The organism is Ruegeria sp. BHSA118 (genome assembly GCF_059613405.1).
Genome location: NZ_JBXWSM010000013.1, coordinates 1 through 54,842, shown reverse-complemented (window position 1 = coordinate 54,842; position 54,842 = coordinate 1). Strand labels below are relative to the sequence as shown.

Below are 54,842 nucleotides of genomic sequence, written 5' to 3'. Positions count from 1 at the left end.
TCCTCCCGTAAGTCATTGAACTTCAATTCATATTGAAAGTTCCGATCTTGGCGTCGGATGACAATCTGCCCGCTTTTTTGCCCCTTGTTCTGATCTTGTTTCGAATGTGGCCCTCAGGTCGGTTTACGTTTGCTTTCGGCCACATCATGGGCCAGCCGTCGTGTGTAATGTTCCAGATCAATAAGCGCGGAGTCTACGGTGTCCGCGTCTGTTGCCTCAAGCGCGTCCACTATTCTGCTATGCAGTCCGATGATCTCTTCGCGGGATCGCGCCGTGAACGTGATCATGTTCATAAGCGGTTGCATCGCTTCTACGGCGCCTGCCAGTTGATAGGACAGGACCGGGTTTCCAGCCCCATCCACCAGCGCGCGATGGAAAGTCACGTCTGATGCACAAAACGCCTCGTCCGTCAGGCCCGGTTGGGACTGGCGGAATATTTCTGCCCGCATGGTCGCCAGGTGATCTGCCGTGCGCCGTTGCGCGGACAAGGGCGCGCAGGCCCTTTCCAGGGCATATCGCGCCTCGCATGCGGTATCGAAGCTGACCGCATTCATCGACAGCAGCAATGTCGAAGTCGTGACTTGCTGAGAATAGGCATCCTCAAAGCTCAGGCGATTCACAAACGCCCCCCCGGAAGCGCCGCGTTGCGTGCGGATCAATGATTGCGCCGCCAGCCGTTTCAATGCTTCGCGCACGGTCGGGCGAGAGACCTGGAACTGATCCGACAGCTCGGCTTCGGACGGCAGGCGCGCGTCCACGATCAGTTCACCCGATACGATCGCATCCCGAATGGCCTGGGCGATCTGGGCAGACAGGTCTGCGGTTTTCCGGGGCGCGGTTTTCATCTTCAGACGACCTTGGGCAAATTTTTATTTGTCTGACATTTAAAAGTCTGACATTTGAAAAGCAAGGGAGTTGAGTCGGGAGGCCGAAGTGAGTCGTACGTGGCTGCGCAGCGGAATGTGGCTGGGCTTTTATGTTCTGATCTTGTGGGCGTGGTGGGTCATGTTCTCGATGAGCCGGGACATGGACCTCGATCTGATCGGCCGTCCGGGGCCGATGGGGCAGGCGATGGCCGCGATGGATCCTCGCATGGACATGTACATGCCCATGGCCGCGTTCGGCCCGCTGTTTTCAATGTGGGCGATCATGATGGCGGCCATGATGCTGCCGACCCTGATCCCGACCCTGCGCAGTTACGATGACCTGATCCGCAGTGCAAATGGCAGCCGCGCCGGCTGGCTGGGGGTTCTGGCCGGATACTCGGTCGTTTGGGTCGGGTTTGCGGCCCTAATCGCAGGAATTCAGCTGGTTCTGCTGTTTGGCGGCCTTGTCGATATGCTGGGTATTGCCAAATCCGGATGGGTCGCGGGCGGCTTGATGATCGCCGTGGGCGCGTTTCAGTTCTCGCGCTTCAAAGAGGTTTGCCATGGCGTGTGTCACGCCCCGATGACGTATTTCCTGGGCCATTGGAGAACCGGATTTGCGGGCGGTGTTCGCATGGGGCTGGGCCTTGGTGCCTTCTGCGTCGGATGCTGCTGGGGCTTTATGGCACTCGGCTTTGTCGGCGGCGTCATGAGCCTGTTGTGGATGGGGCTCGCGACCCTGTTCATGGTATTGGAGAAACTTCCTCAGATCGGGCACGCTGTGACCCGTCCAATGGGGTTTGTGCTGATTGCGGGCGGTCTTGTCCTGCTCGTGTATCCTATTAGCTACGGAGGATAAGCCAATGGCTAAAAACAGAAAACCAGACGCCGATCGGCTGCCCGTCAGCCAGCGCATCGACAGCCGCATGCCCAATCCCAAGCGGCGAGAGATGAGCCCGACGGAATGGGCCATCAAGGGCGAGTTGATCCTGAACTGTTCGTGTGACGTGTTCTGCCCCTGCGTGGTGTCGCTGGGCGCACATCCCCCGACGGAAGGTCACTGCCATGCTTGGATGGGCATCATCGTTGATGAAGGCCACTATGAAGGCGAGGATCTGTCGGGTCTGAATGTCGGGTTGCTGGTCGATATTCCGGGCCGGATGGGGGAAGGCCAGTGGAAGGTCGCCGCTTATGTCGACGAGCGCGCAAGCGGCAAGGCTTATAACGGGTTGTTGCAAATCTTTAGCGGTCAGGCGGGCGGCACGACCGGTCTGTTTACCATGCTGGTCAGCGAAATCATCGGTGCGGAACGGGCTCCGGTCCAGATCGAGCGCGATGGAAACAAGCGTCGGATCGCGATTGGTCGCAAGATACAGGGAGAGATCGAGATGCTTGCGGGCAAGGACCCGGAGCATCCGGTGATGGTCTCAAATTCCAAATACTGGATGGGACCTGACATCATCGTGGCGCGTGGCACCAAATCGAAGGTGCGCGACTATGGCCGGGTCTGGGACTTTGGCGGCAAGTCCGCTGAAATCTGCCCCATCGACTGGCACGGGCCCAAATGATGATCACGGGTGGGTATGCGCAGGAAATGGCGCATTACAATCACTGGCAGAACAAACAGTTGGCAGAGTTTTTGCAATCTCTGACACCGAAGGAGCTGACCCTTGAACGCGGGGCGTTCTTCGGCTCGATCATGGGCACGGTGAACCATCTGCTGTGGGGCGACTGGATGTGGATGTCGCGTTTCGAAAAGCGCGATGGGCCCGATGGCAATATTCACAAGGCGGGCGGGGGTATCCATGAAAGCGTATACCTGTGCCCGGACCTGCAAAGCTGGTTGGCGTTACGCGAAAAGATCGACGCGCGTATCCTGAACTGGGCAGAAGGGCTGGGGGATGATCCGCTAACCGGCTCGTTCACGTGGTACTCCGCCGCGAAAGAGGTTGATGTCACAATGCCTTACGCGCTGTGCGTGATCCATTTCTTCAATCATCAGACCCATCACAGGGGACAAGTGCACAAAATGCTGACCGAGACGGGCTCGGAAGCGCCTGTCAGTGATATCGTCTTTATGCCGCAGGAGGTATGAATGCCGCAGATTTCCGCCTCACGCCGCTTGCGGCGCACTCCGTTCTCTGAAGGAGTCGAAGCTGCCGGGGTCAAGGGCTATACGGTCTACAACCATATGTTGTTGCCGACGGTTTTTGAAAGTGTTGAATCCGATTACCGGCATCTGAAGACTCATGTGCAGGTGTGGGACGTCGCGTGTGAGCGGCAGGTTGAACTGCGCGGGCCGGACGCGGCGCGCTTGATGCAAATGCTGACCCCCCGTGACCTGCGTGGGATGCTGCCGGGGCAGTGTTTCTATGTGCCGATCGTTGACGAAACCGGCGGTATGTTGAACGATCCGGTCGCGGTGAAACTGTCCGAAGACCGTTGGTGGATATCGATTGCCGACAGTGATCTGATGCTGTGGGTTAAGGGTATCGCCGTTGGGTACCGTCTGGATGTGCTGGTGGATGAACCGGACGTGTCGCCGCTTGCCGTTCAGGGCCCGAAGGCGGACGAGCTGATGGCCCGCGTCTTCGGGGACCGTGTGCGTGACATCCGTTTCTTCAAGTTCGACATGTTCGAGTTCAAGGGGCGCGATCTGGCCGTCGCGCGATCCGGTTATTCGAAACAGGGTGGTTTCGAGATATACGTGGAAGGTGGCGATATCGGCATGCCTTTGTGGAACGCCCTGTTTGCCGCGGGCGAAGATCTGCACGTGCGCGCGGGCTGCCCGAATCTGATCGAACGCATTGAGGGCGGCCTGTTGTCCTATGGGAACGACATGACCGACGACAACACTCCGCATGAATGCGGTCTGGGAAAGTTCTGCAACACGCATACCGCGATCGGCTGTATCGGTCGGGATGCCCTGTTGCGTGTTGCCAAGGAAGGGCCGGTGCAGCAAATCCGGCCAATCGCCATCGCCGGTGAGCCGGTGTCGGGTTGCGATCGTCCCTGGGGCCTGTTTGCAAGCGGCAAGCGCGTGGGGCAGGTGACATCGGCGGCCTGGTCTCCGGATTTTGGAACCAATGTGGCGATCGGTATGGTGCGCCTGAGCCATTGGGATGCCGGGACGGAACTGGAAGTGGAAACACCGGCCGGGATGCGCCGCGCGACCGTGCAATCGCATTTCTGGATTTAGCAGAATCAAGGACGCTGCCGCGTCGACCTCGGGATATTTTGAACCAGCTGAGGACATGGGCTGGTCGCTGAACACGAAAGGAATGACAGATGTTCAATGCACTTGTGATGGACAAGGATGAAGAGAGCGGACTTGCCACCGGCTCGGTCAAACAATTGTCGGTGGATGACCTGCCGCATGGTGACGTCACGGTTGCGGTCGAATATTCCACGGTGAACTACAAGGACGGCCTGTGCCTGTCTCCGAAAGGGGGCGGGTTGGTGCGGGCCTATCCGCATGTCCCCGGCATTGACTACGCCGGCACGGTCGAGGCCTCATCGGATGACCGTTACAAACCCGGTGACAAGGTTGTTCTGACCGGATGGCGCGTTGGTGAGGCGCACTGGGGCGGCTATTCGCAAAAAGCCAACGCGCGGGCCGATTGGCTGGTGCCGCTACCCGATGGGCTGACGACGCGGCAGGCAATGGCCGTGGGCACCGCCGGTTTCACTGCGATGCTGGCGGTCATGGCGCTGGAGGATCATGGGCTGACCCCGGATCGTGGACCGGTATTGGTGACCGGGGCCGCGGGCGGCGTCGGTTCGGTGGCCACGGCCATTCTTGGCAATTTGGGCTATGAGGTCGCCGCGGTCACCGGACGGCCCGAAACCGGTGACTATCTGAAATCACTTGGTGCGACGACCATTGTGCCGCGCGACGACCTGAACGAGACCTCGAAACGCCCCCTGGAAAGCGAAACATGGGCGGGCTGCGTTGACGCTGTGGGCGGCGCCATGCTGGCGCGTGTTCTGGGCCAGATGAAATACGGGTGTTCTGTTGCTGCGGTTGGTTTGGCAGGCGGGGCTGCTTTGCCTGCGACGGTGATTCCGTTCCTGCTGCGCGGCGTGAACCTTTTGGGCATCGACAGTGTGATGCAACCCTATGACAACAGGGTGCGCGCGTGGAAACGGATCGCCACGGATCTGCCGATGGACAAGCTTGAGGCGATGGTTCAATCGGCCGGTCTGTCCGATCTGCCGCAACTGGGCGCCGACATTCTGAAGGGCCAGGTCAAGGGGCGCGTCGTGGTGGACGTGAACGCCTGAGGCTGACCCATAAACTCGACCTGGCCGGAGAAACTCGGCCAGGTTCCGGAAAACGATGTTTGTCCAAATTGGTCGCAACACCTCTGGCCATTGATACAATTCCCGATCATGATTGCTATACATCCCAATTGCGATGGCGTAAGACCCATCCAAAGAGTACCTGAAGACGGGGAGTGAGCAGAATGTCTGACGACTTCGAACTGGACACCGATGATCTGCAGCGCCGCATGGATGGCGCAATGGCCAATCTGAAAACCGAATTTGCATCATTGCGAACAGGGCGTGCTTCGGCCTCGATGCTGGAACCTGTCATGGTTGACGCTTACGGCTCGATGACACCGATCAACCAGGTGGGCACAGTGAACGTGCCCGAACCGCGTATGGTCACTGTAAACGTCTGGGATAAGTCATTGGTTGGTAAGGTAGAAAAGGCCATTCGCGAAAGCGGCCTTGGTATCAATCCGCAATTGAACGGCACCATCATTATGCTGCCGATACCCGAGTTGAACGAAGAACGCCGCCGCGAGTTGAGCAAGGTCGCCGGTCAATATGCGGAAAGCGCGCGCATTTCGATCCGCAACGTGCGTCGCGATGGCATGGATCAGATCAAGAAGGCCAAAGCGGACGGCATGTCGGAAGATGACCAGAAGCTTTGGGAAAGCGAAGTTCAGGACATGACGGATGAGATGATCAAGACCGTGGATGCTGCGCTTGAAACCAAGCAAGCTGAAATCATGCAGGTCTGAGCCGGACTGATGCCAAAAGACCCGCAAACCGAGCTGGAGTCCGGCCCGCGCCATGTGGCCATCATCATGGATGGCAATGGTCGCTGGGCGCAGGCACGCGGCCGTCCCAGGCTGTTCGGCCACCATGCCGGGGCGCGGCGCGTGCGCGAGGTTGTCGAGGCCTGCCCAGGATTGGGGATCAAGTACCTGACGGTGTTCGCTTTTTCGACCGAAAACTGGAAGCGGACCCAGGTAGAAGTTGCCGGCCTGATGAACCTGTTCCGCCGCTATATCATCAAGGAAACCCGGACACTTGCGGAAAATGGCATCCGCGTTCGATTCATCGGAGATCGGGTCCGGCTGGATTCCAAGTTGATCGAGTTGATGGACTCGCTGGAAGAAGAAACCAAAAACAACGATCTTGTTCATTTGACCGTCGCGCTGAATTACGGTGGGCGCGACGAAGTCGCGCGCGCCACCAAGCGTCTGGCGCGGGATGTGGCTGAAGGGCGATTGAAACCCGAAGAGGTGGATGAAGAAACCCTTCCTAAGTATCTGGATACGCGGGTTCTTCCTGATCCCGACCTTGTGATTCGAACCAGCGGTGAAGCGCGGATTTCAAATTTTCTTCTGTGGCAGTCGGCTTACTCGGAATACGAATTCATCGATACCCTCTGGCCGGATTTTACTGCTGCTGAACTGGCCCGCCTGTGCCAGAATTACGGTACCAGAGATCGGCGGTTCGGAGCGGTTCTGGCATGAGAGACGGCCGATGGTCTGACCTGACAACACGGGTTCTTTCTGCTGCTGTTCTGGTCGTGATCGGATCAATCGAGGTCTGGCTTGGCGGGTGGTGGTTCGAAACATTCATTGCCGCAGCCTGTGGTCTGATGACGTGGGAATTGGTTCGGATGATCGACCCGCAGGCCCGCGGCGTGGCCGTGCAGTTGGGAATTCTGACAAGCATCACCGTGGTTCTCAGCTATCATCTGCCGCCGATTTACACTTTGCCGGTCGTGTTTGCGCCTGCGCTTGTGGGCGTGGGGCAGATCAGTCGCTCGAAGGTTCTGTTCGGGATGTTTGTGATCTGGATCGTCGGGGCCGGGCTGGGTTTCATCTCGATCCGGGAAAATTCCGGTTTTGGCTGGATGGTTTGGCTGATTGCTGTCGTGGTCGCCACGGACGTCGCGGGCTATTTCGTGGGCAAGGCGGTTGGCGGGCCGAAATTCTGGCCCAAAGTCAGCCCGAAGAAGACGTGGTCGGGAACCGCCGGCGGGTGGGCCGCCGCGGCATGCGTCGGTGCAGTTTTTGCAAGCCTGGCCGGCTTTGGATTCACTTTTGTCGTTGTTTCCATTTTGGCTTCAATGGCAAGTCAGGCCGGTGATATTGTTGAAAGCGCGGTCAAACGCAAGTTCGGTGTCAAAGACAGTTCGAACCTGATACCGGGCCATGGCGGCTTTTTGGATCGGTTTGATGGCATGATGGGGGCCGCGCTGTTTGTTCTGATCGCGGGGCTGATCTATTCGCCGGGTGAAATGTAATGCGAAAGGTTTCTGTTTTTGGGGCCACCGGGTCAATCGGGCAGAATACGATTGATCTGATTTCGCGCGCGCCGTCCGAGTATGACATCGTGGCCTTAACCGGTGGCGCCAATATTCAAAGGCTTGCAGATGATGCGCGTCGGCTCGGTGCCGATATTGCCGTCACCGCTCATGAAGACCGGCTTGATGACCTGCGTACCGCTTTGGCCGGCAGTGGCGTCGAGGCGGCTGCGGGTCCCGGCGCGATCGTCGAAGCTGCGGCACGACCGGCGGATTGGATCATGTCGGCCATTGTCGGCTCGGCCGGGTTGGCACCGGGTATCGAGGCGTTGAAACAGGGGACGACGCTGGCACTGGCCAACAAAGAGACATTGGTCTGCGCAGGATCACTGGTTCTGGAAACGGCCAAACGGCATGGTGCGCGATTGCTGCCGGTCGACAGCGAACATTCGGCGGTGTTCCAGGCTCTGGTCGGTGAAGACATCGAAACAGTCGAGCGTGTGATTATCACCGCCAGCGGCGGGGCGTTCCGTGATTGGCCCCTGAGTGAACTGGTGAATGCGACGGTTGAACAGGCCTCCAGCCATCCGAATTGGGATATGGGGCAGCGTATCACCATCGACAGCGCATCCATGTTCAACAAAGCGTTGGAAGTCATAGAAACAAAAGAATATTTCGGAGTCGATCCGGATCAGATCGAAGTGCTGTTGCATCCGGAATCCATAGTGCACGCCCTGGTCGGCTATCGTGATGGCGCGATGATGGCCCATATGGGGGCACCCGATATGCGCCACGCCATCGGTTACGCGCTGCATTGGCCCGAAAGACGGGAATTGCCGATACAGCGGCTTGATTTGGCAAAACTTGGGAAACTGCGTTTCAACGCGCCGGATCTGGCACGTTATCCCGCATTGAAATTGGCCCGGGACGTGATGGCGCGTGGCGGCCTTGCAGGCGCTGTTTTCAATGCCGCGAAGGAACGCGCGCTGGATCATTTTATCGCCCGCCGGACCGGATTTCTGGATATGGCTGATGCCGTCGCCGCGGTTCTCGACAGGTTCGACGCGTCAGGCAGCCTTATTGATGCCCCGATGACCCTTGATAACGTACAGCAAACCGACCATCTGGCACGTCAGTGGGTCGATGACGCTGTGGTGGAACGAGCAGGATAGAATTTTGGACGTACTTTCGCTAATCCCGCAAGTTGGCAATCTTCTCTGGACGATTGTCGCGTTTGTCATCGCGTTGTCGGTCATCGTCGCGGTGCACGAATACGGCCACTACATTGTGGGGCGGTGGTCCGGTATTCATGCCGAGGTCTTCTCGATCGGGTTTGGTCCGGTTCTCTGGAGCCGTGTCGACAAACGGGGGACCAGATGGCAGATCGCGTTGCTGCCGTTTGGGGGGTACGTAAAGTTCCTGGGCGATGCCAATGCAGCATCGGGCAAGGATGAAAAGGCGATGGAAGGCATCGCCACCCAAAGCCCGGAAGAGCTGCGTCGCACCATGCACGGTGCGCCTTTGTGGGCGCGTACAGCCACGGTCGCGGCCGGGCCTGTGTTCAACTTCGTCATGTCCATTCTGGTGTTTGGCCTGATTTTCTGGTCACAGGGCGTATCGAAAGAGCCGCTTACAGTCGGATCGTTGCAACCTTTGCCGGGCACTGTGCAGGAGCTGAGAGAAGGTGATGTGATCACGGCCATCGCCGGCATCCCGACACCTGACTATGATGAAGAGGGCGCCTGGCAGGACTTTATCGAGGCACTGCCTGTGGAACCGGTTCTGGACTACACGGTGATCCGGGACGGTGAAGCCCTGGATGTGCAAGCACCATGGATGTTTCCCCCCCTGATCCGCCAAGTGGCCCCACGCAGCGCGGCCATGGATATCCAACTGAAACAAGGCGATGTCATCACGTCTGTGAACGGGGAACCAATCTTTGCTTTCGAGCAGTTGAAGGATTTTGTCGAAGGGTCCGAAGGCCGGGTTCTGCTGTTGGACGTCTGGCGGGATGGGTCCGAGCTGGAATTCGCATTGGCCCCCCGACGCACGGATGAACCTCAGCCGGATGGCGGTTTCGTCACCCATTGGCGGATTGGGATCATCGGGGGCATGATGCTGGAGCCGGCAACTGAACCGGCCGGTATTCTGGATTCACTGACCGGCGGTGTCAGACAGACGGGCCGTATCATCGAAGGGTCGCTGTCGGGTATGTGGCACATGGTGACAGGTGCAATCAGCACCTGCAACATCTCGGGGCCGATCGGAATTGCCGAAACCTCGGGGGCAATGGCCAGCCAGGGGGCGCAGAACTTCATTTTCTTCATCGCGGTCCTGTCGACGGCGGTCGGATTGCTGAACCTGTTTCCGATCCCGGCACTGGATGGCGGGCATCTCGTGTTCTACGCCTATGAAGCCATTGCAGGGAAACCACCCAGTGACGGGGCCTTGCGGGTGCTCATGGGGGTAGGGATCACGATAATCCTCACCCTCATGCTGTTTTCAGTGAGCAACGATCTGTTCTGCTGATTGTGGCGCGCGGCGCAAGATTGGGCCGCAATATTGCCTCATTCTGACGTTATGATTTCTGCGTCTGAGGAAAAAGCCATGACCAAAACGCTGAAAAAATCTTATCAGAGCTTTAGCTTCCTGTTCGTGTTGAATTGGGATGTTCTGCTGAGCTTTGCGGTTACGGCTTTGGCAATGGCAGGTGCCGCCTATCTGGCGGCCATGTGATTCTTACTGAAATCAACGTCGTCAATTTGAATGGCAGTCTGCGTGGCTGCTTCTATTTCGCCTTTTGACAAGCTCATTCAATCCCGCTACTCAGCATTAAAGTCTTAAAATTCTGGGTAGAGCATAAAATGACTGACAGGCGAGGGGCGGGCACATCCTGCGGGCAGCAAATGCCAACAAACAATATTTTGTGGCAGGCGCTAGCGGTTCTTTTCCTTTTTGTTGCTGCAAGCTTAATGACTTTTCCGCATGCAGCACTGGCGCAAAATTTCACGATCAATTCGTTTGATGTTGAGGGCAATCGCCGGATCGAAACCGGTACGATCATCGCCCGAACGGGAATCGAACCTGGCCAGACCGTAACTGCCGGCCAGCTCAATGATGCCTATCAGCGATTGCTTGACAGTGGTGTATTTGAAACAGTCGAACTGACGCCGCGGGGGTCTACGCTGGTCATCAAGGTGCAGGAATATCCGACGATCAACCAGATCAGCATCGAGGGTAACGCCCGCGTCAAGGACGACGTGTTGCTGGACGTCATCGAATCGCAACCGCGCCGCGTCTTTACCCCGCAGGTGGCCGAGTCTGACGCCGACATGATTGCCGAAGTGTATTCAGCCCAAGGCCGTGTTGCCGCGACCGTGATCCCTCGGATTATCCGCCGCAGCGACAACCGGGTTGATCTGGTTTTCGAAGTGGCCGAAGGCACGACCATCGAAGTGGAACGTGTCAGCTTTGTCGGCAACCGTGCCTTTTCGGACCGACGCTTGCGCCGCGTTCTGGAAACCAAGCAGGCAACGTTCCTGCGGACGTTCTTCAGGAACGACACCTTCATCGGCGATCGTATCGAGTTCGACAAGCAGGTCATCCGGGATTTCTACCTGTCACGAGGCTATGTCGACTTCCGCGTGAACAGCGCCAATGTCGAGTTTACCAGTGAACGGGATGCGTTTTTCCTGGTGATGAATGTAACCGAGGGGCAGAAGTTCTCATTCGGTAAGATCACGACCGTCAGTGAGATTCCGGGCGTGGATCCGGCCCCTTATCAGGACGCGCTGAAGATCAAGCCCGGCGTGACATATACGCCGACGCTGGTTGAAAATTCGATTACGCGACAGGAACGGCTGGGCCTGAAGCAAGGTGTGGATTTCCTTCGCGTGGAACCACGTGTCACACGCAATGACCGCGATCTGACTTTGGATATCGAATTTGTTCTGACAAAAGGTCCTCGGATCTTTGTCGAGCGGATTGATATTGAAGGCAACACAACCACCTTGGACCGGGTGATCCGCCGTCAGTTCGATACCGTCGAAGGCGACCCGTTCAATCCCCGCGAAATCCGTCAGGCCGCCGAGCGCATCAATGCCCTGGGCTTCTTCGCCGTCGCGGAAGTCGAGCCGCGCGAGGGATCGTCGCCCAGCCAGGTCATTCTGGATGTAGACGTTGAAGAACAACCTACCGGCTCGCTGAGCCTCGGAGGCAGCTACTCGGTTACGGACGGCTTCGGGATTGCCGTTGCCCTGAACGAATCCAACTTCCTGGGTCGTGGCCAGAACCTTGGTGTGTCGATTTCGACCGCGCAGGACTCGGAACAATATACGCTCAGCTTCACAGAGCCTTACCTGTTGGGCCGCAAGCTGCGCTTTGACCTTGGTCTGGGGCTGTCTGCCACCAATTCCGGGTTTGCAAGTTACGACACAAGCAGTCTTTTCTTTGCACCGCAGCTTACCTATGCGATTGGTGAATTGTCGGCTCTGCGGCTCCGCTATGGCTGGGACCGCAGCGAGATGACGCAACAGGACAACGAAGTTAACGGCGCGGTGATTGCTTCTGAAATTGCGCAGGGCAAACGGACGTCCAGTTCTTTGGGACTGTCCTACATTTATGACAGCCGTATCGGCGGTCTGGACCCCAATACCGGCGTTCTGTTCGAGGTTGGCGTTGATGCCGCTGGACTTGGTGGGGACAACAAGTACTTCAAGACCACGGCGCGTGGTATCGCGCAAACCCGGGTATGGAATGAAGAGGTGGTGCTTCGGGCCACGATGGAGCTGGGCGCGCTGCACTGGCGCGGAAACGATTTCAGCCGTACTGTTGACCGGTTTGTGCTGGGGCCCAATACCTTTCGGGGTTTCGAACCTGCGGGTATCGGACCGCGTGACCTGTCCAACGGTCAGGATGACGCGATCGGGGGCAACTACTACTGGGTTGCCCGTTTCGAAACCGATTTCCCGCTGGGTCTGCCCGAGGAGCTGGGTCTGCGTGGCGGCCTGTTCTATGATGTCGGCAACCTTTACAACATCGACAACGTCAATACGGCAGGTGCAACCATTGTCGGTGCAAACGGATCGATCCGCCACGTGATTGGCATTTCGGTGCTGTGGGAAACTCCGTTCGGGCCGTTGCAGTTCAACTTCTCGCAGCCTCTCAAGAAAGAATCTTTCGACAAGGAGCAGAACTTTGACTTTACGATCCAGGCGCGGTTCTGATCCGCGATGCTGAACAAATTGCTTGGCAGAACACGGGGCCCGCTTTGGGCCCTGTGTGCATTTATGACGATGGTCCTGACGCCTTTGGCGAATGCTCAGCAGCTTGGTGTGCCTCAAGCCAGTGTGGTCACCCTGTCCAGTGAAGAGCTGTTTGCCAAGTCCGCTTTCGGACAGCGCGTTTTGCGCGAAATTGAAAAGGAAAGCGCCTTACTGTCCGAAGAAAACCAACGGATTGTCGCGGAACTGAGCCGCGAAGAAAAGGAACTTACCGAGCAGCGCGCCACCATGTCGGCCGACGAATTCCGCCCCCTGGCCGAGGCGTTTGATCTCAAGGTTCAATCCCATCGCGAGGGGCAAAGGGCAAAACTGGACGTTCTGGCCCGTCGCAGCGAAGAAGCCCAGCAGACCTTTTCCGAGATTGTGCGCCCGGTGCTTGTCGATCTGTTGCGCGAAATTGGGGCCAGCGTGATGATCGAGCGATCCAATGTCGTCGTCAGCACGTCCGACATCACCGAAGCCGCAATCATCCGAATAAACGCCGCGATTGGTGATGGAAGCGATTTGCAACAGGGTCAGGGCGAATAGGTTCGCTTGCCCTTGCAGTGCTGTATTGCTAACCACGCAAAAAAAGAAACATCCAAAACGGGATATCTGCATCATGAGCACAGAAACCAAAAGCGCAGACATTCAGCTGATCCAGAGGATCCTGCCGCACCGCTATCCGTTTTTGCTGGTCGATAAGGTGGTAGATATCTCGGGCTATCAGTCGGCGCGCGGAATCAAGAATGTCACCATGAACGAACCGCATTTTCAGGGGCATTTCCCCGGTACGCCGATCATGCCGGGTGTCACCATTGTCGAGGCAATGGCGCAGACCGCCGGTGTGATGCTGGGTGTGGGAATGGACGTCATCGACACCGAGCTGTTGATTTACTTCATGAGCATCGACAAGTGCAAATTCCGCCGCAAGGTCGTGCCCGGTGATGTGCTGGAAATGCATGTGGAAACCGTGCGTGGAAAAAAAGGCGGAAAGCTGTTCAAATTCAGCGGCCGTGCAACTGTCGAAGGCGAAGTTGCCGCCGAGGCGGAATTCTCGGCCTATGTCGACTGGGATATGGAAAAGACAACATGAACGGAGTCCATCCCAGCGCAATTATTGAAGACGGTGCGCAGATTGGACAGGATTGCATCATCGGTCCCTTCTGCCATGTGGGCGCACAGGTGAAACTGGGCGATCGGGTCGAGTTGAAATCGCATGTGGTCGTGACGGGCGATACCTCGATTGGCGAAGATACCGTTGTGTTCAATTTCTCGGTGATTGGTGAGATCCCTCAGGATCTGAAATTCAGTGGCGAAAACACCCGTCTTGAGATTGGCAAACGCAACCGCATTCGCGAGCATGTGACAATCAATACCGGTACCGACGGTGGCGGAGGGGTCACGCGGATCGGTGACGACTGCCTGTTGATGGCGGGCGTTCACGTGGCCCATGACGTTCAGATCGGCAACCGTGTGATCATGGTGAACCATGCCGGCGCGGCGGGGCATTGCATCGTCGAAGACGACGTGATCGTCGGCGGCATTTCGGGCCTGCATCAATGGGTGCGCGTTGGACGCGGGGCCATTATTGGCGCGCTGACCATGGTGCCGAAAGATGTTATTCCTTACGGCCTGGTACAGGCGTCGAGGGGTGAGCTGGATGGCCTGAACCTCGTCGGTCTCAAGCGCAAGGGTGTATCGCGCGAGGATATTTCGGCGCTGCGCGCGGCCTTCAAGGAATTGTCCGACGGCGAAGGCACCTTTATGGATCGCGCCAGTCGGATCGGTGAAGGCAACGAAAGCGATTATGTGCAGCAGATCGTGGATTTTGTCACCGGCCATAGTGACCGATCCTTCCTGACCCCGAGGAAATAGGGTCATGCTTGCGTTGATTGCGGGAACCGGGGCGCTGCCGACCGAAGTTGTTGCGCAGTTGCCAGAACGCCCTTTGATCTGCGCGATGGAGGGGTTTCTGCCGGACACCCTGAGTGCAGATGTCGTGTTTCCTCTGGAACAATTGGGCAGTTTCATCGCTGACCTGAAGGCGCGGGGTGTGACCGATATCTGTCTGGCCGGCGCTGTTCGGCGCCCGCCAATCGACCCTTCCCGCATCGACGCCGCGACGCTGCCGCTGGTTCCGATCATCCAAAAGGCCATTCTGTCCGGCGATGACGGAGCTTTGCGCGCCGTGATCGGAATTCTTGAGGGGGCCGGTCTCACCCTCAAGGCCGCGCATGAGATCGCGCCCGGTTTGTTGCCGCCTGTGGGGTGTCTGACCGAGGCCCAGCCCTCGGATGCCGACATGGCCGACGCTGACCGCGCCGCCGGGATTCTTCGGGCAATGGGGGCGGCGGATACCGGGCAGGCCTGTGCCGTGTCCAAAGGGCAGGCGCTGGCCATCGAGGGGGTATTCGGCACTGCCTGGATGCTGCAATCCCTGACCCAACGCCCCGACGCTGGCGGGGGCATTCTGTTCAAAGGCCCCAAACCCGATCAGGATCGGCGCGCCGATTTGCCCGCCATCGGGCCAGAAACCGTTACCGACGCGGTTGCGGCAGGTTTGTCCGGGATCGTTCTGGAAAAAGGCGGTGTGCTGGTTCTGGAAAAAGAACGCGTCATCGCTGAATGCAACCGTCTGGGTCTGTTTCTCTATATCCGCGAGCGGGCAGTCTGATGCGTGTCTTTCTGGTCGCCGGTGAACCTTCGGGCGACCGGTTGGGCGGCGCGCTGATGGAGGGGTTGAAAACCCTGGTGCCCGAGGTTGAATTCGACGGTGTGGGAGGCCAGCTGATGCAAGCGCAGGGCCTGCGCAGCCGGTTCCCGATGTCCGAGCTGTCTGTCATGGGTCTTGTCGAAGTGCTGCCGAAGTTTTTTCACCTGAAACGGCGGATATCCGAGACGGCACAGGCGGTTCTGGACACGAAACCGGATGTTTTGATCACCATAGACAGCCCGGATTTCAGCTTGCGCGTCGCCAAAATCGTAAAAGCCAACAGCAAAATCCGAACCGTGCATTATGTCGCCCCAAGTGTCTGGGCCTGGCGGCCCGGGCGTGCAGACAAGATGGCAAAGGTCATCGACCATGTGCTGGCTCTTCTTCCTTTTGAACCTCCGTATATGGAGCGGGCAGGGATGGAATGCGACTTTGTCGGCCATCCTGTGGTTGGCGAACCGACTGCCACACCAGATGAGATCGCTGCCTTTCGCAGCCGTTTTGATCTGGGCAATGCGCCGATCCTGCTGGCCCTGCCCGGGTCGCGGCGGGGTGAGATCGAACGTCTGGCAGGGTCTTTCGGCGGCGCGTTGCGGTTGTTTGTCGATGACCACCCGAATTACCGTGTTGTGATCCCGACCGTAGGTGCGACGACCGATCTGATAAATGACTTGGTGCCAGAATGGCCCGGCGCCCCCGTAGTGCTGGACCCCCGCAATGTAGGGGCAGAGCAAGCCATGGCCGACAAACGAGCGGCCTTTGGCGCCGCAAATCTTGCACTGGCCGCCTCGGGCACGGTTTCGCTGGAACTTGCGGCGCAGAATACGCCGATGGTCATTGCGTACAAACTGAACTGGCTGACGCAGAAAATGGCGGAACGGTTGGTCAAGCTGGACACCGTTACACTGGTCAATCTGGTTTCGGAGACACGCGCCGTGCCGGAATGCCTGCTGGATGATTGTCAGCCTCAGAAAATCGCCGAAGCCCTGCGAAAAGTAGCCGACGCACCCGATGCACAACAGCATGCCATGAACCTGACCATGGACAGGTTGGGGCGAGGGGGCGAAGCACCTGGCTTGCGCGCGGCGCGGGCGGTTTTGAACAGAATGCAGCCACGCAATGCTTGATCACGCGTTGTTTGCAGTCTCTGCCGGGATCGCGATGATCTCTACCAATCTGGACAATCTGGCTGTCTTGTTGGGCTTGATCCTGGTGATGGAACAGCGCCGCGCGATCGTGGGTTTTGCCGTCGCTCAGACGATCGTACTTTCCCTGGCCATGACCGTGGCCGTGGGCCTGAACCAAAGCGGTCTTCCGTTTTGGATCGGCTATCTTGGCATTGTCCCACTGGTGTTTGGCTTGCGTGGAATCTGGCATCAGTTTCGCGAGACGGATACCGAAGGCGCGGAGGCAAAAGGGGCGGTGACTTCGGTGGTGACGCTTTTCCTGAGCCTCTCGATAGACAGTTTTGCGGTAATGACCCCTCTGCTTGCGGACTCGGCGCCGTCCTATCGGGGTGTTGCGTTGATCGGTGCCGCCGGCGCGGCCGCCTTGCTGGTTGCTGTTGCGGCATGGGGGGCACCCCACGCCAAAAGCCTTGGCCCACGCGTTGCCCGGCTGGATCGGATTGCGCCATATATCATGGTCTGCGTCGGGCTCTATATTCTCTTCAACTCTCCCACCGATATGTTGTGACCTGGCAAAGAGAGCGCTTCGTCTCGCATATGTGACCTGCAAAGGTCTGTTGCTGGGGCGCAGGTCCAAGGTATCGTGACCCAGAAAAGGAGTTTTCAACATGACCCGCATCCCCCCTTTGTCGGATCAGGAAATGACCGCCGACGCGCGCGCGTCCCACGCTGCATTGGGTGCCTATGGCCCATTTGACAACTGGGCCCGCGTCGCAGCGTATTGCCCTCCGGTTCTGAACCATGTCACGGGAATGCTGACGACCCTGCGAGAGCAGGAGAACCTGCCGCGCCGTGCGCTGGAGCTGGCGATGGTGACGGTATCGAAACTGAATGCCTGCGATTATTGCGTCTCGCATCACACACCGCTGCTGACCGTCGCGGGCCTCAGCCCCGAAGGGGCGGCGCGTCTGCCGGACGTCGAGGATCATCCGGAACTGGATGCCTGTGACAAGGCGGTCGTTCGCTATGCCGAAGCCGTGACGATCCGGTCGGGCCGTATGCGGGATGCCGAAGTGGCGGATCTGAGGGAATGGTTCACCGATGCCCAGATCGTCGAGCTGACCTGGCGCATCGCCTTGTGCGGTGCGTTCAATCGGTTCAACGATGCATTGCAGATTCAGATCGAACCCGAGGTCGAGCCGGTTTCAGCCTAATACCCACGCCAGATCCAGCCGCCGCCGAACACGCGGCTGCCTTCGCTTGCGTAAAATACGCAGGCCTGCCCAGGCGAGATGCCTTCCTCGGGGGTCAGCAGTTCGACCTCGGCCGTGGTGTCCGACAGCGGCCGAATGATTGCCTCGCGCGGTGGGCGGGTCGAGCGGACTTTTACGGACAAGTGCCATTCATCGCGTGACGAGAAGGGTTCATCGCCCAGCCAGTTGATCTCGCGCACCGGAACGACGCGCGTTGCCAGCATCTCTTTCGGGCCGACAACGACCTGCTTTTTGTCGACGTCCAGTTTGACGACGTAAAGCGGTTCGCTGAGGCCGCCGATGCCAAGACCACGACGTTGTCCGATTGTATAGTGGATCACGCCGTTGTGCTGCGCCAGAACGCGGCCATCGGCGTGAACGATCTCGCCCGGCTCAGCAGCACCGGGGCGCAGTTTTTCGATGACGCTGGCATAGTTGCCGTCGGGCACGAAGCAGATATCCTGGCTGTCGGGCTTGTCCGCCACTGACAGCCCATACTGCGCCGCCATCTCACGGGTTGCGTCTTTTGACGGCAGGTGGCCCAGCGGGAAGCGCAGGAAGTTCAATTGCTCTGGCGTGGTCGAGAACAGGAAATAGGACTGATCGCGATTGGCGTCTTCGGCGCTGTGCAGTTCCGGTCCGTTGGCGCCCATCTTGCGTTGAATGTAATGGCCGGTGGCCATGCAGTCTGCCTCGAGATCCTTGGCGGTTTCCAGAAGGTCCTTGAATTTCACGCGTTCGTTGCAACGGATGCAGGGAACCGGCGTTGCGCCTGCCAGATAGCTGTCGGCAAACTCGTCGATCACGGCATCCTTGAAGATGTTCTCGTAATCCAGAACGTAATGTGGAAATCCTCGCTCTTCCGCCACGCGGCGCGCATCATGAATATCGATCCCAGCGCAACAGGCTCCTTTCTTGGCCAACGCCGCGCCGTGGTCATAAAGCTGCAAAGTCACACCGACCACATCATAGCCCTGATCGGCCAGATAGGCCGCGACAACGGAACTGTCGACACCCCCCGACATTGCCACAACGACCCGCGTCTCCGAGGGCGGTTTGGCAAAGCCAAGCGAGTTCAGCGGTGTCTCGGTATCGAGGGCCATTGCAGATTCCAGTCCGGGTTAAGAAAGACCGGCAGAATATAGGAAAATTCTACACACTCTCAAGGGGCGGTTTCACGCGGCTTTAAGTAGGCTGGTGGCAGCTTTGGTGCAGCAAGAAGGGTAAAGCGATGTATTTGCACAAAGTTGAAGGGCCGAGGTCTGTTGCTCTGCCGGATGGATCCATCTTGACGCATGCGGATTTGCCGCCCGCAAACACAAGGCGATGGGTGGCGTCACGCAAGATTCTTGTCGTGCGTGGCGTGCTTTACGGGCTGATCAGCCTGTCTGACGCAAAAAAGAAATACGGCCTGAGCGACGAAGAATTCAACGGTTGGGTTTCTTTGGTCGCGGAACACGGTGTCGAGGCGTTGAAGGCGACAGCGCTAAAAAAGTATCGACAACCTAAAGGAGAGCGTGAATAAATGATTCAACGGTAACGTCAGATTAACCATTCTTGGTCAGGTTTAATTTTAATTGGAATTATTGACCCGAATTGGAGCAGTGAAAAATGCGCATACTTCTTGTCGAGGATGATCCGACCACGTCCAAAAGCATCGAACTGATGCTGACGCATGCGAACCTGAACGTCTATGCAACGGATCTTGGCGAAGAAGGAATCGATCTGGCGAAACTCTATGATTACGACCTGATCTTGCTGGATTTGAACCTGCCGGACATGAACGGGCATGAGGTTCTGCGCCAGTTGCGGATCGCCAGGGTGGAAACGCCGATTCTGATTTTGTCCGGTGCTGATGATACTGAAAGCAAGATCAAGGGATTCGGCTTTGGCGCGGATGATTATCTGACCAAGCCCTTCCATCGCGAAGAACTGGTGGCACGCATCCATGCCATCATCCGCCGTTCCAAAGGGCATTCGCAATCGATCATTCATACAGGGCGAATTGCGGTGAACCTTGATGCAAAAACCGTGGAAGTGGATGGCAAGACGGTTCATTTGACCGGCAAGGAATACCAGATGCTCGAGTTGCTCAGCCTGCGCAAGGGGACGACTCTAACCAAGGAAATGTTTCTGAACCACTTATATGGCGGCATGGATGAACCTGAGCTGAAAATCATCGATGTGTTCATCTGCAAACTGCGCAAAAAGCTCAGCAATGCGACCGGCGGAGAGAATTATATCGAAACCGTCTGGGGCCGTGGCTATGTGCTTCGAGATCCGCAAAGCAACACGCTGGATGAAACACGGATGGCAGTCGGGCTTTGAATTGAACCTCCCGTGCCGCCGGTGGTCCAGGGCGGCACATTGCACTCACGGCTCAGCACGTCTGGACCTGGCCATGGCCTCGCCCTATCACTGAGGTCCAAGTACGCGTGACAGGGCGAGGCCATGAGCAACTTAATTTCCATATCCGAGCTGACAGAAGATGAGGCGCGTGCCGAGCTTGCACGTCTGGCCGAACTATTGTCGAACGCTAACACGCTGTATCACACGGCTGATGCGCCTGACATGTCGGATGCCGACTATGATGCGCTCAAAGGGCGCAATGCCGACATAGAAGCGCGCTTCCCTCACCTCAAGCGTCCCGACAGCCCGACGGATCAAGTGGGTGCAAAGCCTGCAGATGGTTTTTCGAAAGTCACGCACGCCGTGCGCATGATGTCGCTGGGCAACGCTTTCGATGATGGCGACGTGGCAGATTTCGACAGATCGATCCGAAAATACCTGGGCCTTGGGGCTGGTGAAAGCCTGGCCTACACCGCCGAACCCAAGATTGATGGCCTGTCGCTGTCATTGCGGTATGAAAACGGGCAGCTTGTTCAGGCTGCCACGCGAGGAGATGGTGAAGTTGGTGAAAATGTAACGGCCAATGCACGCACGGTATCCGATATCCCGCAGCACCTGAAAAACGCGCCAGAGGTTCTGGAAGTCAGGGGTGAGGTTTACATGTCGCACGCGGATTTCGAGGCGTTGAACACGCGGCAGGCAGAGCGCGGCGGCAAACCCTTTGCCAATCCAAGAAACGCGGCGGCGGGGTCTTTGCGACAACTGGATCCGGAAATCACGCGCTCGCGCCCGTTGCGTTTCTTTGCTTACGCCTGGGGGGAGGTTTCAGAGCCATTGTCCGACTCGCAGATGGGGGCGATCGAGCGTTTGAATTCACTTGGATTTTCGACGAATCCCCTGACCCGTCTGTGCAAAACGACGCAAGAGATGCTGGAGCATTACCAGGATATCGAAGCGCAACGTTCCACCTTGGGCTATGACATCGATGGGGTTGTCTACAAGGTGAATGATCTGTCGCTTCAGGCGCGTTTGGGGTTCCGCTCAACCACGCCGCGATGGGCGATTGCTCACAAGTTTCCGGCCGAACTGGCCTGGACGAGGTTGGAGGCGATCGACATTCAGGTCGGTCGTACAGGCGCGCTTAGCCCGGTCGCACGGTTGCATCCGGTAACGGTGGGCGGTGTTGTTGTGTCCAACGCCACATTGCACAACGAAGACTATATCGCGGGGCGCGATGCCAAGGGCGGCACGATCCGCGATGGCAAGGATATTCGTGTCGGTGATTGGGTTCAGGTATACCGCGCCGGGGATGTGATTCCGAAGCTGTCTGATGTTGATCTGTCCAAACGCCCGCGCAGCTCGCAGCCCTTTACCTTTCCGACGCGTTGTCCAGAATGTCAAAGTGAGGCGATCCGTGAAGAAGGTGATGCGGTCCGCCGCTGCACCGGTGGCTTGATTTGTCCCGCGCAGGCCGTTGAAAAACTGAAACATTTCGTCTCGCGCAAGGCGTTTGACATTGAAGGCCTTGGTGCAAAACAGATCGAGATGTTCTATGATGATCCAATGCTTCCGATAAAGACACCGGCGGATATCTTTACATTGGAGCAGCGTGACAGGGCCAATCTGGCACGGCTAAAAAACCGGGATGGGTGGGGGGAAACCTCGGCCAGAAACCTGTTTGCCGCGATCGACGAAAAGCGGTCCATTCCGTTTGCGCGCCTGTTGTTCGCTTTGGGCATTCGACATGTCGGCGAGGTCGGAGCGCGCGATCTGGCGCTGTTTTACCGCGATTGGGAGACCATGACGCAGGCTCTGGACACCGCCCGCCCTGCGGCTTTGGCGCAGCGGCAAGCGGATGAGGCCGAGGATGACGAACGGGCGGCCGCGCTGGCAGAAGGTCGCCGGGCACGTGTCAAGGAAGTGCGGGATGCGGCCATAACCGCGGCGCGTGTTCCGCCCGATGCCAATGCCGCCTGGGCTGAATTGATCGGAATTGACGGGATCGGCGCAACGCTGGGTCTGTCCTTGTCCGATGCGTTTTCGAACGTGGAAGAGAGGCGCGCGTTCGATACATTGCGCAAAGAACTGACAATCGTCGCACCTGATGCGCCCGCCTCAGACAGCCCGGTGGCTGGCAAGACGGTTGTGTTCACCGGTACTCTGGAAAAGATGACCCGCGCCGAGGCAAAAGCACGGGCCGAGGCGTTGGGTGCGAAGGTTTCCGGTTCCGTCAGCAAGAATACCGATATTCTGGTCGCTGGTCCCGGTGCAGGTTCGAAAGCCAGGAAAGCGGCAGAGCTGGGTATAAAAACCCTGGATGAGGATGGCTGGTTGCAGCTGATCGAAGGCGCATGAGCGGGAGGCCGGAGCAGCTGTTCCCGCTGTTTGCGGGGCTTGAAACACTCGAGGGCGTCGGCCCCAAGACCGCGCAGGTCCTGCAACAGGCCGGCATTGAAAGCCCACGTGACGTTCTTTTCGGCCTGCCTTATGCGGTCGTCGACCGACGTCGGCGAGAGACGATTCAGGGCGTCGATCTGCCCGCTACGTTGACGGTCGAAGTGACGGTCGGCCCCCATAGGCCGCCTCGAAAAAAGGGGGGCGCGTACCGGGTGCATGTCGAAGACAGCCAGGCCGATTTTCAGCTGGTTTTCTTCCACGCACGCGGGGACTATCTGAAGAAAGTGCTGCCTCAGGGCGCGCGCCGTGTGATCTCGGGCAAGCTGGAGCTGTTCGACGGCATGGCTCAGATGGTGCATCCGGATCATATGTTGCCGGTCGAGCAAGCCAGTGAAATTCCGGAATTCGAACCGGTATACCATCTGACACAGGGGCTGACCCAAAAGACGGCGTTCAAGGCCACCCGCAGCGCATTGGCGCGGGCGCCAGAGCTGGCGGAATGGATCGATCCTGCGCAGATGGCACAACAAAACTGGCCGGACTGGATCTCGGCAATTCGTGCTGGCCACAATCCTCAGGGGGCTGATGATGCCTCACCGTTTGCGCCCGCGCGTCAGCGTCTGGCCTATGACGAACTGTTCGCGCATCAGATGACGCTGGCTCTGGCGCGTCAGCGAGAGCGGAAATCCCGTGGTGTCGTCAGCATAGGGACAGGCGCGCTGCAATCCAAGGTTTTGGCCAGTCTTCCTTATCGTCCGACTGGCGCGCAAAGCCGCGCGATCGAGGAAATCGCGGCCGATATGGCATCGGATTCCCGCATGAACCGATTGTTGCAGGGTGATGTGGGGGCCGGCAAGACATTGGTGGCCTTCATGGCCCTTCTGATTGCAGTCGAGGCCAAAGGGCAGGGCGTGATGATGGCCCCGACCGAGATACTCGCGCGCCAGCACCTGGAAGGGTTGCGCCCGCTGGCGGAAGAGGCCGGAGTGGTGCTGGAGCTGCTCACCGGGCGTGACAAGGGCGCAGAGCGGCGCGCCAAGCTAGAGGCTTTGAAAAATGGCAATATCCAAATTCTGGTCGGCACCCATGCCGTGTTTCAGAGTGATGTTGAATTCAAAGCGCTGCGCTTGGCCATAGTTGATGAACAGCACCGGTTTGGCGTGCGCCAGAGGATGGAGCTGTCGGAAAAAGGGCAGGGCGCGGATGTTCTGGTGATGACCGCCACCCCGATTCCACGCAGTCTGGCGCTGGCGCAATATGGCGATATGGATGTCTCGGTGCTGGACGAAAAGCCGCCGGGGCGCAAACCGATCAAGACGGCGATTGTCAGTACGCAGCGCATGGACGAGGTCGTGTCGCATCTGCGTCGGGCGATTGATGAGGGGCGGCAATGTTATTGGGTCTGCCCCTTGGTCGATGAATCCGAGGTCTCAGACCTGACGGCTGCTGAAGAACGGTTCAAACGCTTGCGTGCCATATTGGGCGAAGGTGTGGTCGGGCTGGTTCACGGACAGATGCCGCCGTCTGAAAAAGACGCGGCAATGTCCGCATTCCAGAACGGGGACACCAAGGTTCTTGTGGCCACGACAGTCATTGAAGTGGGGGTCAATGTGCCCAATGCCACGATCATGGTCATCGAGCGGGCCGAAATCTTTGGTCTGGCACAACTGCATCAATTGCGCGGCCGCGTGGGCCGGGGTGATGCGGAATCGACGTGTTTGTTGATGTATCAGCCGCCGCTCAGCGAGGGGGGGCGCAAGAGGCTGGAGGTTCTGCGTGAAACCGAAGACGGGTTCCGTATTTCGGAAACGGATCTGGAAATGCGCGGTGCCGGGGATCTGATCGGAACTGCACAGTCCGGTCTGCCAAAGTTCCGCATTGCGGACCTGGAGCGCCAGGCCGGCTTGATGGCTGTGGCCCAATCCGATGCCCGGACATTGCTGAATGCGGATCCAAAGCTGACCTCGGACCGGGGGCGCGCGGCGCGCGTGCTTTTGTGGCTGATGAAGCAGGATCAGGCGATCCGTTTGATTTCAGTAGGTTAGGCAAAAAGTTCCAGAAAGTTCACAAATGTTCTCAAAAAGTTCTTTACCGACTCGGGTAAATATGAGAACAAAAGGTCAACAAAGGATTAAAACTCTGACCGGAGGTGACCCTATGCTGACCCAGATCAAGACCGTATTCAGCCGCTCGCAATCGACGATCCTACAGGATGCCGTGGGCGTGATGTCTCTGGTCGTGATCCTGATGGTCGCCCTGCACCTGCCGGTTGGCTTCTAAGCCTTTCTGCCTGCGATCTCGTGCCGAAAAAACCGCGCTGTCATCCCCATTTCAGTCAAGGGTGACCTGCCTGTCCCAAACCCCTTGAGGGGCCATGCCTCGGCCCCGTGCGGTATTCCGGACCCCACGCGAGACACGCAATGCCTGCCGCCGTCCTTTCGCCCGGAAGGTGCGGCGGCTTTTTTACAGCTGGCCGGTTTTGAAGATCTCAAGCAACGCGGACAGAACCGAATTGACCGCGACCGAGGCCAGGATCATCCCCATGACACGGCTGATGATCGCCGCTCCTGAATGGCCAATCAGGCGGATGATCGGTTCGGCGAGAAGCATGAGAACGAAGGCAACTACCAGTACCGACAGCATGACCAATGCGGTAATCCCCTGATCGGCTGCACTGTATCTATGGTTGTCTGTCAGGATCACCACTGCAAGCATCGCGCCGGGCGAGGCCAGAGACGGAACCGCAAGAGGAAAAATCGCGGGATTCTGCTTGTGATACTTATCTTCCTGATCCTCTTCGGCCTGACGCTGTTCTATGTCCTGTTTGCTTTCGCCAAAGATCATGGTCAGAGCGAACAGAAACAGGATGATGCCGCCTGCGACCTGAAATGAATTCAGTCCAATATCCAGCGCTTCGATCAGCAATTGCCCAAACACGAGAAAGAACAAAAGGACACCGGCGCTTATCAACGATGCCAACAAGGCTGTTTTGCGGCGCGCGGCGGCCTCTAACCCCGCAGTGACGGCAATGAAAACGGGAATGGTTCCAATCGGGTCAATCACGACCCAAAGAGTTACAAAATGCTCAAGTAGATTTTCCAAAACCCATCCCTCCTTAAATTTAAGCGGAAGGTAAACGGGATTACATCAAATAGCTATGGTCAGGCGCAATCTGCCTGTTCGGCCTGCGCCATGGCTTCGGCGGCGGCATCCAGCGCCAGCAGAATTGACGCGTGGCGGTTCTTGTAGTCCCGCGCCGGTATCAGGACCTCAAGGCCATCAAAGGGCGCATCCGGGGCGGGGCCATCCTTTTTCAACATGGCCGCAAGCTGATCGCGCGCCGCTTCGACCTGCGCGCGCGTGGCACCAATGATCGCGTCGCCAACCACCGAAGCAGAGGCCTGTCCCAGCGCGCAGGCTTTGACGTCCTGCCCGAAGGCGCTGACACGTCCATCCTGAACCTTCAGATCAACGGTCACGGTAGAGCCGCAAAGAGGCGAGCGTTTCTTGACCGTTGCATCCGGATTTTCCAACCTGTCCAGATGCGGGATGTCGGCCGCCAACGCCAGAATGCGTCCGGAATACAGCTTGATCAGGTCGTTCTCGCCGCTCATGGCTTTCCCTCGTCGTGTGTTCCTCATACATAGTGGCCAACCCAACGGATGCAAAAGGTTTTTGTCATGTCTCACCCCGTCGTGTTTGATCCATCGACTCTGAAATATAACGAGGCGGGACTGATTCCGGCAATTGCGCAGGAGGAGGTGTCGGGCGAAGTTCTGATGATGGCTTGGATGAACGCACAGGCCGTTGAAAAGACACTGGAAACGGGCAGGGTGACCTATTGGTCGCGCTCGCGTCAGTCTTTTTGGATCAAGGGCGAAACCTCGGGTCATGTGCAGGAACTGGTGGATTTCCGCATCGACTGTGACCGCGATTGTCTGTTGGTTCTGGTGCGTCAAACCGGTGCTGCCTGTCACACCAACCGCAGGACGTGCTTTTATACTGCGGTGCAGGACGGGGCCGAGACCGAGCTGATGGCCCCGATGGAGTAACCGAGCCAGATCAAAGCCCCACCATATGTCGGATGTCTGCCGGGCTGGCACCGTCGGCCCGGTATTTCGCGATTGCCCGCGCATCGTCGCGTTTCGCTAGCCGTTTGCCGGCGTCATCGCGGATCAGATCGTGGTGGTAATATGCAGGCGTCGGCAAATCCAACAGCACCTGAAGCAGCACATGTATGCGGGTGGCTTCGAACAGATCCCGACCGCGAACCACATAGGTGATCCCTTGGGCCGCGTCGTCAAGAACGACGGACAAATGATAGGACGTGCCCATGTCTCGGCGGGCCAGAACGATATCGCCGACACTGGTTTCCATCTCATCCGGGGTGAACGTGACTGTACCTGTTTCGCCATCGGGGCCGGCGCCCAGTTCCATGAATTGGAATCTGGCCGGATCGTGGATTGTTCGACAGGCCTTGGCAACATCCAGTCGCAAGACTTGGTCCTTTGGGTGAGGATTTTGGCTTAAGTCTATACCTATGTTAGCTTTTCGGCACGTTCCGGGATAGATAATTCCGTCTGGACCAAGCAATGGCGCGCCTTCCTGGGGGGCGCTTGCGGCGGCGGCAATATCTTTGCGATTGCACAGGCAGGGATACAGAAGACCCTTCATCCACAGCCGGTCCAATGCTCGATCATAGATACTCAGCCGGTCTGATTGACGCAGCACCGGTTCCGGCCATGTCAGCCCCAACCAAGTGAGGTCATCGTAGATCTGATCTACCCAATGCCGACGCGAGCGCGACCGATCGATATCTTCGATGCGCAACAAGAACTGGCCGTGTTCGGATCTGGCCATGTCGCTGGCGATCATCGCAGAATACGCGTGCCCAAGGTGAATCGGGCCAGTCGGGGATGGCGCGAAACGCGTTACAAAAGTCAAGCTTTTTCTAATACATACACGTCAGAGTTAAGGTTGATGCCGGGCAAGTGCGGCCCGTATTCGCGAAATAGCAAACGTGCGGCACCCATGTCGACCCAATCCGTCAGTCGGCAGGTGAATTTGTGATCTGCCAGCGCATGATCGTTCAGGGAAAACGCCAGCAACCCAGCTTTGGGCAAGGCGTGCATCAACTGGTCGAATGTCTGGGGCGGGGCCGCGCCCTGACCGATGACACCGATGGCCGTGACCACCGAATACGCGCCGCGCCTGAGCGGGGCCGGTTTGGTGATGTCAAACCCGGTCAGGGTTCGGTAAACGCCCTTGGCCTCTGCCTGTTCAAGCATTTTAGGGGTGGGATCGATGCCATCGATGACCTCAAATCCCGCCGCCCGCAAGGCGAGACCGGAAAGTCCCGTTCCGCAACCAAAATCCAGAATTGGCGTTTGGGGGTGAGGGTGGAATTGCCACAAAGCCGCGGCCACCCGTCCCGGGGTTGCGTATCCCTGTTCCGCGACCTCTTGTTCGTAGGTCGCGGCCCAGTTCTGATAATGCGTTTCAGTGTCTTCAGGCGTGTCAAGATTGTAGGTGCTGTCCAGGAACTTGTCGCTCATCCCGTCATGCTAAGCCGAGATCACGCCGCGCGTCCAGTCAGCATTGATCCAACCAGGTTTGCCATTCTGCCTTGGCACGATCGGTATAGGCTTTGTACCGGTCCTTGCGGCCCCGCCGCCCGCCTTTCAGGCCGTCCACGGGGCGGAACAGGCCGAAGTTTACATTCATCGGTTGAAACGTCTTGGCTTCGGCCCCGCCGGTTATGTGATGGATCAACGCACCCATTGCACTGTCTTTGGGCACATCGGGCAAATCACGCCCCAGTATTTCTGCGGCGGCCATGCGACCGGCAAGCAATCCCATCGCGGCACTTTCAACATAGCCTTCGACGCCCGTAATCTGGCCGGCAAAGCGGATGTTGGGCTTGGATTTCAAACGCATCTGTGCATCGAGCAGGGTAGGAGAGTTGATGAACGTGTTGCGGTGGATGCCGCCCAGCCGGGCAAAGCTGGCGTTTTCCAGACCGGGGATCATGCGGAACACGTCGGTCTGGGCGCCGTATTTCATCTTGGTCTGAAACCCCACGATGTTGAACAATGTGCCCAATGCGTTATCGCGCCGCAACTGAACCACGGCATGGGGTTTGACGTCAGGCGCATGAGGGTTTGTCAGCCCAACCGGTTTCATCGGACCATGGCGCAGGGTCTCGCGCCCGCGTTCGGCCATGACTTCAATGGGAAGGCAGCCATCAAAATAGCCTGCGGTCTCACCCTCGTGAAACACGGTTTTGTCCGCTGTCAGAAGGGCGTCGATGAAAGCCTCGTATTGATCACGATCCATCGGGCAGTTCAGGTAAGCCGTGCGTTCTTCCTCGGTCTCGCCTTTGTCATACCGGGACTGCATCCACGCTTTGCTCATGTCGATGCTGTCGGCATAGACAATGGGAGCGATTGCATCGAAAAACGCCAGCGCGTCCGATCCCGTCTCTGCCCGGATGGCTTCCCCCAATGCGGGTGAGGTCAACGGGCCGGTCGCAAATATCCAATGGCCGTCATCGGGCAGCGAGGTGACTTCTTGATCGGTGACGCTCACGCGTGGGTGGGTGCGGAGTTTTGCGGTGACCGTTTCGGCAAACGGGTCGCGATCCACGGCCAGAGCCCCCCCGGCAGGGAGTCTGTGCGCGTCGGCGGTTGTCATGATCAGCCCATTGGCGGCCCGCATTTCCCAATGCAGCAGACCGACGGCATTCTGTTCATCATCATCCGATCGGAATGAGTTTGAACACACCATTTCCGCCAGGTTTCCTGTCTGATGTGCGAAGGTGCCAACGGTGGGGCGCATTTCGTGAATGATCACGTCAACGCCCATTTCAGCGGCTTGCCAGGCCGCTTCGGACCCGGCCATTCCACCGCCGACGATATGCAAAATTTGTGTCATGTGCAGCCACATAGGGCACCGCACACACAGGCGCAACTGCCGTATTATATGTGACTGATCTGCTGGAGGGGTCTTGGGGTCGCCGCTGCGGGGATGTCAGCGCTGGTGAGAGAGACCAGCTGGAGGGACCTTCCGCCCACGGCGACCCAAAAGTGTGATGAGGCCTTAGCCTCGACCCAGCTTTGCCACAGAGTTGCCCTTTTGAAAAGTGCAAAAATGAAGACAGTGGCAAAAAATGTTCAAAACAATAGCGTCATTGGGTCCAATTCGGGGGGCGCTTTTCAATAAAGGCGGAAATGCCTTCTTCTGTATCGCGGTACAACATATTCTGCGCCATTGCGTCTCCGGTATAGGCATAAGCCTGGTCCAATGGCATTTGCAGCTGCTGATAGAACGCTTCCTTGCCGATCTTCACGGCCACGCCAAGCTTGGATGCGACCAGTTCCGCAAGCCCGTTGGCTTCTTGTTCCAGCATCGCTTCAGGAACGACGCGATTTACCAGCCCCAATTCGGCGGCGCGCTCTGCTGAAATGAATTCGCCGGTGGTCAGCATTTCAAATGCCTGCTTTCTGGGGATGTTGCGGCTGAGAGCCACCATCGGTGTGGAACAGAACAGACCGATATTGACCCCGTTGACACCAAACCGTGTTCCTTCCGCCGCCACCGCCATGTCGCAGGTTGCAACCAGCTGACACCCGGCGGCGGTCGCAATGCCATGGACTTGCGCGATAACGGGTTGCGGCAGGGACTGGATCGACATCATCATCCGGGCGCAACGGGTGAAGAGATCTTGAAAGAAGGCCTTGCCGCCATCTTCGGATTGGCGTCCGGCCGTCATCTGCTTCAGGTCATGCCCGGCGCAAAACGCCTTTCCTGCCCCCGACAGGACCACGGCCCGGATCGAGCTGTCGTCGCGCAGTGTATCAAGTTCGGCTTGCAGCGCAGCCAGCATCTCATCACTTAGTGCGTTCAGCCGGTCCGGGGCGTTCAGTGTCAGCCGTGCCACCGCGCCCGTGTCGTAACGTTCCAGAATTGCCATCTTGCCCTCCGTTCCCAAGTTGGGCCAACTCTAGGTCGGCAAGAGCAGGAGGGGAAGTATGGCTTTGGCAATGAACCGGGACGAACTGTCACAATACCTCAAACAGGTGTTCCCGCAGGTGCACAAGGATTTCGTCGTTGAAGATTTGACCGAAGACACGATCACCATGCGCCTGGTGGTTCAGGATCAACATCTGCGCCCCGGGGGTACGGTATCAGGCCCGTCGATGTTCGGGCTTGCCGATGTCAGTGTCTATGCAATGGTTCTTGCACGAAAAGGGCGCCAGTCACTGGCCGTCACCACCAACAGTTCTTTTGATTTCCTGCGCAAACCGGAAGGCGGCGCCGATATGATTGCGGCCTGTCGTTTGTTGAAACTGGGAAAAACACTGGCCGTTGGGGATGTGCTTTTATACTCGGAAGGCAGTGATCTTCCGGTTGCGCGGGCAACGATGACCTATTCCCTGCCGCCAGCGGGGTCCGCTGCCGCGAAATTCGGATAAAAAAGGCCGGGGACAGGCCCCGGCCCAGGAAGAGGTCCCAAAAATTGGGACTGGGGATCAGTCAGGGCTGCCAGAAAAAGCGGTTTGTTTCCCGGCCAGCCTGATGGCGGGTCAGCCCGACATCCTGAAGCAGACGGTCATCCAGATAGCTCAGATTGACGCGACTGCGGCGACGGCGTTCCCATTGAGTGACCGCCGCCGCAAACCGCACGGCCAGAGCAGCGAGCAGAGGCAGCCGTGGGCTGTCGTTCAGCAGCAGAAGGGCGGGGGTGTGCATTGTGCGTGTCATCTCGGAATTCCTTTCAAATTGTATTGACACAAAACAGTATTGCTTGGTACATAAGTTTGATACATTTGAAATTGTGTCAAAGGCAAAGGAAGAATTGTAATGGATACAATTTGGCCGGACGCTCTGCCAAAATCCAAGGGCCCGAAATACACATTGGTTGCTGACGCAATAAGAAAAGCTATTGGTGACAAGAAATTAGATGTTGGCGCCAAGCTTCCGCCGGTTCGTGAACTGGCGTATCGCCTGCAAATCACACCTGGTACAGTCGCACGTGCCTATACGATCCTGACCGACGAGGGCTTGCTTCACGCCGAGGTTGGGCGTGGTACATTTGTGGCCCCGCCGAAATCACCGATTCTGGATGATGTCTGGGCCAGGCAACTGCATCTGAGGGAAGACAAGTACAACGCCAATGTCAGCCTGTTCAGCCCGCGCTTGCCGGATGCGGGGCAGGTGGCGCTTATCCGGGAATGCCTGCAAAAGGTTTCGCAAGCTGATCCCGGGCTGTTTCTGAATTACCCCACGCGGGACGCGTACATACCCATGCGGCAATCAGTCGTGGAATGGTTGTCGGATTTGCCGCTGGGTCCGCTGACCCATGACGACATCGTCTTGACCCATGGCGGACAGAACGGATTGTGTCTGGTGTTTCAGACCATCCTGCGCGGACCCAAACCGATTGTGTTGGTTGAAGACCTCTCTTACGCCGGGTTCCGCCGGGCCGGAGAGTTGATGCGCGCCGAAGTCATTGGCGTCAAGATGGACAAATGGGGCATCGATCCGGCGTCAATGGAGCATGTTTTGCGGCAAACCAATGCTCAGGCCGTTTGCGTTTCGCCAGAAGTTCAGAACCCCACCGGCATCCACACGCCGCTTGAACGCAGGAAAGAGGTCGTGGACGTCGCCCGGCGCTTCGACCTTCAGATCGTGGAAGACGATTGCTATCGCATGGGGGAGGCGCGTGAACCCAGTTATCGCGCGCTCGCCCCCGAGCGGGGCTGGCACGTGTCGTCCATTTCAAAGATACTCACACCGGCTTTGCGCGTTGGCTTTGCCATTGCCCCAAAGGATCGCAACGTCGATCTGCGCCGATCCGCCGAATATGGGTATTTTGGCCTGGCTCAACCCCTGGCCGAACTGACCCGGTTGCTGCTGTCGGACCCGCGTACCCGCCAGATTGCACAGGATGTGCGCAAGCGGATGGGCGATTATGTTCGGATTACCGTCAATGCGCTGGGTGGGTTCGATCTGAACTGGGCACCGGATGTGCCTTTTGTCTGGCTGAACCTGCCATCGGGTTGGCGCTCTGCCGCGTTCAGCCGCGCGGCAGAGCGGGAAGGCATTCAACTCAGATCAGCGGATGAGTTCGCCCTGCGCGACGGGCGCGCCCCAAACGCAGTACGCATCGCAATGAATGGTCATGTTTCGTTGGAACGGTTCGAGGACGCAATGCTGAGGTTGCGCGCTTTGCTGGACAATCCGCCTGAACAGATCAGCGTTTAGCATTCAGGTCAGCGGGGGCGGGTCGCCAAAGAAACCGGCCAGATGGGCAATTTTTCCGTCCTCGTCCAATCGAATGAAATCATGCCCGGACACCATGATTGCGCCGTCGGGGGCCACCATATGCCACGTGAAGTGAACGACATCATGGTGCGAAACCGGACTGCTGGTTATTTCGACACGCCCATTCGAAGTCAAAAGGACTTCGCCGATATGTACACTCAACTGTTCTCGGCCTGAAACATCGGCTGTCGGATCCACGTACCGACCGTTTTCCGCAAAGCACCGGCTCAGAAATTCAAGCCGTTTATCGGCGGACTTTTCCTGCCAGGCCGCACCATAGTTTTCAATCGTGCGCATCAAATCCTTCATGCGACCCTCCGTGGTTGGGCATGATCAATTCCAACCGAGTGTATCAGAGTGTCGACATTGGGGCGATTTCCATGCTGAAATATGGGGTAAAATAATACCTATTTAACAAGTCGTTGTTTTAAAACATTTTAAATGACGTTTGGTCGCTTGACGTGGCGGTCATGGCTGTCTAGATACGCATCCATCGAATTCGGGCCGCCTCGCTTGGGGCGGTCTTTCACATCAAACAGGACTATCCTGCCATGAAAACCTTTTCTGCAACACCTGCAGACATCGACAAGAAATGGATCCTGATCGACGCCGAGGGCGTTGTTCTGGGCCGTCTCGCCTCGATCGTCGCCATGCGCCTGCGTGGCAAGCACAAAGCGTCGTTCACCCCGAACATGGACATGGGCGACAACGTCATCGTGATCAACGCTGACAAAATCCAGATGACCGGCAAGAAGCGCGAAGAAAACTTCTACTGGCACACTGGCCACCCGGGTGGCATCAAGTCGCGCACCAAGCAGCAGATCCTCGAGGGCGCACACCCCGAACGCGTCGTGACCCAAGCGGTCAAGCGCATGCTGCCGGGCAACCGCCTGTCGCGTCAGCAAATGACCAACCTGCGCGTTTACGCCGGTGCCGAGCACCCGCACGAGGCCCAGGCCCCCGAAGTTCTGGACGTCAAGTCCATGAACAAGAAAAACACCCGGAGCTAATGACCGATGGCTGATCAGATCAATACTCTCGAAGAGCTGAGCGCCGTCGCAGGCGTTGAAACCGTGGCCGAAGAAGTCATCGTGCGCGAACCCGTACGTGACGAGCTGGGCCGCTCCTATGCCACCGGCAAGCGTAAAGACGCTGTTGCCCGCGTTTGGATCAAGCCGGGTTCCGGCAAGGTTACCGTGAACGGCAAGGATCAGGACGTATACTTCGCACGTCCCGTTCTGCAGCTGATCCTGCGCCAGCCGTTCCAGGTTGCCGGTGTCGAAGGCGAGTTCGACGTTGTCGCCACCGTCAAAGGCGGTGGCCTGACCGGTCAGGCTGGTGCGGTCAAGCACGGCATCTCGAAGGCGCTGCAACTGTACGATCCCAACCTGCGTGGCGCTCTGAAAGCTGCTGGCTTCCTAACCCGCGACAGCCGCGTTGTGGAACGTAAGAAATTCGGTAAGCGCAAAGCCCGCCGTTCGTTCCAGTTCTCCAAGCGTTAATTTGCCGGGAACACCCAAAAGAAAGGGCTCGCACTTGCGAGCCCTTTTGCTTTGCGCTGGTCAGGGATTCATTCTTCGTAAACCAGCTTCCACGCGCCGTTCTCAACGACATTGACGAAAACCGTATCCGCCCCCTGATGATCATCGGGGCCATAGGTGATGTGGTTGCCGACCAGGTCATCCTGATAATCCAGTGACTCCATCGCTGCAATGAAACTGTCATGCGTCAGGTCAGGGCCTGCTGCCTCAAGCGCTTTGACCATCATTTCGGCAGCGGAATAGCCCAACATGGCAAATCCAACCGGATCTTCGCCGGTCGCGGCCTTGTATTCTTCGATAAATGCCGCGGGGGCAGGTTGATCCGCACGCGCCCAAAGATCCTGCCACGAGGCTGCGGCATAGAACCCGTCAGTCACCCCGCCGGGAACCTGTGCCACAACAGTCAGGAAACTGGCCGAAGTGCCGAGGAACTTCATGTCCGTCAAGCCCATTTTCTTGGCCGTGCCTACTACGGTGATCGCCTGGCGCACGCCAAGCGCCATGGTGACGATATCGCAGCCCTCTTCCTTGAGCTTGCTGAGCGACCCGACAAAATCCGTCTCATCCGGTTTATGGGTGGTTTCAGAACCAAAAGCGATCCCGGCCTCTTCGGCGCCGGCCTTGCTGCCTTCTAGAATTTCCTCACCAAAATCCGTTGGCAGATACATGGTGCAGACCGTCTTTGACCCAAACTCTCCGGCCAGATAATTCACACCGACACGCGCCTGATCATAGTATGTCGAGAACGAGGTGAACTTGTTCCGCATCGGCTCCTGCAACATCTGACGCGCGGCGGTCAGAGGTGCCACGTTGGGAATTCCCTTGGGATCCAACAGCTTGAACCCAGCCATGTTCATCGGCGTGCCAAGCGATTGCAGCATGGCGAATACCTTGTCGCGGTTCAGCAGCTTGTTATAGCCCTGCATGGCTCGCGGCATCTGATAGCCATTGTCTTCGACCACGTAACGAATTTTGCGCCCGTGTATGCCACCGGCTTCGTTCACCCGGTCGAATACCACGTTGGCACCTTTGGTCGCCGGGACACCCACGGCGGCAAAGATGCCGCTCAGGTCGTTGACGGACCCGATGACAATCTCATCATCCGTCACGCCCTGCGTCTGAGCCCAACCGATGCTTGCCGACGCGGTCAACGCCGTGGCGGCGGCCAGCCATTTGAATGACTTCTTCATCTTTCTCCTCCCGAAAACTCTTTGGCTAAGTGTACATGTCTTCAATCAGATGTCCGTGTTTCTTTTCGACCAGGCCGCGTTTGAGCTTCATCGTGGCGGTAAGCTCGTCATCCTCGGCGGTCAGCAGAACGTCGATCAGGCGAAAATCCTTGATCTGCTCGACCCGTGCGAATTCCTTGTTCACCGCGACCACTTCGGCGCCGATCAGTTCCTTGACTTCGGCCGCGGCGCAAAGCGAAGCAAAGTTCGAGAAAGGGATTTTCTGGTCCTGCGCATATTTTTCGACATTTTCCTGATCGATCATGATCAGCGCCGTGAGGTATTTGCGCCGATCGCCGATGATCACCGCGTCCGAGATGTAATGGCTGAACTTCAGCCGGCTTTCGATTTCAGCCGGGGTGATGTTCTTGCCGCCGGCGGTGATGATGATGTCTTTCAACCTGCCGGTGATGGTAACGTACCCGTCCTTGTCGATACGCCCCATATCGCCGGTGCGCAGCCAGCCATCGGCGGTAAAGCTTTCCGCCGTCTTTGCATTGTTGCGCCAATAGCCCTGAAAGATGTTCATGCCTTTGAGCTGAATTTCACCTTCATCTGAGATGCGGATGTCGCACCCCGGGACGACCTTGCCGATGGTTCCGATCTTGTTGCTTTCCGCAGTGTTGAGTGTGGCAAGGCCGGACGTTTCGGTCATGCCGAAGCCCTCGACGATCGGCACGCCGATGGCCCAGTACCATTTCAACAAATCCGCCGAGATAGGCGCAGCACCCGTGCCACCCCGGCGCAGTTTGTCCAAACCGAGCATCCGGCGTAAATTCTTCAGAACCAACTGATCCCAAAACCAGAACCGGGCCGCGATGGCGGCGGGAACGGGTTTTCCCGAACTCACATACTCGGCCCGCCGTACGCCGGCCTTCAGGGCAAGACCGTATGCCATTCGACCCAACGGCGTTGCATCCTGCGCCAGGAATTGCACCTGTGCATAGACCTTTTCCCAAACTCTCGGCACCGCCGTGAAGGTCGAAGGCGAGACCTCTTGCAGATTTGCAAAGACCGTCTCGGGGCTTTCCGCGAAATTCACGGTGCAGCGGGCGGCCAGCGGGAAATAGACAGATACGTCGCGTTCCAGGATATGGCAGAGCGGCAGAAAACACAGCTGTTCGTCACTGGCCAGCGTCGGCAATGACCAGGCACCGGCCTCAATACCGGCCAGGATGTTTTCATGACTTAACATCGCACCCTTGGGTTGGCCGGTGGTGCCGGATGTATAAACCAGCAATGCAGTATCCTGAGGTTTGGCCAATGCGATTTCGGCTTCGAACCGTCCCGGATCTTCCTGTTCGGCCCGCTGGCCCAAAGCGTAAAGATCGTCGATCATCATGCAGCGCGGATGGGTCAGATCATGCAAGCCTTCGTCTTCCAGAATAATCACCTTGATCAGATCCGGAACGTGGCTTTCGATTTCCAGAAACTTGTCCAGATGCTCTTCGTCCTCGACGATGAGGAACTTGCTGCCACTGTCGTTGATCAGATATTGCAGTTGATTGGCCGAATCCGTGGTGTAGACGCCAGAAGAAATGCCCCCGACGCACTGAATACCCATATCGAACCACATCCATTCCTTGCGGTCCTCGGACAGGATCGAAACAACGTCACCGCGTTCCAGGCCCAGCTTGCGCAGGGCAAGCCCGATCCACTTGGCGTGCTGCCAGTAGTCGGCCCAGGAATATGACTTCCAGATGCCCAAATCCTTCTCGCGATGGGCTGTTCGATCCTCCAGTTCCGCACAACGGTGTTGAAAAAGCATGCTGATGGTGGTGCATCCATCCACGCGCAACGGGCGTTGTCCGGGGATTGCATTCAGTTCAATGCCGTTGATCGTGACCTGCGAGGCGAGGGGCGTGGCATCCATCTTGCTTACCTCCACGTCTTCTTGCGTTTCCAACGGCGGCTTTCGCGCGCGCCTTCTTCCCGCACGCCAAGATAGAAGTTCTGGATGTCTTCGGATTTCAGCAACGTATCCGCAGCACCGTCCATGACGATGCGGCCTACCTCCATCACGTATCCATGATGCGCCAGCTGCAACGCCGCATTGGCGTTCTGTTCGACCAGCAGCATCGTCATATGCTGTTCTTCGTTCAGACGTTTCAGAATGGCGAATATTTCCTGCACCAAAAGCGGTGACAGACCCAGCGACGGCTCATCCAGCAGCATGATGCGGGGACGGGCCATCAGCCCCCGTCCGATTGCCAGCATCTGTTGCTGCCCGCCCGAAAGGGTGCCGGCCTCTTGCGTGCGACGATCTTTCAGAACGGGAAAGTAACTGAAAACAAGCTCGCGATCGTGGTCGATCTGCGCTTTGTCCGTTCGGGTATACGCGCCCAGGCTCAGGTTTTCATCGACGGTGAGCAGAGGAAACACCTCGCGCCCTTCGGGTACATGCACGATTCCGCGCTGGACGACGGTATGCGGCTCGGCCCCCTGAATGTCGTCTCCATCAAAGGTGATCGTGCCTTTTTCCGGGTCCATCACCCCCGAAACGGTTTTCATCAACGTCGTCTTGCCGGCACCGTTTGCGCCAAGGATCGAAACGATCGTGCCTTCGTGAACGTCCAGCGAAACACCGCGAATGGCCATGATCGGGCCATAAAAGCTTTCGACATTTCGGATTTTCAGGATTGGCGCGTTCATGAAGCTTTCCCAAGATAGGCTTCGATCACTGCCGGGTGCGATTGAACTTCGGCCGGGGTCCCAAGCGCCAGTTTTGCGCCGTCTGCCATGGCCAGAACCCGGTCTGACACGCCCGAGACCAGGCCCATGTCATGTTCTACCATCAAAACGGTGATGCCCATCTGCCGACGGATATCATCAATCCACCAACGCATGTCTGTTGTTTCTTCCACGGACAACCCCGAGGCCGGCTCATCCAGCAGCAGCAGCTTGGGGTCGGTGGCCAGCGCGCGGGCGACCTCGACCACTTTGCGCACGCCGTAGGGCAGCCCCGATATCATCTTGTCGCGATAAGCTTGCAGGTCGAGAAAGTCGATGATGCGTTCGACCTTCTCGCGGTTCTCCAGTTCCTGTTGCTTTGCAAATGGGGTGAACAGAATCTCGGATATCAGGTTTGTTCTGCGGTGGCGGTGGCGTCCGACCAGCAGGTTTTGCAGAACGGTTGCGTGTTCGAACAGCTCGATGTTTTGAAATGTCCGTGCCACACCATAGGCGGCGACACCGGACGGTTTGACCCGAAGCAGATCATGACCGTCATACCGGATCGCGCCTTCAATAGGATCGTAGAATCGGGAAATCAGGTTGAAAACAGTGGACTTGCCCGCACCGTTTGGGCCAACGATGGCAAAGACTTCACCTTCCCGAACGTCGAATGACAGGTCATCCACCGCCGTCAGGCCGCCGAACTTGAGGGTGACATTTTCGAACTCCAGCAAGCTCATCTCAGACGCTCCGTCTTGAGATAGGATTTCTGCCGTTTGAACATGTCTTTTCGATAAAAGGGGAACAGCTCGAACCAGGTGCGGATTTTCAGCCAGCGGCCATAGATGCCCATGGGTTCGAACAGGATGAAAGCGATCAGGATCATGCCGAAGATGCCGAATTCCAACCCCGGAATGGCGACTGTATTGCCGCCGAACAGGGCGCCGGCATATTCTTTTGAGATCGACAGAAACTGCGGCAGGAACCCGATCACGATCGCGCCCAGAAAGGCCCCGTGGATCGACCCCAGCCCGCCGATGACGATCATCATAAGCAGTTGGATCGAGATCAGAACACTGAAGGTTTCGTTGTTGAACGCTCCGGCGAACAACCCCATCAGCGCCCCGGCCCAGCCCGTCACCGCGCAGGACAACGCGAAAGAGGTCATCTTTGTCCGCGCGATATCGATACCCATCGCCTGGGCCGAAACCTCAGAGTCGCGCACCGCGATGAAGCTGCGCCCCAAAGGCGCGCGCAGCAGGTTGATATATCCCAGTGTGACCAGAACGGCGACGGTCAGGACCAGCCAGAAAAACTGATCGGGCGTTCCCCAGCGGTCTACCAGATGGCCAAAGATTTCGACCCCGCCGACATATTTGCCCGCAACGCCGCCGGTGATGGGTTCGGACAAAACGATGATGTCGTCCATCAGGATCGAAAGCGCCATGGTGAAGATGGCCAGATAGATGCCATGCAGGCGCAGGGCAGGGATCGCAACGGTCACGCCCGCGATCCCCGTCAGGATGCCAGCCAGCGGAAAGGCGAGCAGAAAGGGCACCCCGGCTTCGATCAGGGCAACGTTGGCATAGCAGCCAAAAGCCAGAAAGGCCGCGTGGCCCAGACTGACTTGCCCTGTATGCCCGGTCAGGACCATCAGACCCAATCCGGCAATGGCCCAGATCAGGACGTTGGTCAGCTCGCCCAGATAGAACTCATCCAGCCACCAGGGGGCTGCGAAAACCACCGTCAGAAGGATCAGATACAGGATAAGCTGGTAACGGTCTTTCCAAGGGCGGATATCCTGCATGTAGTCGGTTTTGAAGATGATCCGCATGGCTCAGACCTTTTTGACCCGAACCTGACTAAACAACCCGTTGGGGCGAAAGATCAGCACGGCCAGCAGCAGGGCGTATGGCGCGATCTGGCTGTAACCCGCGGCGATATAGCGGCTGGCAAAAGGTTCGATCACCCCGACGACAAGACCGCCGGCCAGCGCCCCGGGCAGGCTTCCGAACCCGCCGATGACGGCGGCGGCAAATGCCTTGATGCCCAGCAATCCCGTTGTCGGATCCACCGCGCCTTTGGCGGCGAACAGAATGCCTGCAATCCCCGCCACGATCCCGGCCAGCGCCCAGATGAACCCCTGAACCCGCTTGACAGGCACGCCCATGTAATACGCCGCCAGCTGGTTTTGCGACGCCCCCTGCATCGCCAGACCGAGTTTGGAGCGGTTGAAAAAGACGTAAAGGCCCCATGTCAGCAGGATGGTGACGACGATCACGGCGACATCCTCCAGCCCCAGCACAAGGCCGCCAAAGCGCAGCTCTTTCCCCGCCAGCGGGTTTTGCAGCGTTTGCGGTTCGTGCCCCCAGATCAATCCGGCCACGAAACGGATCACGAAGCCCAGGGCGATGGTCAGGATAACAACGGCGGTCTGACTTTCGCCAAACAGGCGGCGGATGATCAGGCGATCCAGAAGATATCCCAATGCCCCCATGATCCCCAGCGAGATCGGCAGGGCCAGCCAGAACGGCAGGCCCATATATTCGGTGTTGGTCAGGCCGATGGTGACAAAGGCCCCCAGCATCATGAAATCGCCCTGCGCGAAATTTACCGCTTCGGTCGCCTTGTAGATCAGAACAAAGCCAAGCGCGATCAAGCCATAGACACACCCGTTTGCCAGTCCGCTGATCAGCAGCTGCGCGTTATCCAAACTGTCCTCCCTCGACCGGTTTGCCGGTGTCGCGTTCCGCCCGCGCATCCTCCGGTGACGCGGGTTTGTTCTACTATGGCGTTATTATCACCTTGCCGTCACTCTTTTTCAGCGCATCAGCCAGGTTTGGCACAAGATTTCTGAGTGTAAGGTGTTCAGAAACATCCGTTTTCCAGCGCCCGTCGGCAAACCGGGCCTGAACCTCGGCCACAACTCGCATCTGATCGGCGGGCGGGGTCGACATCATCCAGCTTGTCAGCCAGAACCCTTCGATCCGCTTTCCCATGAAAATCAACTGCCCTGTCTGAGTCAGCGTCGGTGCCTCGGTAGACAGCTTGCCATAACTGATCCAGCGCGCCCGGTTGGGCATGGCGCAGAACAATTGTTCGGACAATTGGTCCGTCACGGCATCCAGAAAAACGCGCGGTTTCAGCTTCGCGCTCAGATCCGCAAACTTTGCGACAATGTCGTCGTCGGTTGTCACAAGCACTTCGGCCGCGCCAAGGTCTTTCAACATCTCTACCGTCTCGGCCCGGCGTACCAAAGCGATCGGCTTCAAACCCAGATCCCGACCAAGGCTGCACATCAGCTTGCCCAACTGGCTGGTCGCGGCTGATACGACAAAGGAATCGCCGTCGGCCTTGGCCATATCCACCATGGCCATCGCCGTCATTGGATTGACGATCTGGGCGGCCCCGTCATCGTCCGAGATATCAGGGCGCAGAGGGATGCACATCTGCATCTGTGTGACGACATATTCCGCCCAGGCCCCCGATCCGGCGGCGACGAACGCGACGCGTTGCCCTTGCAGGGCCTCGGCGCCCTTGCCGGCGGCCACGACGTCTCCGCATCCTTCAAAGCCGGCGGGGGTTCCCTTGACCCTTGGCTGCCCGTATTCACCCTTGATGAAATGCAGATCCGACGGATTGACCGAAGCCGCGCGCAGCCGGATCAGCACCTGACCCGGGCCGGGTTCAGGAGTGGGAACTTCGGCTTCTTCCAACCAGTCGGCGGCGTTTTCAACGGCCGGTCCGGTGGCCGTACCGGAATACCCGTCATGCTTAAGGATTGCGGCGAACATTGTCTGGGGCAGGTCGGTCATCGGTTGATCCTCGAATTTGGCTGAATCAAAGCACGTGCCTTGTCCGAAAAGCCTTCAGACCAGTCGGGCAGGGCGCGGGCTTTTTGTCAGGCACAGCCAATCAAAAGCCGTGCAGGAGGTCAATTCAACGACACCGTAACGTGGGGGCACCGCAGATGCGCCCTGGGGCAAAGGCCGACCCGTGGACCGGCCTTTAACACTTTACTGTTGGGTCAGCAGGTTGGTCAGTTCCTGAATTTTCTGAACAATCGTTTCAGGTGAGTCCTTGATATCATTCACAATCTTGATAGCCTGATCTTTCAGATCGGTGGCCAGAGTGCTTTCCTGAAGGGATGTCATAATGCCATCATAGTCGAAGCTGGTCGGGTCCAGCTTACCTTCCTGAATCCATGAGTTCAGCAACTCCTGCCCCTGACCGGCCAGCGCGGCCACCTGATCGCTGGCCTCCTGAGCAGCATCAGAGGCCTGATCCGCCACCGATGACGCCGCTTCGCTTGCCTGATCCGCAACCGACGAGGCCGCTTCTGTCGCTTGGTCCGTCAGCGACGAAGCCGCTTCGGAGGCTTGTTCGGTCGCGGCATCGACAGCGTCAGAGGCAGCTTCTTGTACAGATGAAGCCGCGTCTGTCACCGCTTCAGCGGCTTCTTCTGCCGCAGTTTCCAAACGCTCAGCGGGCGTGGGTTCGGGTTGATTCAGGTAATAATATCCACCAGCGCCAATTGCGGCGATGACGATGGCAAAAATAAGAGTACGCGACATGTGTGTCTCCTTTGGAAATTGTGTCGCCGGGATGCGCTAAAAATAGCTCAGGTACAAAGGGGAATTCCCAATAATTCACAGCAGAATAGAGTATAAGCCGGGCTATGCTCATTGCCCCTGGAAACGCGGCAAGAACACGCCTGCGCAAAGATGACGCGCCGTGTTTTGGCAGCGATCCGCCGGGAAAGGACCGCAAGCGCAACAAATTTTCGGGCGCTTCTTGTGTGCCAAAAAGGCAGCGTTGGGCCAGCATTGGGAAAGTGGCGGAGAGACAGGGATTCGAACCCTGGGTGGGCTTGCACCCACAACGGTTTTCGAGACCGCCCCGTTCGACCACTCCGGCACCTCTCCGCGGGGGTCTGTGAGGGGGGGATTTAGTGAGGAACGGGCAGGGGTGCAAGCAGAAAATTCGGGAATTGAAGAAACCCGGGATTTTCCGTTGCCTGCCAGCGCAAAACTCCTAGTCTGATATCCATGATACAGTTTGTACGCCGCTCTGCCTTTTGGTTTCTGGCCCCGCTTTTTGCGCTTGTTCTGATCCCGTTGGAACTTTCCGCCGCCAGCCGCGACCGGATAGAAGCCTTTCTGACCACAACCGGATTTGACGTTGCCCTTGAAAGTATCGCGCTAAGCTCGAGGTCTGCCCCTCAGATGCTGGGGATCGATCCAGATGGATTCGGATCGGACTGGGCACGCCTGGCGGACGAAGTCTTTGAAGTCGGCGCCATGCACGAGACTGCGGTTTCCATCCTCGAACAAACTCTGAGTGATGAGGCCCTGACACACGCGGTTGACTTCTATGCATCGGATCTGGGTCAGCGCCTGGTCGAGGCCGAAAACGCATCGCATATGCTTGAGGACGATGAGGCCAAGCAATTGGAAGGTCAAAAAATCGTCGCAGACCTGATCAAGGACGGATCGCAACGGGTCGAAAGTTTCAAGCGTATGAACAAGGCGATCGATTCGACCGGTACCGCAGTGCGGGCCTTGCAAGAAATTCAGGTGCGTTTTCTTCTGGCAGCTAGCGCATCAGGTGTCATCGAACTGCAACTGGATGCGGATGAATTGCGGGCGCTGATGAAGCGGAACGAAGCTGGCATGCGCCAATCGCTGCAACTGTCCAGTCTTGCGGGGGCAGCTTATACCTATCAGGACTTTTCCGATGCGGATGTCGACTCGTATGTCGAGGCGCTGGAAATGCCCCTCATGCAGGAGGTGTATGAATTGCTGAACGCGATCCAATACGAAATCATGGCCATGCGGTTCGAAGTTCTTGCGGCCCGAATGGCCGAACTGCATCCCGCACAGGATATCTGATGCACCGCGTTTTCCTGGCGATTGCGTTTGTTCTGTGGGGCGCACAATTGCTGGCCGATCAAAGGGTCGACCGCCTGGCGCAGGCCATGCACCTTTCGCATGTGATGGAAATTCTCGTAGACGAAGGGCAGGGGCACCGCGAGGAACTTGACGAAACGCTGTTGGACAATACCGGCGGCGCGTATTTTGAAGCGCAGGTCAAAGATATTTACGACCCGGTCTGGATGCAGAAATTCCTGACGGATGCTTTTGAGGCAGGTCTGTCCGTACCTCAGCTTGATCAGGCGATCCTTTTTTTCGAAAGCGATCTTGGTCAGACGATCGTGTCGCTGGAAAACTCGGCCCGGCAGGCGATGTCGGATCAGGCCATCGAGGATATGGCCCGTGAATCCTACGAGTCCGTTGAACGCGACTCGACACGTTTCGAGTTGGTCGATGAGTACATCCAGGCAAATGACCTTGTCGAAAAGAACGTGCATGGGGCGCTGAGTTCCGACTACAACTTCTTTCAGGGTCTTGATGTCGACGCGCAAGGTGACGATCAGGAATTGCTGGCCGAACTTCTGTCACAGAAAGAAAGCCGCGCAGCAGAAACCGAGGCGTGGCTTTATTCTTTTCTTCTGATGGCCTATCGGCCCTTGGACGAGGCCCAGATGCGCGAGAATATTGCGTTTTCCAGAACCGAAACCGGGCGCGCCCTGAATGAGGCGCTGTTCGACGGTTTTGACCGCATGTTCAACGATATCTCTTTCCGGTTGGGGCGGGCGGTTGCGCAGACACTCAGGGCGTCTGATCTCTGACGGCGCTTTGGTGTTGACTTTTCCCGGCGATCTAGGGATAAGCGCGCATCCCGGCCGGTTTTCCGTGCCGGGTATCGTTATTATTTGACCCTTGGGATGTCCTGATGGTCATTCACACAGCCCGAAAAGGGCGCGCTGTTCGAGGTGGCTTTCAAGTGTCTTGGGGCCGGAAACTCCCGGAAGGGGACCACAGAACGCGGTTTGGAAAAGGAAAGACGCATGTTTGCGGTCCTCAAGACTGGCGGCAAGCAGTACAAGGTTCAGGCGGGTGATATCCTCCGCGTTGAAAAACTGGCTGCCGACGCAGGTGAAAAAGTTCAATTCAACGATGTTCTGATGCTGGGCGGCGACGCTCCGGTTGTTGGTGCACCTTTCGTTGAAGGCGCAGGCGTACAGGCCGAAGTGATCGAACAGATCAAAGGTGACAAGGTCATCAAATTCGTCAAGCGCCGTCGTAAGCACAGCTCGAAGCGTACCGTCGGCCACCGTCAGAAGCTGACGCTGGTCAAAATCACCGACATCCTGTCGTCGGGCGCTGACAAGTCGGGCATCAAAGCTGCAACCGGGTCTGCTCCGGCTGGCGAAGCGGCACCTGCTGCAAAGCCTGCCAAGAAAGCAGAAGCCAAAGCAGAGGCGCCCGCCGCTGCTGCTGCCGCTGACGATCTGACCAAGCTGAACGGTGTCGGTCCTGCCGCTGCCAAAAAGCTGGTTGAGGCCGGTATCGAGAGCTTTGCCGCTCTGGCCGCCTTGTCGGACGAGCAGATTGCTGCTATCGACACCATCAAAGTGAAACCCGAATGGGTTGAGCAGGCCAAAGATCTGGCCAAAGGCTAAGGAGAGAGAGAATGGCACATAAAAAAGCTGGCGGTTCCTCCCGTAACGGTCGCGACTCAGCGGGTCGTCGCCTTGGCGTGAAACTCTATGGTGGCCAAGCCGCCATCGCAGGCAACATCATCGTACGTCAGCGCGGCACCAAATTCTGGCCGGGCGAAGGCGTAGGCATTGGCAAAGACCACACGATCTTTGCAACTGTCGATGGCGCCGTTAAGTTCCACAAGGGACTCAAAAACCGCACCTTTATTTCGGTCCTGCCAGTGGCGGAGGCCGCAGAGTAAGCCGAAACCCAGAAGGTTTAAGAAAAATTCATGGGGGACCGGCACAAAGTGCCGGTCCCTTTTTTCGTTTTAACGCAGTCGTGATCAAACAAACCGATGACAGTTGCAACCACCAGTTTCCTGATCTTTGCCGCCAGCCAGGTCGGCACGCCGGGACCGGCCAACATGGTCCTGCTGGGTACTGGTGCGCGTTTTGGCTTTCGCGCCGCGTTGCCTTTTGTCGGGGGTGTTATCCTTGGGAAGCAGCTGATCATTTGGCCGGTCGGTTTTGGGTTGCTGCATCTCGCGGATCAGGCGCCTGAGGTGTTTACGGTACTTAAGTACGCGTCAGCAGCCTATATTTTTTGGCTGGCGTGGAAGATTGCCAACACGCGTTTGTCGCGACAACAGGCTGACGGGAACGCCCCCGGCTTTCTGGCTGGGCTGATTGTTCATCCGCTCAACCCCAAGGCCTGGGCCATGATCATTGCCGGGTTCACCGGGTTTGTGGCTGCGGGCACCCCCAGTTTCGAAGCGACGGTTACGATTGCTCTGTGTTTGTTGTTTTGCCAGGTGATCCTTCATCCGATCTGGACTTTTGCGGGCGATAGAATTGCCCATGCGGTTGAAGGACGACCCGTTGAAAAATATCTGATGTGGACGTTGGCAGGCCTTACGGTTGCGTCCGTACTTTTCGTGTTGTTCGGAGGAGGAACACACCCATGAAACTTGAAACAATAATAAATCAGCCGGTCATCGAAACCGAGCGGTTCGATCTGCGCCCTCTGCGGCGGTCGGATATGGGGCTGATCGAGCACTATGCCGGCGATGAGCGTGTGGCACGCATGACGACGAGTATTGCACATCCTTTGGCCCCCGGCTCGACCGAGGCCTTTGTGACGCGCTCGATGGCCGAGGACCGGGACGAAGACGTCTGGGTCATGGATGCCACCAAGGACGGCGGTCCGGAGCTGATTGGTCTGATCACGCTGAAGCGGCTGGATCGGAACCAGTCCGAAGTGGGCTATTGGGTGGCGCCGATCTATTGGAACACCGGCATCGCGTCGATGGCTGTGGAAGCACTGGTAAATGCCAACCCGCTGAAAAACGCGACGATGTTTGCCAGCGTGTTTCAGGACAATCCGGCCTCGGCCCGGGTCCTGACTCATTGCGGGTTCCAGTATCTTGGCGATGCAGAAAGCTATTCGGTGGCGCGTGATGCGAATGTGCCCACCTGGACATACAGTAAAAAACTCTGACTTGTGGCCGATGGGGCCTTTGCAGTAGGGGACAAACCATGAAATTTCTCGATCTTGCAAAGGTCTACATCCGGTCCGGGGCCGGCGGTAGCGGCTGCGTCAGCTTCCGACGCGAAAAATACATTGAATACGGCGGCCCTGATGGCGGGGACGGCGGTAAAGGCGGTTCTGTATGGGCCGAAGTTGTGGACGGGCTGAACACCCTGATCGACTTCCGTTATCAGCAACATTTTTTTGCCAAGAACGGCCAGCCGGGCAGGGGGCAGCAACGCACCGGCAAGGATGGCGATGACATTGTCCTGCGCGTGCCCGTCGGCACCGAGATCCTGGATGAGGATGTAGAAACCGTCATTTGCGATCTGACCGAGGTGGGACAGCGCGTTCTGCTGGCGAAAGGTGGCAATGGCGGTTTCGGCAATCTGCACTTCAAATCCGCCACCAACCAGGCCCCGCGGCGTGCAAATCCGGGGCAGGCGGGCATTGACCGCACGATTTGGCTGCGTCTGAAACTGATCGCCGATGTTGGCCTGCTGGGCATGCCAAATGCAGGCAAATCGACTTTTCTTGCAGCCACGTCAAACGCGCGGCCCAAGATCGCGGATTATCCGTTTACCACGCTGCACCCAAATCTGGGTGTCGTGGGGGTCGACAACGTGGAATTCGTCGTGGCCGACATCCCCGGCCTGATCGAAGGCGCACATGAAGGACGCGGGATCGGAGACCGCTTTCTTGGTCATGTTGAGCGCTGCGCTGTACTGTTGCATCTTGTCGATGGTACGTCGGAAACGGTTGCCGATGATTACCGCACGATTATCCACGAGCTTGAGGCCTATGGCGGCGAGCTGGCACAGAAACCCCGGATCACCGTCCTGAACAAGGTCGATGCGCTGGATGACGACGAACGTGATCTGGCCAAGGCCGAGCTTGAAGAGGCCGTTGGCGGCCAGGTGATGATGATGTCCGGTGTTGCTCATCAAGGTGTAACCGAGGTTTTGCGTGCGTTGCGCGGCCAGATCGATGACAATCGTGTTCGTCAGAAACCCGCTGAGGAGGCGCAGCCTTGGCAACCCTGACTTCAGCGCGCCGATTGGTTGTCAAAATTGGGTCAGCTTTACTGGTTGATCGCAAAACCGGCTTGTTGCGAAATGAATGGTTGTTTTCGTTGGCGCAGGATGTCGTATGGCTCAAGGAGCAGGGGACAGATGTAATCCTGGTCTCGTCCGGATCGATTGCACTGGGCCGCGGCGTTTTGGGGCTGTCCATGGCGACATTGCCTTTGGAAAAGTCGCAAGCTGCCGCTGCCGTCGGGCAAATTCGTCTGGCGCGCGCATATGAAGAAGCGTTGACACCTCATGGGATCACCACAGCTCAGGTCCTGGTGACATTGGAGGACAGCGAAGATCGCCGCCGCTATCTGAATTCACGCGCGACCCTGGAAACTCTGCTGGGTTTGGGGGTCGTGCCGATCGTCAACGAAAACGATACCGTGGCAACGGATGAGATTCGGTATGGCGACAATGATCGTCTGGCCGCGCAAATCGCGGTGACCGTGGGGGCGGATCAGTTGATCCTGCTGTCGGATGTCGATGGTTTCTATTCGGGCAACCCCAACGAGGACGCCTCGGCCACGCGTTTCGAAACGATCGACAAGATCACGCCCGAGATCGAAGCCATGGCGGGCGATGCGGGCTCTGGCTTGTCAAAGGGCGGAATGAAGACAAAGCTGCTGGCCGCCAAGATGGCCACCGCGGGCGGGTGTGCGATGGCGATCACGGAAGGATCGGTTCTGAACCCTCTGAAAACGCTGGAAAATGGCGCAAGCTGTACGTGGTTTACCGCAACGCTGGATCCGCACGCTGCGCGCAAACGTTGGATTTCAGCCATGAAACCGCGTGGCGAAATTACCATTGATGAAGGGGCTGCCAACGCGCTGGCAAATGGCAAAAGTCTGTTGCCCGCGGGTATTGTCGAAGTGACCGGCGATTTCGGGCGCGGCGACCCCGTTGCGATCCTTGATCCCAAAGCCCGCCGGCTGGCGCAGGGGATCAGCCGTTACACCGCGCAAGAGGCTGACGCGATCAAAGGGCGCAGGTCGTCCGAGATCGAGGCGACACTTGGATATCCCGGCCGTGCGGCCTTGATTCACCGGGATGATCTGGCCCTGTAAATACTGAAAAAGATGACCTGAAAGGCACGCGACATGAAAGATTTCGACAGCATTCCCGCTCTGATGGCTGATCTTGGGAAACGTGCCAAAGCGGCATCGCGCGATCTGGCTTTTGCAAGCCCAGAACGCAAACATGCCTCCCTGATTGCAGCAGCCGACGCGGTTTGGGCCAATCGGGCGCAGATCATCGAAGCCAACCGGAAGGACCTGGAGTTCGGCCGCGAGAAGGGCCTGAGCCCGGCGATGATGGATCGGCTGATGCTGGATGAGGCGCGTGTTCAGGGCATGGTCGATGGTCTGCGCGCAGTGGCTGATCAGACCGATCCGGTGGGCGAAGTGCTGGCCGAATGGGACCGCCCGACCGGATTGAAAATCCAACGCGTACGCACCCCGCTGGGTGTGATCGGCGTGATCTATGAAAGCCGCCCCAATGTCACGGCCGACGCAGGCGCGCTGTGTCTGAAATCCGGAAATGCCGTCATCCTGCGCGGCGGCTCCGAGAGCTTTCATTCTTCGACCGCGATTCATGCCTGCCTGGTCGAGGGGCTGAAGGCTGCCGATCTGCCGGAAGATGCGATTCAACTGGTGCCGACACGTGACCGCGCGGCGGTGCAGGAATTGCTGACCATGACCGACTATGTCGACGTCATCGTTCCGCGCGGCGGCAAGGGGTTGGTCGGGCTGGTCCAGCGTGAGGCCCGTGTGCCTGTTTTTGCTCATCTTGAAGGCATCGTGCACATCTATGTCGACAAGGCCGCTGATCCGCAGAAAACGCTGGACGTGGTGTTGAACGCCAAGACGCGCCGTACCGGGATCTGCGGCGCTGCCGAATGCCTGCTGATCCATCAGGACATCGCCGAAACGCTGGGGCGTGACGTGATCGCCGCGCTGCTGAAAGCCGGGGTCGAGGTTCATGCCGAAGGCGCTCTTGCGGTCGAGGGTACAATTTCTGCGGCGGCGGAGGATTGGGGAAAAGAGTTTCTGGACAGCGTGATCGCGGCCAAGCCCGTCGCTGATATCGACGCCGCCATCGCGCATATCCAGCATTACGGGTCGAACCATACCGATTGTATCATGACCGAGGATGACACGGCCGCGGCCCGGTTCTTTGAGCGCTTGGATAGCGCGATCCTGATGCACAACGCGTCGACTCAGTTCGCCGATGGTGGCGAATTCGGGATGGGCGCTGAGATTGGTATCGCCACGGGCAAAATGCATGCCCGCGGCCCGGTGGGGGCCGCCCAGTTGACCAGTTTCAAATATCTTGTGCGCGGGAACGGAACGATTCGGGATTAAAAACACAGCACAATGCGGGTCGCGGCGGTTTCCACGGAAACGCGCCGACCCATCGCATTTGCCGTTTCAGGCAGCAGAGCGAACTGGACCTGCGCGGGTGTAATCTTGTTGGGAAACCGGCCGGTTGCAACATGTTTCCACAGTTCAGTGTCCACGTTCAGCTTGTCCGCTGTCCCGGTGACCGACCATTTTCCATCTTGGGTCGTGATTTCGACTGTGCCGCCCAGTGGCATGGCGCTTTCGAAACACATGATTGCCAAAAAGGCCAGTTTGACCTGATTTCGGGGCACGGGCTCCTTCAGATTCCAGATAACCCGCACCCGTCCGGTGTGTTCGATGTCCTTGAGCAGTTCGGTCACTTCGGCACGGCCCAGCGGATGTTCTCCTGCTGATCCGAAGGCAACCCGAAAAAACCGGATACGCGAACCTGCACTGCCAACGCTGCCCGTGATCAACTCCATCTCGGGGCCCTGGACAGCGCCAACCATGTCCAACAGCTCCAGCCCGTTGGTGATCGCCCCGATCGGGCTGATCAGATCATGGCAGATCCGTGAGCCAATCAATTCAGCCAGGTTGACGTTCGTGTTGCCCATGCGTACCTCCTGCGGTATCTGCCGCAGGAACCGGAAGCCCCAAATGACAGACATGAATGCTATTCTTGCACCGGGCATGTTTGTTCGCCACCCGGATTTCCCCGAATGGGGCGTCGGACAGGTTCAGTCCAACATCGCAGGCAAGATCACCGTAAACTTTCGCGAGCAGGGGAAAGTGGTAATCGACGGAACACGCATCGCCCTGATGCCGGTCTTTGATCCGTGAAACTGGTTTAAGAAGAGTTAACGGAAAAGACCATATCTCCACTTGTTGCCTTCCCCCGAAGAACTGAGGTATCAGCCGCGTTGATAATACAGGATCGATAGTCTGACATGCCGGACGCTGGCCCCTCGTTCACGATTAAACTGGCGGAAACCCAGGACGAACTGCGCGCCGCGCAGCGATTGCGTTATGACGTATTTGTGCGCGAACTCGGCGGCGGAGGGGCGCTGATCGATCATGTGGCCGGGCTGGAACGGGACCGGTTTGATCCCTATTTCGATCACATGCTGGCCATTGATGATACGACCGGAGAAGTTGTCGGTGTTTACAGGCTGTTACCGGGGGATCGCGCCGCTGAATTGGGACAGTTTTATTCCGAAGACGAATACGATCTGAGCGTTCTCAAGCAAAGTGGCCGCAAGTTGCTGGAACTGGGCCGGTCGTGCCTGCACAGGGACTACCGGGGCGGTACGGCCATGTATCATCTCTGGAATGGTCTCTCTCGCTATGTGGCCCAGCGTCAGATCGAAGTCCTGTTCGGCGTCGCCAGCTTTCACGGCACGGATGTTCAGGAACTGGCCCAGCCGCTGTCCATGCTGCATCACAATCATCTGGCGCCGCCAGACCTGCGTGTGCGCGCCCAGCCAAACGTGTTTCAGACCATGGATCTTGTCGCACCGGGCGCATTGGATCGCCGCCGCGCCATGGTGCAGGTTCCGGCCCTGATCAAAGCCTATCTGAGGCTTGGCGGATTTGTGGGTGAGGGGGCGTTTATCGATCATTCCTTCAATACCACCGATGTGTGCCTGATCCTGGATACGACCCGTATGAACGAGCGCCAGAAGCGCATCTATGGCGGAGCTTGATCCGGTGAAAGATCCGCTTTGGAACAGTGAGGATGCGCCAGATCCGATCGAACTGGGTTTTGTCGGCTGGATTCTGGTGATCCTGAGAGGCCTGCCCTTGGCCATCCTTGTGTTCGGTGGGCTGCTTGTTCTGTTGGCCATTCGACTGATCGAGTTGCCGCTTTGTGGCGTTCGTCGCCCCGTTACACCGTTCATCAGCCAGTTCGTGTGCCGAAACGCGTTCCGAATCCTGGGAATCGGATTTCGCTACTCGGGGGCATTGATGAAGGAACACGGTGCCGTTGTCGCCAACCACACGTCCTGGCTGGATATATTTGCCTTGAACGCCCGCAAAAGGGTCTACTTCGTGTCCAAGGCAGAAGTTGCGAACTGGCCGGGTATCGGATGGTTGGCACGGGCCACCGGGACCGTATTCATCGAGCGGGATCGCAAAAAGGCGCGCGAGCAGACGGCGATATTCGAAGAACGTCTGAAGGCCGGACATAAGCTGTTGTTTTTCCCCGAGGGAACCTCGACCGACGGATTGCGCGTTTTGCCATTCAAAACAACGCTCTTTGCTGCTTTCTTCGCGGATGAATTGCGGGATTTCATGTATGTTCAACCGGTCTCGGTGGTGTTTCACGCGCCGAAAGGTCAGCCTGACCGGTTCTATGGCTGGTGGGGCGATATGGATTTCGCGCCGCATCTGCTCAAGACCTTGGGCGCGCGCAGGCAGGGGGCTGTTGAACTGATCTATCACGCTCCCGCCCGGGTCAGGGATTTCGCCAACCGCAAAGAACTGGCGGCCCATTGCGAAGCGGCAGTGCGCCACGCGCATGCATTAGCGCGGCTTGAAAAATAAGGCTTTGACCCTTGCGCTGCCTTCAAACCTGCCGTATACGCGCGCCATTCAAACCCGCAGGCGGGGTTTGGGCCCTGTAGGGGAGACATCCCTATCTGGCCCGCCGGTTGGAGCAGTTGCTTCTTTCACCCCCGCCGAGGCGTAAACCGGAAAAGGAAAACATAGCATGGCTCTTCCCGAGTTCTCCATGCGTCAGCTGCTGGAAGCTGGCGTTCACTTTGGTCACCAGACACAGCGTTGGAATCCCCGCATGGGCCCGTTCATCTACGGCTCGCGCAATGGCATCCACATCATGGACCTGACCCAGACCGTTCCGATGCTGGATCAGGCGCTGCAGGCCGTTCGTGACACCGTGGCAAAAGGTGGCCGCGTTCTGTTCGTTGGTACCAAGCGTCAGGCCGCTGGCCCGATCGCAGAAGCCGCTGAAAAGTCGGCTCAGTACTACATGAACCACCGCTGGCTGGGCGGCACCCTGACCAACTGGAAAACCGTTTCCCAGTCGATCAACCGTCTGAACCAGATCGACGAAGCGATGGAATCGGGCGCCGAAGGCCTGACCAAGAAAGAGCGTCTGGGCATGGAGCGTGACCAGGCCAAGCTGCAGGCGTCGCTGGGCGGTATCCGCGAGATGGGCGGCGTTCCTGACCTGCTGTTCGTCATCGACGTCAAGAAAGAAGCACTGGCCATCGCCGAAGCCAACAAGCTGGGTATCCCGGTTGTGGCTGTGGTTGACACCAACTGCTCGCCCGACGGCGTTGACTATATCATCCCCGGCAACGACGACGCAGCCCGCGCCATCGCGCTGTACTGTGATCTGGCCGCACGTGCCGCTCTGGACGGCATGACCGCTCAGATGGGTGCAGCAGGCGTTGACCTGGGCGCATTCGAAGAAGCACCGGTTGAAGAAGTCGTTGCAGAAGAAGCACCGGCGGAAGCTGCAGCAGAAACACCTGCCGAAGCGTAGGCTGCCCGTCACGTAAATGACATATGGGGCAGGGTATGACCTGCCCCAATTCCATTTGAATTGAGGAGAGCCAAGAGATGGCAATCACAGCAGCAATGGTTAAAGAACTGCGCGACTCGACCGGCGCAGGCATGATGGACGCGAAAAAAGCGCTGACTGAAACCGGCGGCAACATGGACGAAGCCGTTGACTGGCTGCGCACCAAAGGTCTGGCCAAGGCGGCCAAGAAATCGGGCCGTACCGCAGCAGAAGGTCTGGTTGCAGTTCACGTCGATGGCGGCAACGGTGTTGCTGTTGAAGTGAACTCGGAAACCGACTTTGTCGCGAAAAACGCTGAGTTCCAGGAAATGGTTGGCAAGATCGCATTTGCCGCAGAAGGAGTTGCAGATGTTGACGCGCTGCTGGCAGCTGATCTGGGCGGCAAGTCGGTTGCCGACACCCTGACCGACAAGATCGCCACCATTGGCGAGAACATGTCGGTACGCCGCATGGCCAAACTGTCGGGCGACACAGTTGTGTCCTACGTCCACAACGCAGCCACCAATGGCATGGGCAAAATC

General features: G+C 57.9%; 62 protein-coding genes and 1 tRNA gene. 43 read left to right on the top strand and 20 right to left on the bottom strand.

What is annotated here, in order from left to right; all coding sequences use genetic code 11:
• Positions 1 to 113 precede the first annotated feature (113 nt).
• Positions 114 to 845, bottom strand: a complete 732-nt coding sequence (locus AC2FNN_RS06115; protein ID WP_496757300.1) for a FadR/GntR family transcriptional regulator — start codon at positions 843 to 845, stop codon at positions 114 to 116.
• Positions 846 to 960: 115 nt separating this feature from the next.
• Here AC2FNN_RS06115 and AC2FNN_RS06110 point away from each other — a divergent pair, with 115 nt between their 5' ends.
• The 19 genes from AC2FNN_RS06110 to AC2FNN_RS06020 all read left to right on the top strand — a co-directional run bounded on the left by AC2FNN_RS06110 (position 961) and on the right by AC2FNN_RS06020 (position 17,734).
• Positions 961 to 1,725: a DUF2182 domain-containing protein gene (locus tag AC2FNN_RS06110; RefSeq protein WP_496757337.1), complete on the top strand. Its 765-nt coding sequence runs from the start codon at positions 961 to 963 to the stop codon at positions 1,723 to 1,725.
• 4 nt (positions 1,726 to 1,729) lie between these two features.
• Positions 1,730 to 2,434 carry a DUF1326 domain-containing protein gene (locus AC2FNN_RS06105; RefSeq protein ID WP_152457918.1) on the top strand — a complete coding sequence of 235 codons (705 nt, stop codon included), beginning with the start codon at positions 1,730 to 1,732 and terminating at the stop codon, positions 2,432 to 2,434.
• Positions 2,431 to 2,961: a DinB family protein gene (locus AC2FNN_RS06100; RefSeq protein WP_496757298.1), complete on the top strand. Its 531-nt coding sequence runs from the start codon at positions 2,431 to 2,433 to the stop codon at positions 2,959 to 2,961. The genes AC2FNN_RS06105 and AC2FNN_RS06100 overlap by 4 nt, the downstream gene beginning before the upstream one ends.
• Positions 2,962 to 4,065, top strand: a complete 1,104-nt coding sequence (locus AC2FNN_RS06095) for a dimethylsulfoniopropionate demethylase (protein WP_496757296.1) — start codon at positions 2,962 to 2,964, stop codon at positions 4,063 to 4,065.
• An 89-nt stretch (positions 4,066 to 4,154) separates the two neighbouring features.
• Positions 4,155 to 5,150 (top strand): acryloyl-CoA reductase, encoded by a 996-nt coding sequence (acuI, locus tag AC2FNN_RS06090; RefSeq protein WP_496757295.1) that lies wholly within the window; start codon positions 4,155 to 4,157, stop codon positions 5,148 to 5,150.
• A gap of 182 nt (positions 5,151 to 5,332) precedes the next feature.
• A complete protein-coding gene (gene frr, locus AC2FNN_RS06085; protein WP_496757294.1) occupies positions 5,333 to 5,896 on the top strand; it encodes a ribosome recycling factor in 564 nt (187 codons plus the stop codon).
• Positions 5,897 to 5,905: 9 nt separating this feature from the next.
• Positions 5,906 to 6,637, top strand: a complete 732-nt coding sequence (gene uppS, locus AC2FNN_RS06080; protein WP_496757292.1) for an undecaprenyl pyrophosphate synthase — start codon at positions 5,906 to 5,908, stop codon at positions 6,635 to 6,637.
• Positions 6,634 to 7,416 (top strand): phosphatidate cytidylyltransferase, encoded by a 783-nt coding sequence (locus AC2FNN_RS06075; RefSeq protein ID WP_496757291.1) that lies wholly within the window; start codon positions 6,634 to 6,636, stop codon positions 7,414 to 7,416. The genes uppS and AC2FNN_RS06075 overlap by 4 nt, the downstream gene beginning before the upstream one ends.
• Positions 7,416 to 8,588, top strand: coding sequence for a 1-deoxy-D-xylulose-5-phosphate reductoisomerase (gene dxr, locus AC2FNN_RS06070; protein ID WP_496757289.1), 1,173 nt, complete (start codon positions 7,416 to 7,418; stop codon positions 8,586 to 8,588). Before AC2FNN_RS06075 ends, dxr begins: the two co-directional genes overlap by 1 nt.
• A gap of 4 nt (positions 8,589 to 8,592) precedes the next feature.
• Positions 8,593 to 9,945, top strand: coding sequence for an RIP metalloprotease RseP (gene rseP / locus AC2FNN_RS06065; RefSeq protein ID WP_496757287.1), 1,353 nt, complete (start codon positions 8,593 to 8,595; stop codon positions 9,943 to 9,945).
• Positions 9,946 to 10,023: 78 nt separating this feature from the next.
• Positions 10,024 to 10,152 carry a hypothetical protein gene (locus tag AC2FNN_RS06060; RefSeq protein ID WP_256367495.1) on the top strand — a complete coding sequence of 43 codons (129 nt, stop codon included), beginning with the start codon at positions 10,024 to 10,026 and terminating at the stop codon, positions 10,150 to 10,152.
• Positions 10,153 to 10,280: 128 nt separating this feature from the next.
• Complete coding sequence (bamA, locus tag AC2FNN_RS06055; protein WP_171632592.1) at positions 10,281 to 12,641, top strand: outer membrane protein assembly factor BamA; 2,361 nt, start codon at positions 10,281 to 10,283, stop codon at positions 12,639 to 12,641.
• 63 nt (positions 12,642 to 12,704) lie between these two features.
• Positions 12,705 to 13,226 (top strand): OmpH/Skp family outer membrane protein, encoded by a 522-nt coding sequence (locus AC2FNN_RS06050; RefSeq protein WP_496757286.1) that lies wholly within the window; start codon positions 12,705 to 12,707, stop codon positions 13,224 to 13,226.
• A gap of 73 nt (positions 13,227 to 13,299) precedes the next feature.
• Entirely contained in the window at positions 13,300 to 13,773 is a 474-nt protein-coding gene (gene fabZ / locus AC2FNN_RS06045) for a 3-hydroxyacyl-ACP dehydratase FabZ (protein ID WP_152457928.1), read from the top strand.
• A complete protein-coding gene (gene lpxA, locus AC2FNN_RS06040) occupies positions 13,770 to 14,555 on the top strand; it encodes an acyl-ACP--UDP-N-acetylglucosamine O-acyltransferase (RefSeq protein ID WP_496757284.1) in 786 nt (261 codons plus the stop codon). Before fabZ ends, lpxA begins: the two co-directional genes overlap by 4 nt.
• Before the next feature lie 4 nt (positions 14,556 to 14,559).
• Entirely contained in the window at positions 14,560 to 15,354 is a 795-nt protein-coding gene (locus AC2FNN_RS06035) for an LpxI family protein (RefSeq protein ID WP_496757282.1), read from the top strand.
• On the top strand, positions 15,354 to 16,520 hold the full coding sequence (gene lpxB, locus AC2FNN_RS06030; RefSeq protein ID WP_496757280.1) for a lipid-A-disaccharide synthase: 1,167 nt from the start codon (positions 15,354 to 15,356) through the stop codon (positions 16,518 to 16,520). The genes AC2FNN_RS06035 and lpxB overlap by 1 nt, the downstream gene beginning before the upstream one ends.
• Positions 16,513 to 17,088: a hypothetical protein gene (locus tag AC2FNN_RS06025; protein ID WP_496757279.1), complete on the top strand. Its 576-nt coding sequence runs from the start codon at positions 16,513 to 16,515 to the stop codon at positions 17,086 to 17,088. Before lpxB ends, AC2FNN_RS06025 begins: the two co-directional genes overlap by 8 nt.
• Before the next feature lie 100 nt (positions 17,089 to 17,188).
• Positions 17,189 to 17,734, top strand: coding sequence for a carboxymuconolactone decarboxylase family protein (locus tag AC2FNN_RS06020; protein WP_496757277.1), 546 nt, complete (start codon positions 17,189 to 17,191; stop codon positions 17,732 to 17,734).
• On the opposite strand, the gene mnmA is transcribed toward AC2FNN_RS06020, so the two are convergent.
• The gene (gene mnmA / locus AC2FNN_RS06015; RefSeq protein WP_171725332.1) at positions 17,731 to 18,876 is read right to left on the bottom strand and encodes a tRNA 2-thiouridine(34) synthase MnmA; all 1,146 of its coding nucleotides are present in this window, start codon (positions 18,874 to 18,876) and stop codon (positions 17,731 to 17,733) included. The genes AC2FNN_RS06020 and mnmA overlap by 4 nt on opposite strands.
• Positions 18,877 to 19,004: 128 nt before the next feature.
• Between mnmA and sciP the strand changes: the two genes are divergently transcribed.
• The 5 genes from sciP (at position 19,005) to AC2FNN_RS05990 (ending at position 24,799) form a co-directional block, all read left to right on the top strand.
• Positions 19,005 to 19,298, top strand: a complete 294-nt coding sequence (sciP, locus tag AC2FNN_RS06010) for a CtrA inhibitor SciP (protein WP_170344350.1) — start codon at positions 19,005 to 19,007, stop codon at positions 19,296 to 19,298.
• An 86-nt stretch (positions 19,299 to 19,384) separates the two neighbouring features.
• The gene (gene ctrA, locus AC2FNN_RS06005; RefSeq protein ID WP_152457936.1) at positions 19,385 to 20,101 is read left to right on the top strand and encodes a response regulator transcription factor CtrA; all 717 of its coding nucleotides are present in this window, start codon (positions 19,385 to 19,387) and stop codon (positions 20,099 to 20,101) included.
• 123 nt (positions 20,102 to 20,224) lie between these two features.
• Positions 20,225 to 22,477: an NAD-dependent DNA ligase LigA gene (ligA, locus tag AC2FNN_RS06000; RefSeq protein ID WP_496757275.1), complete on the top strand. Its 2,253-nt coding sequence runs from the start codon at positions 20,225 to 20,227 to the stop codon at positions 22,475 to 22,477.
• Complete coding sequence (gene recG, locus AC2FNN_RS05995; protein WP_496757274.1) at positions 22,474 to 24,564, top strand: ATP-dependent DNA helicase RecG; 2,091 nt, start codon at positions 22,474 to 22,476, stop codon at positions 24,562 to 24,564. The genes ligA and recG overlap by 4 nt, the downstream gene beginning before the upstream one ends.
• Before the next feature lie 112 nt (positions 24,565 to 24,676).
• Positions 24,677 to 24,799: a hypothetical protein gene (locus AC2FNN_RS05990; protein WP_256367496.1), complete on the top strand. Its 123-nt coding sequence runs from the start codon at positions 24,677 to 24,679 to the stop codon at positions 24,797 to 24,799.
• 183 nt (positions 24,800 to 24,982) lie between these two features.
• Here the strand turns inward: AC2FNN_RS05990 and AC2FNN_RS05985 are convergent, their stop codons facing one another.
• Positions 24,983 to 25,621, bottom strand: a complete 639-nt coding sequence (locus tag AC2FNN_RS05985; RefSeq protein WP_496757273.1) for a MarC family protein — start codon at positions 25,619 to 25,621, stop codon at positions 24,983 to 24,985.
• Positions 25,622 to 25,680: 59 nt separating this feature from the next.
• Positions 25,681 to 26,133, bottom strand: coding sequence for an iron-sulfur cluster assembly scaffold protein (locus AC2FNN_RS05980; RefSeq protein ID WP_496757272.1), 453 nt, complete (start codon positions 26,131 to 26,133; stop codon positions 25,681 to 25,683).
• A 48-nt stretch (positions 26,134 to 26,181) separates the two neighbouring features.
• Here AC2FNN_RS05980 and hisI point away from each other — a divergent pair, with 48 nt between their 5' ends.
• Positions 26,182 to 26,571: a phosphoribosyl-AMP cyclohydrolase gene (gene hisI, locus AC2FNN_RS05975; RefSeq protein ID WP_496757270.1), complete on the top strand. Its 390-nt coding sequence runs from the start codon at positions 26,182 to 26,184 to the stop codon at positions 26,569 to 26,571.
• A 10-nt stretch (positions 26,572 to 26,581) separates the two neighbouring features.
• On the opposite strand, the gene gluQRS is transcribed toward hisI, so the two are convergent.
• From gluQRS to AC2FNN_RS05955, 4 genes are all read right to left on the bottom strand, one after another.
• The gene (gluQRS, locus tag AC2FNN_RS05970; RefSeq protein ID WP_496757268.1) at positions 26,582 to 27,463 is read right to left on the bottom strand and encodes a tRNA glutamyl-Q(34) synthetase GluQRS; all 882 of its coding nucleotides are present in this window, start codon (positions 27,461 to 27,463) and stop codon (positions 26,582 to 26,584) included.
• On the bottom strand, positions 27,460 to 28,074 hold the full coding sequence (locus AC2FNN_RS05965) for a class I SAM-dependent DNA methyltransferase (RefSeq protein ID WP_496757266.1): 615 nt from the start codon (positions 28,072 to 28,074) through the stop codon (positions 27,460 to 27,462). Before AC2FNN_RS05965 ends, gluQRS begins: the two co-directional genes overlap by 4 nt.
• Before the next feature lie 37 nt (positions 28,075 to 28,111).
• Positions 28,112 to 29,452: a methylenetetrahydrofolate--tRNA-(uracil(54)-C(5))-methyltransferase (FADH(2)-oxidizing) TrmFO gene (gene trmFO / locus AC2FNN_RS05960; RefSeq protein ID WP_496757264.1), complete on the bottom strand. Its 1,341-nt coding sequence runs from the start codon at positions 29,450 to 29,452 to the stop codon at positions 28,112 to 28,114.
• Positions 29,453 to 29,705: 253 nt separating this feature from the next.
• Complete coding sequence (locus AC2FNN_RS05955) at positions 29,706 to 30,491, bottom strand: enoyl-CoA hydratase (protein ID WP_496757263.1); 786 nt, start codon at positions 30,489 to 30,491, stop codon at positions 29,706 to 29,708.
• A gap of 58 nt (positions 30,492 to 30,549) precedes the next feature.
• On the opposite strand from AC2FNN_RS05955, the gene AC2FNN_RS05950 reads away from it, so the two are divergent.
• Positions 30,550 to 30,993, top strand: coding sequence for a PaaI family thioesterase (locus AC2FNN_RS05950; protein ID WP_496757261.1), 444 nt, complete (start codon positions 30,550 to 30,552; stop codon positions 30,991 to 30,993).
• Positions 30,994 to 31,054: 61 nt separating this feature from the next.
• Here AC2FNN_RS05950 and AC2FNN_RS05945 read toward each other — a convergent pair whose 3' ends face one another.
• The gene (locus tag AC2FNN_RS05945; RefSeq protein ID WP_171204742.1) at positions 31,055 to 31,282 is read right to left on the bottom strand and encodes a DUF1127 domain-containing protein; all 228 of its coding nucleotides are present in this window, start codon (positions 31,280 to 31,282) and stop codon (positions 31,055 to 31,057) included.
• Positions 31,283 to 31,381: 99 nt separating this feature from the next.
• On the opposite strand from AC2FNN_RS05945, the gene AC2FNN_RS05940 reads away from it, so the two are divergent.
• Complete coding sequence (locus AC2FNN_RS05940) at positions 31,382 to 32,785, top strand: aminotransferase-like domain-containing protein (RefSeq protein WP_496757260.1); 1,404 nt, start codon at positions 31,382 to 31,384, stop codon at positions 32,783 to 32,785.
• Positions 32,786 to 32,788: 3 nt separating this feature from the next.
• Here AC2FNN_RS05940 and AC2FNN_RS05935 read toward each other — a convergent pair whose 3' ends face one another.
• A complete protein-coding gene (locus AC2FNN_RS05935) occupies positions 32,789 to 33,154 on the bottom strand; it encodes a nuclear transport factor 2 family protein (RefSeq protein ID WP_496757258.1) in 366 nt (121 codons plus the stop codon).
• 242 nt (positions 33,155 to 33,396) lie between these two features.
• On the opposite strand from AC2FNN_RS05935, the gene rplM reads away from it, so the two are divergent.
• Together rplM and rpsI are read left to right on the top strand one after the other, a co-directional pair.
• A complete protein-coding gene (gene rplM, locus AC2FNN_RS05930) occupies positions 33,397 to 33,855 on the top strand; it encodes a 50S ribosomal protein L13 (protein ID WP_170324880.1) in 459 nt (152 codons plus the stop codon).
• A 6-nt stretch (positions 33,856 to 33,861) separates the two neighbouring features.
• Entirely contained in the window at positions 33,862 to 34,347 is a 486-nt protein-coding gene (rpsI, locus tag AC2FNN_RS05925; RefSeq protein WP_152457951.1) for a 30S ribosomal protein S9, read from the top strand.
• 68 nt (positions 34,348 to 34,415) lie between these two features.
• On the opposite strand, the gene AC2FNN_RS05920 is transcribed toward rpsI, so the two are convergent.
• The 9 genes from AC2FNN_RS05920 to AC2FNN_RS05880 all read right to left on the bottom strand — a co-directional run bounded on the left by AC2FNN_RS05920 (position 34,416) and on the right by AC2FNN_RS05880 (position 43,213).
• A complete protein-coding gene (locus AC2FNN_RS05920; protein ID WP_496757255.1) occupies positions 34,416 to 35,576 on the bottom strand; it encodes an ABC transporter substrate-binding protein in 1,161 nt (386 codons plus the stop codon).
• Positions 35,577 to 35,601: 25 nt separating this feature from the next.
• Positions 35,602 to 37,488, bottom strand: a complete 1,887-nt coding sequence (locus AC2FNN_RS05915) for an AMP-dependent synthetase/ligase (RefSeq protein ID WP_496757253.1) — start codon at positions 37,486 to 37,488, stop codon at positions 35,602 to 35,604.
• A 5-nt stretch (positions 37,489 to 37,493) separates the two neighbouring features.
• The gene (locus AC2FNN_RS05910) at positions 37,494 to 38,267 is read right to left on the bottom strand and encodes an ABC transporter ATP-binding protein (protein WP_496757251.1); all 774 of its coding nucleotides are present in this window, start codon (positions 38,265 to 38,267) and stop codon (positions 37,494 to 37,496) included.
• A complete protein-coding gene (locus AC2FNN_RS05905) occupies positions 38,264 to 39,028 on the bottom strand; it encodes an ABC transporter ATP-binding protein (protein WP_496757250.1) in 765 nt (254 codons plus the stop codon). The genes AC2FNN_RS05910 and AC2FNN_RS05905 overlap by 4 nt, the downstream gene beginning before the upstream one ends.
• Positions 39,025 to 40,122, bottom strand: coding sequence for a branched-chain amino acid ABC transporter permease (locus tag AC2FNN_RS05900; RefSeq protein ID WP_496757248.1), 1,098 nt, complete (start codon positions 40,120 to 40,122; stop codon positions 39,025 to 39,027). The genes AC2FNN_RS05905 and AC2FNN_RS05900 overlap by 4 nt, the downstream gene beginning before the upstream one ends.
• 3 nt (positions 40,123 to 40,125) lie before the next feature.
• Positions 40,126 to 41,001 (bottom strand): branched-chain amino acid ABC transporter permease, encoded by an 876-nt coding sequence (locus tag AC2FNN_RS05895; protein WP_171168199.1) that lies wholly within the window; start codon positions 40,999 to 41,001, stop codon positions 40,126 to 40,128.
• A 73-nt stretch (positions 41,002 to 41,074) separates the two neighbouring features.
• Positions 41,075 to 42,103 (bottom strand): zinc-binding dehydrogenase, encoded by a 1,029-nt coding sequence (locus AC2FNN_RS05890; protein WP_496757247.1) that lies wholly within the window; start codon positions 42,101 to 42,103, stop codon positions 41,075 to 41,077.
• A gap of 201 nt (positions 42,104 to 42,304) precedes the next feature.
• Positions 42,305 to 42,862 carry a hypothetical protein gene (locus AC2FNN_RS05885; RefSeq protein WP_496757245.1) on the bottom strand — a complete coding sequence of 186 codons (558 nt, stop codon included), beginning with the start codon at positions 42,860 to 42,862 and terminating at the stop codon, positions 42,305 to 42,307.
• Positions 42,863 to 43,123: 261 nt separating this feature from the next.
• A tRNA-Ser gene (locus AC2FNN_RS05880) sits at positions 43,124 to 43,213 on the bottom strand.
• 123 nt (positions 43,214 to 43,336) lie between these two features.
• Between AC2FNN_RS05880 and AC2FNN_RS05875 the strand changes: the two genes are divergently transcribed.
• From AC2FNN_RS05875 to AC2FNN_RS05835, 9 genes are all read left to right on the top strand, one after another.
• Complete coding sequence (locus AC2FNN_RS05875; RefSeq protein WP_496757244.1) at positions 43,337 to 44,179, top strand: DUF2059 domain-containing protein; 843 nt, start codon at positions 43,337 to 43,339, stop codon at positions 44,177 to 44,179.
• Positions 44,179 to 44,979 (top strand): DUF2059 domain-containing protein, encoded by an 801-nt coding sequence (locus AC2FNN_RS05870; RefSeq protein ID WP_496757242.1) that lies wholly within the window; start codon positions 44,179 to 44,181, stop codon positions 44,977 to 44,979. Before AC2FNN_RS05875 ends, AC2FNN_RS05870 begins: the two co-directional genes overlap by 1 nt.
• Before the next feature lie 219 nt (positions 44,980 to 45,198).
• On the top strand, positions 45,199 to 45,813 hold the full coding sequence (locus AC2FNN_RS05865; RefSeq protein ID WP_496757241.1) for a 50S ribosomal protein L21: 615 nt from the start codon (positions 45,199 to 45,201) through the stop codon (positions 45,811 to 45,813).
• A gap of 11 nt (positions 45,814 to 45,824) precedes the next feature.
• Positions 45,825 to 46,094, top strand: a complete 270-nt coding sequence (gene rpmA, locus AC2FNN_RS05860; RefSeq protein WP_050602452.1) for a 50S ribosomal protein L27 — start codon at positions 45,825 to 45,827, stop codon at positions 46,092 to 46,094.
• Positions 46,095 to 46,190: 96 nt separating this feature from the next.
• Positions 46,191 to 46,799 (top strand): LysE family translocator, encoded by a 609-nt coding sequence (locus tag AC2FNN_RS05855; protein WP_496757240.1) that lies wholly within the window; start codon positions 46,191 to 46,193, stop codon positions 46,797 to 46,799.
• On the top strand, positions 46,796 to 47,332 hold the full coding sequence (locus AC2FNN_RS05850; RefSeq protein ID WP_152457964.1) for a GNAT family N-acetyltransferase: 537 nt from the start codon (positions 46,796 to 46,798) through the stop codon (positions 47,330 to 47,332). Before AC2FNN_RS05855 ends, AC2FNN_RS05850 begins: the two co-directional genes overlap by 4 nt.
• A gap of 38 nt (positions 47,333 to 47,370) precedes the next feature.
• A complete protein-coding gene (gene obgE, locus AC2FNN_RS05845; RefSeq protein WP_496757238.1) occupies positions 47,371 to 48,405 on the top strand; it encodes a GTPase ObgE in 1,035 nt (344 codons plus the stop codon).
• Positions 48,393 to 49,499: a glutamate 5-kinase gene (gene proB, locus AC2FNN_RS05840; RefSeq protein WP_496757237.1), complete on the top strand. Its 1,107-nt coding sequence runs from the start codon at positions 48,393 to 48,395 to the stop codon at positions 49,497 to 49,499. The genes obgE and proB overlap by 13 nt, the downstream gene beginning before the upstream one ends.
• A 33-nt stretch (positions 49,500 to 49,532) precedes the next feature.
• A complete protein-coding gene (locus AC2FNN_RS05835) occupies positions 49,533 to 50,795 on the top strand; it encodes a glutamate-5-semialdehyde dehydrogenase (protein ID WP_496757236.1) in 1,263 nt (420 codons plus the stop codon).
• Here the strand turns inward: AC2FNN_RS05835 and AC2FNN_RS05830 are convergent.
• Positions 50,792 to 51,388 carry a histidine phosphotransferase family protein gene (locus AC2FNN_RS05830; RefSeq protein ID WP_496757234.1) on the bottom strand — a complete coding sequence of 199 codons (597 nt, stop codon included), beginning with the start codon at positions 51,386 to 51,388 and terminating at the stop codon, positions 50,792 to 50,794. The two genes, AC2FNN_RS05835 and AC2FNN_RS05830, sit on opposite strands and share 4 nt — an antisense overlap.
• A 43-nt stretch (positions 51,389 to 51,431) precedes the next feature.
• Between AC2FNN_RS05830 and AC2FNN_RS05825 the strand changes: the two genes are divergently transcribed.
• The 5 genes from AC2FNN_RS05825 to tsf form a co-directional block, all read left to right on the top strand.
• A complete protein-coding gene (locus AC2FNN_RS05825) occupies positions 51,432 to 51,614 on the top strand; it encodes a DUF3553 domain-containing protein (protein WP_050602459.1) in 183 nt (60 codons plus the stop codon).
• A 107-nt stretch (positions 51,615 to 51,721) separates the two neighbouring features.
• Complete coding sequence (gene olsB, locus AC2FNN_RS05820; protein WP_496757232.1) at positions 51,722 to 52,477, top strand: L-ornithine N(alpha)-acyltransferase; 756 nt, start codon at positions 51,722 to 51,724, stop codon at positions 52,475 to 52,477.
• Complete coding sequence (gene olsA, locus AC2FNN_RS05815; protein WP_496757231.1) at positions 52,464 to 53,318, top strand: lyso-ornithine lipid O-acyltransferase; 855 nt, start codon at positions 52,464 to 52,466, stop codon at positions 53,316 to 53,318. The genes olsB and olsA overlap by 14 nt, the downstream gene beginning before the upstream one ends.
• A gap of 166 nt (positions 53,319 to 53,484) precedes the next feature.
• Positions 53,485 to 54,282, top strand: a complete 798-nt coding sequence (rpsB, locus tag AC2FNN_RS05810) for a 30S ribosomal protein S2 (protein WP_496757230.1) — start codon at positions 53,485 to 53,487, stop codon at positions 54,280 to 54,282.
• Between the two features lie 77 nt (positions 54,283 to 54,359).
• Positions 54,360 to 54,842, top strand: a 483-nt coding sequence (gene tsf / locus AC2FNN_RS05805; protein WP_496757229.1) for a translation elongation factor Ts, incomplete at its 3' end; no start/stop codon positions are given.

Coding starts and splice junctions, on each gene's coding strand:
- AC2FNN_RS06115 (WP_496757300.1), bottom strand. CDS start 845: ATGAAAACCGCGCCCCGGAAAACCGCAGACCTGTCTGCCCAGATCGCC.
- AC2FNN_RS06110 (WP_496757337.1), top strand. CDS start 961: ATGTGGCTGGGCTTTTATGTTCTGATCTTGTGGGCGTGGTGGGTCATG.
- AC2FNN_RS06105 (WP_152457918.1), top strand. CDS start 1,730: ATGGCTAAAAACAGAAAACCAGACGCCGATCGGCTGCCCGTCAGCCAG.
- AC2FNN_RS06100 (WP_496757298.1), top strand. CDS start 2,431: ATGATGATCACGGGTGGGTATGCGCAGGAAATGGCGCATTACAATCAC.
- AC2FNN_RS06095 (WP_496757296.1), top strand. CDS start 2,962: ATGCCGCAGATTTCCGCCTCACGCCGCTTGCGGCGCACTCCGTTCTCT.
- acuI (WP_496757295.1), top strand. CDS start 4,155: ATGTTCAATGCACTTGTGATGGACAAGGATGAAGAGAGCGGACTTGCC.
- frr (WP_496757294.1), top strand. CDS start 5,333: ATGTCTGACGACTTCGAACTGGACACCGATGATCTGCAGCGCCGCATG.
- uppS (WP_496757292.1), top strand. CDS start 5,906: ATGCCAAAAGACCCGCAAACCGAGCTGGAGTCCGGCCCGCGCCATGTG.
- AC2FNN_RS06075 (WP_496757291.1), top strand. CDS start 6,634: ATGAGAGACGGCCGATGGTCTGACCTGACAACACGGGTTCTTTCTGCT.
- dxr (WP_496757289.1), top strand. CDS start 7,416: ATGCGAAAGGTTTCTGTTTTTGGGGCCACCGGGTCAATCGGGCAGAAT.
- AC2FNN_RS06060 (WP_256367495.1), top strand. CDS start 10,024: ATGACCAAAACGCTGAAAAAATCTTATCAGAGCTTTAGCTTCCTGTTC.
- bamA (WP_171632592.1), top strand. CDS start 10,281: ATGACTGACAGGCGAGGGGCGGGCACATCCTGCGGGCAGCAAATGCCA.
- AC2FNN_RS06050 (WP_496757286.1), top strand. CDS start 12,705: ATGACGATGGTCCTGACGCCTTTGGCGAATGCTCAGCAGCTTGGTGTG.
- fabZ (WP_152457928.1), top strand. CDS start 13,300: ATGAGCACAGAAACCAAAAGCGCAGACATTCAGCTGATCCAGAGGATC.
- lpxA (WP_496757284.1), top strand. CDS start 13,770: ATGAACGGAGTCCATCCCAGCGCAATTATTGAAGACGGTGCGCAGATT.
- AC2FNN_RS06035 (WP_496757282.1), top strand. CDS start 14,560: ATGCTTGCGTTGATTGCGGGAACCGGGGCGCTGCCGACCGAAGTTGTT.
- lpxB (WP_496757280.1), top strand. CDS start 15,354: ATGCGTGTCTTTCTGGTCGCCGGTGAACCTTCGGGCGACCGGTTGGGC.
- AC2FNN_RS06025 (WP_496757279.1), top strand. CDS start 16,513: ATGCTTGATCACGCGTTGTTTGCAGTCTCTGCCGGGATCGCGATGATC.
- AC2FNN_RS06020 (WP_496757277.1), top strand. CDS start 17,189: ATGACCCGCATCCCCCCTTTGTCGGATCAGGAAATGACCGCCGACGCG.
- mnmA (WP_171725332.1), bottom strand. CDS start 18,876: ATGGCCCTCGATACCGAGACACCGCTGAACTCGCTTGGCTTTGCCAAA.
- sciP (WP_170344350.1), top strand. CDS start 19,005: ATGTATTTGCACAAAGTTGAAGGGCCGAGGTCTGTTGCTCTGCCGGAT.
- ctrA (WP_152457936.1), top strand. CDS start 19,385: ATGCGCATACTTCTTGTCGAGGATGATCCGACCACGTCCAAAAGCATC.
- ligA (WP_496757275.1), top strand. CDS start 20,225: ATGAGCAACTTAATTTCCATATCCGAGCTGACAGAAGATGAGGCGCGT.
- recG (WP_496757274.1), top strand. CDS start 22,474: ATGAGCGGGAGGCCGGAGCAGCTGTTCCCGCTGTTTGCGGGGCTTGAA.
- AC2FNN_RS05990 (WP_256367496.1), top strand. CDS start 24,677: ATGCTGACCCAGATCAAGACCGTATTCAGCCGCTCGCAATCGACGATC.
- AC2FNN_RS05980 (WP_496757272.1), bottom strand. CDS start 26,133: ATGAGCGGCGAGAACGACCTGATCAAGCTGTATTCCGGACGCATTCTG.
- hisI (WP_496757270.1), top strand. CDS start 26,182: ATGCAAAAGGTTTTTGTCATGTCTCACCCCGTCGTGTTTGATCCATCG.
- AC2FNN_RS05965 (WP_496757266.1), bottom strand. CDS start 28,074: ATGAGCGACAAGTTCCTGGACAGCACCTACAATCTTGACACGCCTGAA.
- trmFO (WP_496757264.1), bottom strand. CDS start 29,452: ATGACACAAATTTTGCATATCGTCGGCGGTGGAATGGCCGGGTCCGAA.
- AC2FNN_RS05955 (WP_496757263.1), bottom strand. CDS start 30,491: ATGGCAATTCTGGAACGTTACGACACGGGCGCGGTGGCACGGCTGACA.
- AC2FNN_RS05950 (WP_496757261.1), top strand. CDS start 30,550: ATGGCTTTGGCAATGAACCGGGACGAACTGTCACAATACCTCAAACAG.
- AC2FNN_RS05945 (WP_171204742.1), bottom strand. CDS start 31,282: ATGACACGCACAATGCACACCCCCGCCCTTCTGCTGCTGAACGACAGC.
- AC2FNN_RS05940 (WP_496757260.1), top strand. CDS start 31,382: ATGGATACAATTTGGCCGGACGCTCTGCCAAAATCCAAGGGCCCGAAA.
- AC2FNN_RS05935 (WP_496757258.1), bottom strand. CDS start 33,154: ATGAAGGATTTGATGCGCACGATTGAAAACTATGGTGCGGCCTGGCAG.
- rplM (WP_170324880.1), top strand. CDS start 33,397: ATGAAAACCTTTTCTGCAACACCTGCAGACATCGACAAGAAATGGATC.
- rpsI (WP_152457951.1), top strand. CDS start 33,862: ATGGCTGATCAGATCAATACTCTCGAAGAGCTGAGCGCCGTCGCAGGC.
- AC2FNN_RS05920 (WP_496757255.1), bottom strand. CDS start 35,576: ATGAAGAAGTCATTCAAATGGCTGGCCGCCGCCACGGCGTTGACCGCG.
- AC2FNN_RS05915 (WP_496757253.1), bottom strand. CDS start 37,488: ATGGATGCCACGCCCCTCGCCTCGCAGGTCACGATCAACGGCATTGAA.
- AC2FNN_RS05910 (WP_496757251.1), bottom strand. CDS start 38,267: ATGAACGCGCCAATCCTGAAAATCCGAAATGTCGAAAGCTTTTATGGC.
- AC2FNN_RS05905 (WP_496757250.1), bottom strand. CDS start 39,028: ATGAGCTTGCTGGAGTTCGAAAATGTCACCCTCAAGTTCGGCGGCCTG.
- AC2FNN_RS05900 (WP_496757248.1), bottom strand. CDS start 40,122: ATGCGGATCATCTTCAAAACCGACTACATGCAGGATATCCGCCCTTGG.
- AC2FNN_RS05890 (WP_496757247.1), bottom strand. CDS start 42,103: ATGACCGACCTGCCCCAGACAATGTTCGCCGCAATCCTTAAGCATGAC.
- AC2FNN_RS05885 (WP_496757245.1), bottom strand. CDS start 42,862: ATGTCGCGTACTCTTATTTTTGCCATCGTCATCGCCGCAATTGGCGCT.
- AC2FNN_RS05875 (WP_496757244.1), top strand. CDS start 43,337: ATGATACAGTTTGTACGCCGCTCTGCCTTTTGGTTTCTGGCCCCGCTT.
- AC2FNN_RS05870 (WP_496757242.1), top strand. CDS start 44,179: ATGCACCGCGTTTTCCTGGCGATTGCGTTTGTTCTGTGGGGCGCACAA.
- AC2FNN_RS05865 (WP_496757241.1), top strand. CDS start 45,199: ATGTTTGCGGTCCTCAAGACTGGCGGCAAGCAGTACAAGGTTCAGGCG.
- rpmA (WP_050602452.1), top strand. CDS start 45,825: ATGGCACATAAAAAAGCTGGCGGTTCCTCCCGTAACGGTCGCGACTCA.
- AC2FNN_RS05855 (WP_496757240.1), top strand. CDS start 46,191: ATGACAGTTGCAACCACCAGTTTCCTGATCTTTGCCGCCAGCCAGGTC.
- AC2FNN_RS05850 (WP_152457964.1), top strand. CDS start 46,796: ATGAAACTTGAAACAATAATAAATCAGCCGGTCATCGAAACCGAGCGG.
- obgE (WP_496757238.1), top strand. CDS start 47,371: ATGAAATTTCTCGATCTTGCAAAGGTCTACATCCGGTCCGGGGCCGGC.
- AC2FNN_RS05835 (WP_496757236.1), top strand. CDS start 49,533: ATGAAAGATTTCGACAGCATTCCCGCTCTGATGGCTGATCTTGGGAAA.
- AC2FNN_RS05830 (WP_496757234.1), bottom strand. CDS start 51,388: ATGGGCAACACGAACGTCAACCTGGCTGAATTGATTGGCTCACGGATC.
- AC2FNN_RS05825 (WP_050602459.1), top strand. CDS start 51,432: ATGACAGACATGAATGCTATTCTTGCACCGGGCATGTTTGTTCGCCAC.
- olsB (WP_496757232.1), top strand. CDS start 51,722: ATGCCGGACGCTGGCCCCTCGTTCACGATTAAACTGGCGGAAACCCAG.
- olsA (WP_496757231.1), top strand. CDS start 52,464: ATGGCGGAGCTTGATCCGGTGAAAGATCCGCTTTGGAACAGTGAGGAT.
- rpsB (WP_496757230.1), top strand. CDS start 53,485: ATGGCTCTTCCCGAGTTCTCCATGCGTCAGCTGCTGGAAGCTGGCGTT.